Source organism: Phyllobacterium myrsinacearum, assembly GCF_002980555.1.
GTDB classification, from domain to species: Bacteria; Pseudomonadota; Alphaproteobacteria; order Rhizobiales; family Rhizobiaceae; genus Phyllobacterium; species Phyllobacterium myrsinacearum.
In genome coordinates this window covers 1-56728 of sequence record NZ_PVBT01000011.1, presented here as the reverse complement: position 1 = coordinate 56728, position 56728 = coordinate 1, and the positions used below count along the sequence as shown (strand labels likewise).

44 protein-coding genes, 1 tRNA gene and 1 riboswitch are annotated in these 56728 nt (G+C 59.1%); of the genes, 28 read left to right on the top strand and 17 right to left on the bottom strand.

The genetic code is table 11. The annotated features are described in order from the left end of the window. The first annotated feature begins 49 nt into the window (after positions 1-49). Positions 50-126: transfer RNA gene (locus C5750_RS25755), tRNA-Met, on the top strand. 525 nt (positions 127-651) lie between these two features. On the opposite strand, the gene C5750_RS25750 is transcribed toward C5750_RS25755, so the two are convergent. After that, positions 652-1593: a threonine/serine dehydratase gene (locus tag C5750_RS25750; protein ID WP_105738233.1), complete on the bottom strand. Its 942-nt coding sequence runs from the start codon at positions 1591-1593 to the stop codon at positions 652-654. Between the two features lie 292 nt (positions 1594-1885). On the opposite strand from C5750_RS25750, the gene C5750_RS25745 reads away from it, so the two are divergent. The 8 genes from C5750_RS25745 (at position 1886) to C5750_RS25710 (ending at position 12418) form a co-directional block, all read left to right on the top strand. Next, positions 1886-2875 (top strand): substrate-binding domain-containing protein, encoded by a 990-nt coding sequence (locus C5750_RS25745; RefSeq protein ID WP_105738231.1) that lies wholly within the window; start codon positions 1886-1888, stop codon positions 2873-2875. Positions 2876-2946: 71 nt separating this feature from the next. Beyond that, positions 2947-3969, top strand: coding sequence for a galactitol-1-phosphate 5-dehydrogenase (locus C5750_RS25740; protein WP_105738229.1), 1023 nt, complete (start codon positions 2947-2949; stop codon positions 3967-3969). A 44-nt stretch (positions 3970-4013) separates the two neighbouring features. Beyond that, positions 4014-5534 (top strand): FGGY-family carbohydrate kinase, encoded by a 1521-nt coding sequence (locus C5750_RS25735; protein ID WP_105738227.1) that lies wholly within the window; start codon positions 4014-4016, stop codon positions 5532-5534. Beyond that, positions 5531-6526, top strand: coding sequence for a sugar-binding transcriptional regulator (locus C5750_RS25730; protein WP_105738225.1), 996 nt, complete (start codon positions 5531-5533; stop codon positions 6524-6526). Before C5750_RS25735 ends, C5750_RS25730 begins: the two co-directional genes overlap by 4 nt. Next, on the top strand, positions 6516-8012 hold the full coding sequence (locus C5750_RS25725; RefSeq protein WP_105738223.1) for a sugar ABC transporter ATP-binding protein: 1497 nt from the start codon (positions 6516-6518) through the stop codon (positions 8010-8012). The genes C5750_RS25730 and C5750_RS25725 overlap by 11 nt, the downstream gene beginning before the upstream one ends. Further along, the gene (locus C5750_RS25720) at positions 7999-9006 is read left to right on the top strand and encodes an ABC transporter permease (protein ID WP_105738221.1); all 1008 of its coding nucleotides are present in this window, start codon (positions 7999-8001) and stop codon (positions 9004-9006) included. Before C5750_RS25725 ends, C5750_RS25720 begins: the two co-directional genes overlap by 14 nt. 41 nt (positions 9007-9047) lie before the next feature. Beyond that, positions 9048-10007 (top strand): deoxyribose-phosphate aldolase, encoded by a 960-nt coding sequence (deoC, locus tag C5750_RS25715; protein ID WP_105738219.1) that lies wholly within the window; start codon positions 9048-9050, stop codon positions 10005-10007. An 11-nt stretch (positions 10008-10018) separates the two neighbouring features. Further along, positions 10019-12418 (top strand): aldehyde dehydrogenase family protein, encoded by a 2400-nt coding sequence (locus tag C5750_RS25710; RefSeq protein ID WP_162800227.1) that lies wholly within the window; start codon positions 10019-10021, stop codon positions 12416-12418. A gap of 55 nt (positions 12419-12473) precedes the next feature. Here C5750_RS25710 and C5750_RS25705 read toward each other — a convergent pair whose 3' ends face one another. From C5750_RS25705 to C5750_RS25670, 8 genes are all read right to left on the bottom strand, one after another. After that, positions 12474-13409: an ABC transporter substrate-binding protein gene (locus C5750_RS25705; protein ID WP_105738217.1), complete on the bottom strand. Its 936-nt coding sequence runs from the start codon at positions 13407-13409 to the stop codon at positions 12474-12476. 35 nt (positions 13410-13444) lie between these two features. Continuing rightward, positions 13445-14494 carry an LLM class flavin-dependent oxidoreductase gene (locus C5750_RS25700; RefSeq protein ID WP_105738215.1) on the bottom strand — a complete coding sequence of 350 codons (1050 nt, stop codon included), beginning with the start codon at positions 14492-14494 and terminating at the stop codon, positions 13445-13447. Between the two features lie 38 nt (positions 14495-14532). Next, entirely contained in the window at positions 14533-15468 is a 936-nt protein-coding gene (locus tag C5750_RS25695) for an ABC transporter substrate-binding protein (protein ID WP_105738213.1), read from the bottom strand. A 42-nt stretch (positions 15469-15510) separates the two neighbouring features. After that, positions 15511-17316, bottom strand: a complete 1806-nt coding sequence (locus C5750_RS26955; protein ID WP_105738211.1) for an amino acid ABC transporter permease/ATP-binding protein — start codon at positions 17314-17316, stop codon at positions 15511-15513. Positions 17317-17536: 220 nt separating this feature from the next. Then, on the bottom strand, positions 17537-18088 hold the full coding sequence (locus C5750_RS25685) for a GNAT family N-acetyltransferase (protein ID WP_105738209.1): 552 nt from the start codon (positions 18086-18088) through the stop codon (positions 17537-17539). A gap of 18 nt (positions 18089-18106) precedes the next feature. Then, positions 18107-19300: a M20 aminoacylase family protein gene (locus tag C5750_RS25680; protein ID WP_105738207.1), complete on the bottom strand. Its 1194-nt coding sequence runs from the start codon at positions 19298-19300 to the stop codon at positions 18107-18109. Then, entirely contained in the window at positions 19300-20652 is a 1353-nt protein-coding gene (locus C5750_RS25675; RefSeq protein ID WP_105738205.1) for an LLM class flavin-dependent oxidoreductase, read from the bottom strand. Before C5750_RS25675 ends, C5750_RS25680 begins: the two co-directional genes overlap by 1 nt. A 16-nt stretch (positions 20653-20668) precedes the next feature. Continuing rightward, a complete protein-coding gene (locus C5750_RS25670; protein ID WP_105738203.1) occupies positions 20669-21673 on the bottom strand; it encodes an LLM class flavin-dependent oxidoreductase in 1005 nt (334 codons plus the stop codon). Between the two features lie 450 nt (positions 21674-22123). Between C5750_RS25670 and C5750_RS25665 the strand changes: the two genes are divergently transcribed. The 4 genes from C5750_RS25665 to gcvP all read left to right on the top strand — a co-directional run bounded on the left by C5750_RS25665 (position 22124) and on the right by gcvP (position 27794). After that, on the top strand, positions 22124-23131 hold the full coding sequence (locus C5750_RS25665) for an adenylate/guanylate cyclase domain-containing protein (RefSeq protein WP_105738201.1): 1008 nt from the start codon (positions 22124-22126) through the stop codon (positions 23129-23131). A 129-nt stretch (positions 23132-23260) separates the two neighbouring features. Next, a riboswitch (glycine riboswitch) is annotated at positions 23261-23357 on the top strand. 150 nt (positions 23358-23507) lie between these two features. Beyond that, complete coding sequence (gene gcvT, locus C5750_RS25660) at positions 23508-24611, top strand: glycine cleavage system aminomethyltransferase GcvT (RefSeq protein ID WP_105738199.1); 1104 nt, start codon at positions 23508-23510, stop codon at positions 24609-24611. Beyond that, positions 24608-24985, top strand: coding sequence for a glycine cleavage system protein GcvH (gene gcvH / locus C5750_RS25655; RefSeq protein ID WP_182552720.1), 378 nt, complete (start codon positions 24608-24610; stop codon positions 24983-24985). Before gcvT ends, gcvH begins: the two co-directional genes overlap by 4 nt. Before the next feature lie 10 nt (positions 24986-24995). Further along, complete coding sequence (gene gcvP / locus C5750_RS25650; protein ID WP_105738237.1) at positions 24996-27794, top strand: aminomethyl-transferring glycine dehydrogenase; 2799 nt, start codon at positions 24996-24998, stop codon at positions 27792-27794. A 38-nt stretch (positions 27795-27832) separates the two neighbouring features. Here the strand turns inward: gcvP and C5750_RS25645 are convergent, their stop codons facing one another. After that, positions 27833-28897, bottom strand: coding sequence for a GSU2403 family nucleotidyltransferase fold protein (locus C5750_RS25645; protein WP_105738195.1), 1065 nt, complete (start codon positions 28895-28897; stop codon positions 27833-27835). 267 nt (positions 28898-29164) lie between these two features. Here C5750_RS25645 and C5750_RS25640 point away from each other — a divergent pair, with 267 nt between their 5' ends. The 5 genes from C5750_RS25640 (at position 29165) to C5750_RS25620 (ending at position 36395) form a co-directional block, all read left to right on the top strand. Continuing rightward, the gene (locus C5750_RS25640) at positions 29165-30478 is read left to right on the top strand and encodes an amidohydrolase family protein (protein ID WP_105738193.1); all 1314 of its coding nucleotides are present in this window, start codon (positions 29165-29167) and stop codon (positions 30476-30478) included. A 382-nt stretch (positions 30479-30860) separates the two neighbouring features. Then, positions 30861-34130, top strand: a complete 3270-nt coding sequence (locus C5750_RS25635) for an adenylate/guanylate cyclase domain-containing protein (RefSeq protein ID WP_105738191.1) — start codon at positions 30861-30863, stop codon at positions 34128-34130. A gap of 23 nt (positions 34131-34153) precedes the next feature. Beyond that, positions 34154-34834 carry a peroxiredoxin-like family protein gene (locus tag C5750_RS25630; protein ID WP_105738235.1) on the top strand — a complete coding sequence of 227 codons (681 nt, stop codon included), beginning with the start codon at positions 34154-34156 and terminating at the stop codon, positions 34832-34834. A gap of 101 nt (positions 34835-34935) precedes the next feature. Continuing rightward, complete coding sequence (locus C5750_RS25625) at positions 34936-35571, top strand: DUF1326 domain-containing protein (protein ID WP_105738189.1); 636 nt, start codon at positions 34936-34938, stop codon at positions 35569-35571. 2 nt (positions 35572-35573) lie between these two features. After that, complete coding sequence (locus C5750_RS25620) at positions 35574-36395, top strand: DUF2182 domain-containing protein (protein WP_162800226.1); 822 nt, start codon at positions 35574-35576, stop codon at positions 36393-36395. Positions 36396-36449: 54 nt separating this feature from the next. On the opposite strand, the gene C5750_RS25615 is transcribed toward C5750_RS25620, so the two are convergent. Further along, positions 36450-37313, bottom strand: coding sequence for a protein-L-isoaspartate O-methyltransferase family protein (locus tag C5750_RS25615; RefSeq protein ID WP_105738185.1), 864 nt, complete (start codon positions 37311-37313; stop codon positions 36450-36452). Positions 37314-37567: 254 nt separating this feature from the next. Between C5750_RS25615 and C5750_RS25610 the strand changes: the two genes are divergently transcribed. The 4 genes from C5750_RS25610 (at position 37568) to C5750_RS25595 (ending at position 44791) form a co-directional block, all read left to right on the top strand. Beyond that, on the top strand, positions 37568-39043 hold the full coding sequence (locus tag C5750_RS25610; protein ID WP_105738183.1) for an MFS transporter: 1476 nt from the start codon (positions 37568-37570) through the stop codon (positions 39041-39043). Between the two features lie 108 nt (positions 39044-39151). Then, entirely contained in the window at positions 39152-40369 is a 1218-nt protein-coding gene (locus C5750_RS25605; RefSeq protein ID WP_105738181.1) for an aminotransferase-like domain-containing protein, read from the top strand. 424 nt (positions 40370-40793) lie between these two features. After that, positions 40794-43367 (top strand): DNA translocase FtsK, encoded by a 2574-nt coding sequence (locus C5750_RS25600; RefSeq protein ID WP_245421271.1) that lies wholly within the window; start codon positions 40794-40796, stop codon positions 43365-43367. Positions 43368-43501: 134 nt separating this feature from the next. After that, entirely contained in the window at positions 43502-44791 is a 1290-nt protein-coding gene (locus C5750_RS25595; protein WP_105738178.1) for an Hsp70 family protein, read from the top strand. A 30-nt stretch (positions 44792-44821) separates the two neighbouring features. Here C5750_RS25595 and C5750_RS25590 read toward each other — a convergent pair whose 3' ends face one another. The 4 genes from C5750_RS25590 to C5750_RS25575 all read right to left on the bottom strand — a co-directional run bounded on the left by C5750_RS25590 (position 44822) and on the right by C5750_RS25575 (position 46566). Continuing rightward, positions 44822-45118, bottom strand: a complete 297-nt coding sequence (locus C5750_RS25590; protein ID WP_105738176.1) for a hypothetical protein — start codon at positions 45116-45118, stop codon at positions 44822-44824. A gap of 145 nt (positions 45119-45263) precedes the next feature. Then, the gene (locus C5750_RS25585; RefSeq protein WP_105738174.1) at positions 45264-45557 is read right to left on the bottom strand and encodes a YkgJ family cysteine cluster protein; all 294 of its coding nucleotides are present in this window, start codon (positions 45555-45557) and stop codon (positions 45264-45266) included. 5 nt (positions 45558-45562) lie between these two features. Further along, on the bottom strand, positions 45563-45745 hold the full coding sequence (locus tag C5750_RS25580; RefSeq protein WP_130502136.1) for a hypothetical protein: 183 nt from the start codon (positions 45743-45745) through the stop codon (positions 45563-45565). Positions 45746-45897: 152 nt separating this feature from the next. Next, complete coding sequence (locus C5750_RS25575) at positions 45898-46566, bottom strand: TetR family transcriptional regulator (RefSeq protein WP_158531355.1); 669 nt, start codon at positions 46564-46566, stop codon at positions 45898-45900. A gap of 212 nt (positions 46567-46778) precedes the next feature. Between C5750_RS25575 and C5750_RS25570 the strand changes: the two genes are divergently transcribed. Both C5750_RS25570 and C5750_RS25565 read left to right on the top strand, forming a co-directional pair. Then, a complete protein-coding gene (locus C5750_RS25570; RefSeq protein WP_105738168.1) occupies positions 46779-47942 on the top strand; it encodes an efflux RND transporter periplasmic adaptor subunit in 1164 nt (387 codons plus the stop codon). Then, the gene (locus C5750_RS25565; RefSeq protein ID WP_105738166.1) at positions 47939-51082 is read left to right on the top strand and encodes an efflux RND transporter permease subunit; all 3144 of its coding nucleotides are present in this window, start codon (positions 47939-47941) and stop codon (positions 51080-51082) included. The genes C5750_RS25570 and C5750_RS25565 overlap by 4 nt, the downstream gene beginning before the upstream one ends. 51 nt (positions 51083-51133) lie before the next feature. On the opposite strand, the gene C5750_RS25560 is transcribed toward C5750_RS25565, so the two are convergent. Then, entirely contained in the window at positions 51134-51598 is a 465-nt protein-coding gene (locus C5750_RS25560; protein WP_105738165.1) for a DUF3592 domain-containing protein, read from the bottom strand. 83 nt (positions 51599-51681) lie between these two features. Between C5750_RS25560 and C5750_RS25555 the strand changes: the two genes are divergently transcribed. Beyond that, positions 51682-52032 carry a VOC family protein gene (locus tag C5750_RS25555; protein WP_105738163.1) on the top strand — a complete coding sequence of 117 codons (351 nt, stop codon included), beginning with the start codon at positions 51682-51684 and terminating at the stop codon, positions 52030-52032. A gap of 52 nt (positions 52033-52084) precedes the next feature. Here the strand turns inward: C5750_RS25555 and C5750_RS25550 are convergent, their stop codons facing one another. Continuing rightward, positions 52085-52996, bottom strand: coding sequence for a LysR family transcriptional regulator (locus C5750_RS25550; RefSeq protein ID WP_105738161.1), 912 nt, complete (start codon positions 52994-52996; stop codon positions 52085-52087). A 125-nt stretch (positions 52997-53121) separates the two neighbouring features. Between C5750_RS25550 and C5750_RS25545 the strand changes: the two genes are divergently transcribed. From C5750_RS25545 to repB, 3 genes are all read left to right on the top strand, one after another. Further along, positions 53122-53955, top strand: coding sequence for an aldo/keto reductase (locus C5750_RS25545; RefSeq protein ID WP_105738159.1), 834 nt, complete (start codon positions 53122-53124; stop codon positions 53953-53955). A 365-nt stretch (positions 53956-54320) separates the two neighbouring features. Beyond that, positions 54321-55520 (top strand): plasmid partitioning protein RepA, encoded by a 1200-nt coding sequence (gene repA, locus C5750_RS25540; protein ID WP_105738157.1) that lies wholly within the window; start codon positions 54321-54323, stop codon positions 55518-55520. A gap of 3 nt (positions 55521-55523) precedes the next feature. Further along, the gene (gene repB, locus C5750_RS25535) at positions 55524-56534 is read left to right on the top strand and encodes a plasmid partitioning protein RepB (RefSeq protein ID WP_105738155.1); all 1011 of its coding nucleotides are present in this window, start codon (positions 55524-55526) and stop codon (positions 56532-56534) included. Positions 56535-56728: the final 194 nt, after the last annotated feature.

The following is a 56728-nucleotide window of genomic DNA, read 5'->3' as shown; positions in this document are numbered from 1 at the left end:
GCAAAGCCCGAGGACAGACCGACAAAACGGCAATCGCCGGATATGGTGGCGCGGGGTGGAGCAGCCCGGTAGCTCGTCAGGCTCATAACCTGAAGGTCACAGGTTCAAATCCTGTCCCCGCAACCAATGCACAAAAGGCCCGGCTCGTCCGGGCTTTCGTGCGTTGATGCCCGGGCCGGCGATCTGAACCCGCATCAGGGGCCCGCAAGGAGGCAGCGCCGACGCCGCGGGACATAAACCAAATCCTGTCCCCGCAACCAACACACACAACCTCAAAACCAGCTTCTCACAAAACACCAAAACACCGCCATAAACGGGGTTGCCCCCGTTTGAGACATCGCGCAAAAACAGGAGCGCCTGAAGTTCGCTACCCCTGTGCTGCAATATATTCGTCGGCTTATAAAGCTTCAGAAAGCATCAAACTTTCATTCAGCTCAACCTGAATAACTATTGCACCGGTTTGCTGGCGTCCGGGCAGAGCCCGGCAAAACAGTCAACCAGACTGTTTTAAGGCCGAACGGACAAAGCCTCTCCCCAAAACCAACACACAATCGCAGAACCAGCTTCTCACAAAACACCAAAACACCGCCATAAACCGGGTTGCCCCCGTTTGACACGTCGCGCAAAAACGCAGGGAAACCAAACTGGTGGTTAAAACTGCACTGCGCCGGTATTGGCGCCGCACAGGAGAACGGCAACGCGTTCGTGCGGACCGGCAACGTATTTCTGTGCCAGAAGCGCGGCAAAGGCCGCCGCTCCACCGGGTTCAGCGACAATGCGCAGCCGCTCCCAAAGGGCGGATTGCGCGGCACGAATGTCATCGTCCGAGACAAGGACGGACTGCGCGACATAATCCCGGGCAAATGGAAACATCAATTCTCCCACACGCCTGGGCGCGAGGGAATCGGCAGCGATGCCTTCCGCCGGAGCGTCGACAGGCCGGCCTGCACTGAGTGCCCTGTGCAGGGTGGGTGATCCCTCGGGTTCGACAGCCACGATCCTGACGCGGCCGCGAAACCAGGCCGCAATTCCGCCAATCAGGCCGCCGCCGCCCACGGCGACCAGGAGGGTTGTGATGTCAGGCAGGTCTGTTTCGATTTCCAGGCCAAGCGTTCCCTGGCCGAGCAGGGTTTCCGGCTGGTCGAAGGCGTGAACCGGCATGGCCTTGTGCTCTGCCGTGAATTGCTCGCTGGCCGCCAGGGCATCGGCATAGCGGCTGCCGGAGACAACAAGGTTTGCGCCGTAACTGCGGATGCGGTCCGCCTTGGCGGCTGCGGTGACATCGGGCACGAATATCGTTGCGGGTACGCCAAGCCGCATCGCCGCATAGGCGACGGCTGCACCATGATTGCCGCCCGATGCGGCAACGACACCAGCGTCCGGCACCGGACGGGTGAGCAGATTGGCAAAGGCGCCGCGCGCCTTGAACGAACCCGAGTGCTGCAGAAACTCAAGCTTGAAATCGATGCTGCGCGGCTGGAGGCCGAAATCACCGAGATCCGCACGCATGACCGGGGTATGCCGGATGTGTGGCCGGATCAGGCGTCCGGTTTCAACGATGCGTTCCGGGGTGATGTCTGTTGGGCTGGACATGGTGTGGACTCACGATGCGTGGAGTTCAACTTAGAGCGCTCTTCCCCGCAAATGCAACTTTTGTGATGTATCGCACATCCATTGTTCACATGGTTGCGGCTGTTCCTGCCGGGTAAGTGCTGAAGCAGCAGATAAAATACAGAATATATTTCAATTGGTTATTTGTTTTCTCCCGTGATTTTGTCAATCGCGTTGACTCCCCCTGAAACTTCTGGCTATCTAGAATAACAAATGAGCGATATTTGCTCAAATGTAGATTTACCAGAAAAATGAGTCTTTGGGGAGGAAAACCATGCTCAGACGTCGCAGTTTTTTGTTCAGATTCGCCTTTGCCGGAACCGCCATTTCATTGGCGGCAGGATTGGGCATAACTGCCGCCCACGCGGAAGGCCTGAAAATCGGATTCAGCCAGGTGACGTTGCAGTCGCCCTTCTATGTTCAGCTCAAGACTGGCGCGGAAGCGGCCGCCAAGGCCGGCGGCGATACACTGGTTTTTCTTGACGCCAACGGCGATGTCAGCAAGCAGAACAATGACATTCAGGATCTGATAACCCAGGGCGTCAATGCGCTGATCATCAATCCGGTCAATCCCGATGCGGTCGTGCCATCGCTGGAAGCGGCTGTTGCCGCCGGCATCCCGGTCATTACGGTTGACCGCAGCGTCAACGGCAAGGGGGTTACCGCCCATGTCGGCCGCGACAACAAGAACATGGGCAAGCTGGTCGGCGAAGCGGTTGTCGCGCGCCTGAAGGCCGACGGTGTCGAGAAAGCCAAGATCATCGAGATCCAGGGCGATGCGGGCGGCGCGGTCATGATGGACCGGCGCGACGGTTTTCACAGCGCCATCGAAGGCTCGGGTCATACTATCGTCGAAGGCCCCTATGCGGAATATATCCGCGCCAATGCGGTCACCGCGATGCAGGACCTGCTTCAGGCCAATCCGGATGTGAAGGTTGTCTATGCGCATAATGATGATATGGCGCTTGGTGCCCTGCAGGTGCTGAAGGAAAACAACCGCAGTGATGTGCTGGTTGCCGGTGTGGACGGATTGTCGGAAGCGCTCGCCATCATGGCCGATGGCGGCAACTACATCGGTTCGGCGCTGAATGATCCCAAATATCTCGGTGATGTGACGATCCAGGTTGCCCGCGAAGCCGCGGCCAAGAAGCCTGTCTCGGCCTTTGTCGATGCGGGCACGGCATTGGTGACGTCCAAGAATGTGGCGGATTTCCCCCGCGCGGGACTGTTTGCCGAATACCGGCCGCACGTTCTCGGCCAGTAGGCCTTTCTCCTGAGCCTGCGGAGCAGACCTGTTCCGCAGCTCCCATTATCATATACCCACAGGATACCATGATGCGCGCAGCCGTTCTCTATGCCCCGGGCGATATTCGCCTCGAAAATGTCCCGGAACCCCAGATCAAGCCAGGACACGTGATTGTCCGCGTCGCGTCCGTGGGGGTGTGCGGCTCGGATCTGCCGCGCATGCTGATCAAGGGCGCCCACAGGATGCCGCTCATCTGCGGCCATGAGTTTTCGGGTCATATCACCGAGCTGGGCGAAGGCGTGGAAGGCTTTGATCTCGGCGAACTGGTGGCGATTCCGCCGATGCTGCCATGCTTCGAATGCGACCAGTGCCAGAAGGGGCAGTTTTCGCGCTGCCGCGACTATGATTATTTCGGTTCGCGCCGGGATGGCGCCTATGCGGAATTTGTCTGCGTTCCCGTCTCCAACCTTTTGAAGACGCCAAAGGGGATCGATCCAAGGGCGGTCGCCATGACCGATCCCGCATCCATCGCCATTCATGCCATATGGAAGGCCGGCGGTATCGGCATGGGCCAGCGCGGCGGCGTCATCGGCTGCGGCCCGATTGGCCTGTTTGCCATTCAATGGCTCAAGCTGATGGGCGCCAGCGACGTCGTAGCCGTCGATGTGTCGGAGGAAAAGCTGGCGATGGCGCGGCGTGCCGGCGCAACGCACACATTCCTGTCCGGCGCCGACATTCCGGCCAGTCTGCTGTGCGATACGATTATCGAGGCCGCCGGACACCCGTCGTCGATCAACATGGCGGTGAAGATGGCGGCGCCGAGCGGCCATGTGGTCTTCATCGGCATTCCGGTTGCGGAGGTAACCCTGGACAACAAGACATTCCAGCATTTCCTGCGGCAGGAGGTATCGCTGCATGGCTCGTGGAATTCGTTCGGTGCGCCCTATCCGGGGCCGCAATGGACGGTGACGCTGGAAAAACTGGGATCCGGCGCACTGGAATGGGAATTCATGATCACGCATGATCTCGACCTTGCCGAGTTGCCGGGAATGTTCGAAAAGTTCCGGACTGACAGGAGCATGTTCTTTTCGAAGGTCATGTTCCGGCCCTGAAAGACTTCGGGAAGAGGCAGGGAATCGAGGGAGGAGACGGCAGGATGACACTTGTCCTGAACTTTGATCTTGGCACGGGAGGAGTCCGCGCCGGCGTATACGATGTCGAGCGCAGGACCATGCTCTCGCTGTCGGAAGCCAGTTATTCCACCACATATCCCCATGCGGGCTGGGCTGAGCAGCAGCCCGAGGAATGGTGGAACGCACTTGTGAAGGCTGGCCGTCAGGCCGTCGAGCAATGCGGATCAGGCGATGTAGCTGCGGTTTGCGTGGCCACGACCGCTTCCTCCGTCGTGGTCTGCGACAGGGAAAGTACGCCGCTTTATCCGGCTATTTTGTGGATGGACTGCCGGGCGGCCAAGGAGGCCCGCGCCACGGAAAAGGTCAATCATCCCGTCATGGCCTATAGTGGAGGCGGCGATGCCGTCGAATGGCTGATTCCCAAGGCGATGTGGCTGGCCGAACACGAACCAGCCATCTTTGCCGAGGCTGATATCATTTGCGAAGCGCTGGATTTCATCAACTACAGGCTGTGCGGCGCATGGGTCGGCTCGCGCATGAATGCGGCCTGCAAGTGGAATTACGATTCAAGCAATGGTGCGTTTGTTCCGGAGATTTACGCGGCGCTTGGCATTCCCGAACTGCAGGGCAAACTGCCGCAAAGGATCGTGCCAGTCGGCGATGCCATCGCGCCATTGAAACCGGATGTTGCCGCAGCCCTTGGCATCACCTCACTGCCGCTTCTAGCCCAGGGCGGCATCGATGCGCATATCGGCATGCTTGGTGCGGGAACCGTTGCCGCGGGTGGAATGCTGATCATCGGCGGTACATCCGTCGTGCATCTGACGCACCTGAGAGAACAGGGCAATGTGACCGGCTTCTGGGGACCTTATCCCAATGCACTCGTCGATGGGTTGTGGCTGGTTGAGGCGGGACAGGTCTCTGCCGGATCAATCCTCAACTGGTTCAGCGGCACGATTTTCGGGCTGGACGAGCAGGGCCATCGTGATCTGATCCGCCAGGCATCCGTGGTTTCGGCCCAGAATTCTGGTCTTTTGACGCTCGACTATTGGATGGGTAACCGCACGCCCTACCGGGATGCGGATCTGCGCGGGGCAATCCTCGGCCTGTCGCTCAGCCATGACAGGGCGGACATCTATGCGTCGGCGGTGGATTCCATTGCGCTCGGTTCCGCCAATGTTGTTGCGGTGCTGGAGGAACGCGGCGTTTGCGTCGAGCGGATCGTCATGGCTGGCGGCATCTGCAAGAACCCGCTGTGGTTGCAGGCGACAATCGACGCCATCGGCCGGCCGGTTCATGTGGCGAGCGATGACAATCTGTCTCTTATTGGAACGGCGGTCTGCTCCGCCCATGCGCTTGGATTGTTTCCCGATCTTATCGCCGCGTCTGAGGCCTGCGCTGCACCGGCGCGGGAAGTGCAGCCTGACCCCGTGCGCAGCCAGCGGTATCGCGATACGATGGCGCTCTATCGGGATACGACCGAAACATTGACACCGGCGCTGCATGCATTGAGCGCCAGGCAATTGGCGGGGGCTGCACAATGAGCGATGCACGGATCAATCCATCTGTCCGGTTGCCTTCCGACGAGCAGCGGGAACACCTGATGGTGCGTGTCGCCAAGCTCTATTATGATCTTGAGCGCACCCAGAGCGAGATTGCCACGGAGCTTGGGCTGACGCGCTGGCAGGTGGGCCGGTTGCTCATCGAAGCCAAGGAATTGGGGGTCGTGCGCATCGAGATCACACCGCGCGCCTATCGGCGAACGGAACTCGAAGTGCGCCTGCAGCAGCAATTCGGCCTGCGCGATGCCATTGTCGTGCCGTCGGGCGGAACGACGGATTCAGCCCTTCTCATGGAAAGCGTGGCGCAGGCCGCCGCGAAATACCTGGCGGGCCTCAACCCTAAGGCCGATCTGATCGGTGTCTCCTGGGGCCGCACCATGTCGGCGGTTGCCAAATTCCTGCCGAACAACTGGAACCCGGGCGTGCATGTGGTTCTGGTGAACGGCTCGACAAACCTGCGTTCGACCTCAACCCATACCAGCGCCGTTGCCGAGGAATTTGCCAGGGCAGGCAACGGCATCGCCACGCTTCTGCCGGTTCCCGCCATACTGGGTAAGAAAAGCACCCGTGAAGTGCTTGAAGAAGATCCGATCATCGAGCGCGTTCTCAAACTTGCGATGGAAGCGGATGTGGTCTGTTTCGGCATGGGCGGCATCACGCATGAATCCGTGCTGCTCAGTTCCGGCTATCTTGAAGAGGCCGATATTGACCGGCTGAAGGATGCGGGTGCGGTCGGAGACATTCTTGGCCGCTTCCTCGACAAGGATGGCAACATTGTTGACGAGACAATCGATGGCCGCACGGTTGGATTGCGACTTGATTATCTCAAGACCAAGCAGCGTTCGATCGGGGTCGTTGCGGGCGAAGAAAAACTGCAGATAGCCCTGGCTGCCCTGAAAGCTGGTTTTGTCTCGGTCATCGTTACCGACGAAGCGACGGCCCGCTATGCATTGGAGGCCGCAAGTGGCGACTGATGTTCTGACCGTCCGGCAGGTGTCGAAGACATTCCTGCCCAACATCATCGCATTGGAGTCGGCCTCGCTGAATGTGCGGGCCGGAGAGGTGCATTGTCTGCTTGGTGCCAACGGCGCCGGAAAATCGACGCTGCTCAAGATCATAGCCGGCGCTTTCCGCCCGACGGACGGGACATTGTTGCTGGATGGTGAGCCGGTTGAACTGCATTCGCCGGCTCAAGCTGCACGGCTTGGCATTTCGATGATCTATCAGGAACTCGATCTCGTCCCGCAACTGACCGTCGAACAGAACCTGTTTCTCGGCCATGCACCCGGCCGTTTCGGATTGATCAACCATGGGGAGCGCCGGGAAAAGGCGGCTGCTGCGTTGAAGCGCGTGGGCGCGCATTTCAAACCGGATGCGCGGGTCGAGACCCTGTCGGTTGCCAACCAGCAACTGACCGCGATTGCCCGCTCGCTGACAATGGACGCCAAGATCATCATCATGGACGAGCCATCGGCATCGCTCAACGAAACCGAGCTCGAGAGCGTGTTCAAGGTCATCCGCGAACTCGTCAGGCAGGGGGTTGCCATACTTTATGTCAGTCACCGGCTGGGTGAGTTGCGCGAAATCGGCGACCGGGTGACCGTGTTGCGCGGCGGCAGGACCATCGAGACGTTCGACGTCAAGAGCACCGGGGATGGCGCACTGGTGGAAGCCATCATCGGCAAACAGCGCTCGCTGATCGAACGGAAAACCCGCGAGCCGGTAACCGGCGATGTCGCGCTGCGCGTCAACCGGCTGCGCGGACCGGAAGGTCTTGATATCAGCGGTCTTGATGTGCGCTGGGGTGAGGTTGTCGGTCTGACCGGATTGAACGGCTCCGGCCGCACATCGTTTCTGAAGTCGCTCTTCGGTGCAAACAGGTTCGACGGCGACATCAAGCTGGAAGGCAAGCCGTTCCATCCGCGTCATCCGGCTCACGCCATCCGCAGTGGCATCGGTCTGGTGCCGGAAAACCGCAAGACGGAAGGCCTCATCCTGCACGCTCCGATCTACAAGAATGCAACCTTGCCATCGATGCGCGAGAGCTGGCTGACACGCCATTCCCGGCAGAAGCAGAAGACGGCACCGGTCCTGAAAAGCCTGTCGACCAAATATGGCCGGCCGGAACAGGCCGTCGTGCAGCTGTCCGGCGGCAACCAGCAGAAGGTCGTCCTGGCCAAATGGATCATCAACGGCGCGCGCGTGCTGCTCCTCGACGAGCCCAGCCGTGGCCTCGATATCGGCGCCAAGGCAGATCTCTACAATCTGGTCGACAGGCTCGCGCGGGAAGGGGCCGCTGTCATCGTTGCCAGCAGCGAGCTCGATGAGCTTTATGCGGCCTGCGACACGATCTGGGTCTTTCATGAAGGCCGCAACATCGGCAAATACGATCCTTCGGTTGCGGACCGCGACACAATATTGAGGGCAACAATTCTGGGTGAAAATCATGTCCAACACTGAAACCGCCGTGCCTCCAGCCGATACCCCGGCATTCGGCAAGCGTCTTGTCGATCTGGCGATCGAATACAACTTCATCGTCATCTTTCTGGCAGTGGTTGTGATCGCGACCTCGCTGTCGAGCAATTTTTTGACCTTTACCAATATCGCCAATCTGTTTCAGCAAGCTGCGGTTGTTGGTGTGGTTGCCATCGGCATGACCTTCGTCATCCTGACAGGCAATATCGACCTGTCTGTCGGCAGTGTCGTTGCGCTTTGCGGCATGCTGGTTGCCGTGCTGATGTCGCATGGTTTCGATCCCTTCGTGGCCGTCGCGATCACGGCACTGGTGGGAACGGCCTGCGGTGCGGGTATGGGGGCGATCAGCGCGCTTGCCCAGGTACCAAGCTTCATCGTCACGCTGGCCGGGCTCGTCTCCTTCCGGGGCATCACCTATCTGATGACCGATGGTGTACCCGTGAGCGGTTTACCGCAGGGTTTTGCGTCGATCAGCTCGACCATGATCCCGCTTCTGCCCGGCTTCTCCCTGTCGTCGATGGGTCTGATCTTTATTGTCCTGTGCATTGTCGCCGGTCTGGTGCTGCGCTTTACCGTGTTTGGCGAATATGTCTTCGCGACGGGCGGCAATCCGGAAGCTGCCCGGCTGTCCGGCCTGCCGACCCGGTTCATGATCACGGCGGTTTTCGCGGTGTCGGGGTTCATGGCAGCGCTGGGCGGCATCCTTTTGACATCACGCCTGCGCATTGGCCAGCCTACAGCGGCGCAGGGGCTTGAGCTTGACGCCATCGCTGCCGTCGTGCTGGGTGGTACAAGTCTATTCGGTGGACGCGGCGGCGTACTCGGTACATTTTTTGCCGTGATGCTGCTCCAGGTTCTCCGCAACATATTCAATCTTCTGGGATTGGGCTCCTTCTACCAGATGACTGTCACCGGTATTATCATCGTTGCAGCCATCCTGCTCAATCGCTTCATCGATCATAGGAAGGGTCGGGGATGAACACGCAACAACCATTGGTCCAAAAGGGCACGGAAATCCAAATGCCACATTCCCACGCGCGCAACACCGGCACGAAACTTCTGCCGGACTGGTTCGAGGATATCGCCGTCAATCGTTCGGCAACGGAGCGCCGGGCGGCGACACTGACCACCAGGCGAACGGTCAAGAAGGAGTATCAGGCGGCGTGGCTGGTCAAGGCGATCACCTGCATCGACCTGACGACCCTTGCCGGCGACGACACGGCCGGCCGTGTCCGGCGCCTGTGCGCCAAGGCGAAAAAGCCAGTGCGCGACGACATTCTGGAAGCGCTCGGGCTTGCCGATGCGCATATCACAACGGGTGCGGTCTGCGTCTATCCGACGATGGTCCCTCATGCTGTCAAGGCGCTGGAAGGCTCGGGCATTCCGGTCGCATCCGTTGCGACAGGGTTCCCTGCGGGTTTGACACCGCTGCCGCAGCGCCTGGCCGAAATTCACTACGCGGTGGGTGAAGGTGCCAAGGAAATCGATATCGTCATTACGCGCGAACATGTTCTCACCCAGAATTGGTCAGCGCTGTATGACGAGATTGCCCGGATGCGCGAAGCTTCGGGCGAGGCGCATCTGAAAGCCATTCTGGCAACGGGCGATCTCAACACGCTGCGCAATGTCTACCGTGCGTCGATGGTTGCGATGCAGGCGGGTGCCGATTTCATCAAGACGTCGACCGGCAAGGAAGATGTCAATGCCACACTGCCCGTCAGCCTGGTAATGCTGCGGGCGCTGCGGGATTATGGCGAACTGTCCGGCCAGACCGTTGGCTTCAAGCCTGCGGGCGGCATGAAGACGGCGAAGGATGCCATGAACTGGCTGATCCTGATGAAGGAAGAATTGGGGTTGCCGTGGATGCAGCCGGATCTGTTCCGGCTTGGAGCCAGCTCGATGCTTGGCGATATCGAACGGCAGCTGGAACATTATGTGACGGGTCGCTACGCGGCGTCATCGCGCCACGCACTCGCTTGAGGAACAGGAATATGGGACAGATCAAGGATATTCTTCGCACGATGGAATATGGCCCGGCACCAGAGAGCAATACCGACGTCCAGAACTGGCTTGATGCCAACAAGGCGGGTTTTGGTCACTTCATCAATGGCAAGTTCACCGGCACCGAGGGCCGCGAGACATTTGCGGTCATCAATCCGGCCAATGACGCCGTTCTGGCGAAGGTGGCGCACGGCAACGCCGCCGATGTCGACGCGGCCGTGAAGGCGGCGCGCGCGGCCTTCGGCAAATGGTCGAAGCTGCCCGGCCACGAACGCGCCAAATATCTCTACGCGATTGCCCGTCATATCCAGAAGCGTGAGCGCTTCTTCTCCGTCCTGGAGACCATGGACAACGGCAAGCCGATCCGCGAAACCCGCGATATCGATATCCCGCTGGTCGCCCGGCATTTCTACCATCATGCCGGTTGGGCAGAGATGGTCGAGACAGAGTTCGAAGGCTTTTCGCCCGTGGGTGTCTGCGGTCAGGTGATCCCGTGGAATTTTCCGCTGCTGATGCTGGCGTGGAAAATCGCGCCGGCACTTGCCGCCGGCAACACGGTTGTCCTCAAACCGGCCGAACTGACACCGCTGACAGCGGTTGCCTTTGCCGAAGTCTGTCATGAAATCGGCCTGCCTGCCGGTGTCGTCAACATCGTCCATGGCGATGGCGCGACGGGGGCTGCGATCTGCGGCCATGACGATATCGACAAGGTGGCCTTCACCGGCTCGACCGAAGTTGGCCGGATCATCCGCGAGCAGATTGCCGGTTCGGAAAAGAAGCTGTCGCTGGAGCTGGGCGGCAAGTCGCCTTTCATCGTGTTCGAAGATGCCGATATCGATGGCGCTATCGAGGGCGTGGTTGATGCCATCTGGTTCAACCAGGGTGAGGTGTGCTGTGCCGGTTCGCGTCTTCTCATCCAGGAAGGCATTGCCGAGGGGTTTTATGCAAAGCTGCGCAAACGCATGGAAACCCTGCGGGTCGGTGATCCGCTCGACAAGACCATGGATGTCGGCGCGATTGTCTCCAAGGGCCAGCTGAAGCGCATCACATCACTGGTCGAGCAGGGCAAGGCAGAGGGCGGTACGCTCTGGCAGGCGCCGGTGACATTGCCCAGCAAGGGCGCATTTTTTGCGCCGGGTTTCTTCACCGATGTCGAGCCGGCGTCGACCGTGTGCGAAGTGGAGATTTTCGGACCGGTTGCCACTGCAACGACATTCCGCACCCCGGATGAAGCCATCGCCCTTGCCAACAATACAAAATACGGGCTGGCCGCATCGGTCTGGTCGGAAAACATCAATCTGGCCCTCGACATGGCGGCCCGCGTCAAGGCGGGCGTTGTCTGGATCAATTCCACCAACCTGCTCGATGCGGGCGCTGGTTTCGGCGGATACCGTGAAAGCGGCTATGGCCGTGAGGGCGGGCGCGAAGGGCTCTACGAATACCTGACCGCCGATTGGGAAAAGCGGCTTCCCGCCGGTAAAGCCGAACAGGCATTAAAGCCATCGGCAGCGCCGGACGGCGAAGCGAAAATGGCGCTTGGCGGTTCAATTGACCGCACCGTCAAGAACTACATCGGCGGCAAGCAGGCACGCCCCGACGGCGGCTACAGCTATTCGGTCGTCGGCAAGGGCGGGCAGGTCGTCGGTCAAGCCGGTATCGGCAATCGCAAGGATATCCGCAATGCCGTGGAAGCCGCCGCAAAGGCCGGTTCCTGGGGTGGTGTTACGGCCCATAACCGGGCGCAGGTGCTGTACTATCTCGGCGAAAACTTGAGTGCGCGGCAGGCAGAGTTTGAAGCATTGCTGGTGGAGAGCACCGGTGTTTCAGCAAAGGCGGCGGCTGACGAGTTTGCCACGGCGCTCCGCCGCATATTCTATTATGCCGCGCAGTCCGACAAATATGACGGCGCGGTGCATTCCACCAAGTCACGCCACGTGACCCTGGCAATGAACGAACCATGGGGTGTCGTCGGTATCGTCTGCCCGGACGACCAGCCGCTGCTCTCGTTCATCTCGCTGGTTCTGCCTGCCATTGCCATGGGCAACCGTGTCGTGGCCGTACCATCCGCCAGGCATCCGCTGCTTGCTGCCAATCTCTATCAGGTGCTGGATACGTCGGATGTTCCGGGCGGCGTGGTCAATATCGTCACCGGCGAACGCGATGTCCTGGCCAAGACCCTGGCTGAACACGACGAAGTGGATGCGCTGTGGTATGTGGGCTCGAAGGACGGCAGTGCGATGGTCGAAAAGGCATCGTGCGGCAATCTGAAAGCCACCTGGGTCAATAATGGCCGCCAGCGCGACTGGGCGAACACGCAGCAGGGGCAGGGCAGGGATTACCTGCGCCGCGCCGTCCAGGTGAAGAACATCTGGGTTCCCTACGGCGAATAAGCCAAACAAAAGGCCGCACCGGTTATGCCGGTGCGGCCTTTTGTTGTGAACGGTCTCAGCTCTTTGGCAGACCGGGCGGGTTGGTGGTTGCCTTGTCGATGGCTTCGGAGCCAAGATTCCAGCGATCGAGCACCTTTTTGTATTTGCCATCGGCGATGACGGCATTCAGTGCCGCAGTAACGCCGTCCGCCGCGCCGCTGCCCTTGCGGGTGGTGACTGCAACCTCGGCAGTGATCGGCCAGCCGCCGCTGACGGTGCCCACGAGCTTGGTTTTGCCGCTGACAGCGGCCTTATAGGCTTGAGTTGCATTGACGCTGAAGACGGCATCGGCGCGGCCCGATTGAATGGCAAGCGTGCTGACCGCATCATCGTCATAATACTGGACTTCGATGGGTTTCAGACCCTTGGCGACATTTTCCTTATCCCAGGCCAGCAGGATTTTCTCCTGGTTGGTGCCCGCATCGGTGATCACCTTCAACCCGGCAATATCCTTGGGTTCCTTGATGGCCTTGATGGCGCTGTCAGCCTTGACGTAGTAGCCAAGCTCGTCCTTGCGGTAGGTCGAGAAATCGAACTTCTCCTTGCGCTGTTCCGTCACCGTGACATTTGAAATCACCGCATCGAACTTGCCGGATTCAAGCCCAAGCGGCCAATCCGCCCAGGCAACCGGCACGAGTACCAGTTCGCGTCCAAGGCTGTCCGCCACCAGCTGGGCCAGATCGACGTCAAAACCGACGACCGTCGTGGCATCGCTGGCGTAGGTGCTGAGCGGCGGGTTGGACGGGTGCAGTCCGATGGTCAGCTTGCCGTCGCTGACGAATTTGAAGCTCTTCGAGACAGCTTCAATTGCCTTTTCGTTTTTCTCGGCCCGCACGCGGTCTTTCTGATCCGGGCTGAGATCGAAGGCGCTCCCGGCGGCAAAGGCGAGATGAGTGGTGGCGGCGATGAATGCCCCGGCCACGAGAGATAGAAGGTGCAGTCTGGTTGTCATGGATAACCCCTTGAGTGTGGCTTGTTGGTTGATGGTCAGCGCCGTGCCCCCGCACTGATGCGCACGGGCTGATTGCCCCAGCCGATTTCCGGAGCGATGTGGGAGATGAAATCGGAGAGGATTTGCTGATATTCGTGCTGTTGGAACTCATAAGGAAGTTCCAGCCGCAGCTCCCCGACGCGCGCCACGATCGGATCGTTGAAAAGCTGCTCGAGGATCTGCTCGGATGTTCCCACAAGATCCTTGGGAAACAGGGTACGCCGCTCGCCCTGCGGCTTCAGCGTGCGTTCATGACGGCTCGCGGCATAGTCGGCATATTTCTTGCGGGTTGCTGCATCGGCGCTATCCGTCGGGACGATGACGCGTCCGAGGGACACACGGCGGAAGAGGCCGTCGAGGTTGTGATGATACGCGTCGAGCTGATGCCCCTGGGCTTCGTAGAAATCATCGGTGTTTTCACCGGCGGTCACGTTGCCGATCATGAGATTGAAGCCGTTCTGACCGGCCCAGCCTACGGACCGGAGCGACCCGCCGCCATACCAGATCCGGTTGACTAGGCCCTCCGCATGCGGTTGCAGGCGCGGCCGTTGCGGCCCGCCCGGCGTTGCGATGAACGTCTGGGGATCGGCAAGAAATTCACCACGCAGGTTGTCGGCGAAGCGAATGACACGGGTGTGGGAAAGGTCGTACTCCTTCCAGTCACCGTCAAACACCCGCGGGCCGAGCAACGCCGCATGGGCCGGTGTACCGGCACTCAGGCCGATATTGAGCCGCCCCCGCGACAGGACGTCGACGGTCGACAGATCCTCGGCGAGGCGATAGGGGCTTTCATAACCGATCTGGATGACCGCTGTGCCCAGCTGGATGCGGCTGGTGCGCTGGGTTGCTGCGGCAAGGAACACGCCCGCGGAGGATATGCCGTGCTCGAGGTGGCGCTGCCGCACCCAGCCGCTGTCAAATCCCAGTTTCTCACCGAATTCCAGCAGCTGGAGCGTGTTCTCCAATCCTTCATACGGATTGTCGTCCCGGTAGTTTCCTGGTGTGAGGAAGCCGACATGATTGATGGCGAGGGATGTGTTCGTCATGGGAGAAGCCCTTCTTGCTTGTTCGTAAGCCTTGCCGGTCAGATTTTCGGCAGGCCGGGCGGATTGGTCCGCGATTTGTCGAGGGCTTCCGGGCTGAGTTTCCAGCGTTCGAGCGACTGGGCATATTTCCCGTCGGCGATCAGTTCGTTGATTGCCGCGGTCAAACTATCGGCAATGCCGCTCCCCTTGCGCGTGGTGATGGCAACGTCGGCGATGAGCGGCCATCCGGCATTCACCGTTCCCACCAGTTTGATCTTGTGATCGATTGCAGCGCGGTAGGCCTGGGGCGCATTGGGATTGAATTCCGCATCGGCCCGGCCGGACTGGATGGCGAGCGCACTGACCGCATCATCGTCGTAATACTGCAGTTCCACGGGTTTCAGCCCTTTTGCCGCATTCTGCTTGTCCCATTCGAGCAGGATCTTTTCCTGAATGGTGCCCGAGCCCGTGATGATCCTGAGCCCGGCAATATCCTTTGGCTCCTTGATCGATGTGATCGGGCTATCGGCCTTGACGTAGAAACCATGCAGGCCGAGGCGGTAGGTGGAGAAATCGAATTTCTCCTTGCGCTGCTCGGTCACGCCGACATTGGAAATGACAGCATCGAATTTTCCCGATTCCAGGCCGAGCGGCCAATCCGCCCAGGCAATCGGCACCAGTTCCAGTTTTCTGCCGAGAATATCGGCAATCAGCTGGGCGAAGTCCGGATCATAGCCGACGACGGTCTTTGCATCCGTTGCGTAGGTGCTGAGCGGCGGGTGCGCGACACTGATACCGACGGTCAGCGTATCGTCCCTGACGAATTTGAACGTCGCAGGAACGGTAGCAATGACCTTTTCGCTCTTTTCCGCCCGGATACGGCCGCTCTGGTCCGGGCTGAGGTCAAAACCTTCGGCGTGAACCATGGCGAGACCGGAAACGGTGGCGATAAGCACCGCGAGAGCGAAGGAGATGTGGGATGGGCGAAAATTCATGCTGCTTTCCTTGGATATGGACATGCCGGAGCCGGCGCTGGGTTAGAGAACCTTGGCGAGAAACTCGCTGGTGCGGGCATTCCTTGGCCGGTTCAGGATCTGCTCGGGCGCGCCTGTCTCAATAACCCTGCCGCCGTCCATGAAGATCACCGTGTCGGCCACTTCCCGGGCAAATCCGATCTCGTGGGTGACGATGATCAGGGTTGTGCCGGAGCGGGCCAGTTCCTTGATGACGTCCAGCACCTCGCCGACCAATTCGGGGTCGAGCGCGGATGTCGGCTCATCGAACAACAGGACCTTTGGCCTCAACGCCAGCGCCCGTGCAATCGCCACACGCTGTTGCTGCCCGCCGGACAGCTGGCGCGGATAGGCATTGATCTTGTCGCCGAGACCGACACGGGCAAGCAGTTCCCGTGCGAGGCTAATGGCTTCCGGGCGGGTCAGCTGGCCGAGTGACACCGGCGCTTCAATGATATTCTCAAGAACGGTGAGATGCGGGAACAGGTTGAAGCTCTGGAACACCATGCCGATGTCGGCGCGGCGTTTGAGAATGTCCTTCTCCTTGAGCTCATAGAGTGTCCGGCCGCTTTTGCGATAACCGACCAGTTCGTTGTCCACGGTGATGAAACCGTCATCGACGCGTTCGAGATGGTTGATGGTGCGCAGCAGGGTGGACTTGCCGGAGCCGGACGGGCCAAGGATCGCGGTGACGCTGCCCGCCTTGATGTCGAGCCGGATATCGTCGAGCACCTTGAGCTGGCCAAAGCTCTTGGAGACACCCTGGATTTTCACCGATCCCGGGGCGCGCCAACTGGCGAGAGGTATGCTGCGGTCGCTGGTTTTGACCGCGGCCGCATTTTGCAGGGAGGAGACGGGGACGCTTTGCGGGCGGGCAAGAATCGGGGCGCCGAAGAGCCGGCGAAACAGTTTGCGGAAAATCGGGGCAGGAGGATTGCGCAGGGCACCTTTGGAGAAGTGCCGTTCGATATAGTGCTGGGCGACTGACAGCACGGTCAGGATGATCAGGTACCAGACCGTTGCCACCATTAGCAACGGGATCACTTCGAGGTTGCGGCGATAGATCACCTGAACCGTGTAGAAGAGCTCCGGCAGCGCCAGCACATAGACGATGGACGTGCCTTTGGCCAAACCGATAATCTCATTGAATCCGGTGGGCAGAATAGTGCGCATGGCCTGCGGCAGGACGATACGGAAGGCCTGCCGGCGCCGGGAAAGACCGAGCGCGGCGGCGGCTTCAAGCTGGCCCTGATCGACGGACAGGATACCACCGCGGATGATTTCTGAGGAGAAGGCTGCCTGATTGAGGCTGAGACCGATAAGCGCTGCTGCAAAGGGGCTGAGGATCGAAATGGTCGGATACTCGGCGAAGAGAATATCCGTGTAGGGCACGCCGATGCGCACCGTCGCATAGAGATAGCCGAGATTGTTGAGGATCAGGAGCAGCACGATCAACGGAATCGAGCGCAGAAGCCAGATATAGGCCCATGACAGACCCGACAGGAGAGGCGATTTCGACACGCGGGCCAGCGCTAGCGCTGTGCCCAGCGCGAAGCCGAGAATGGTTGCGAGTAGGGTCAGCAGCAGTGTGCGCGCCAGGCCAGCCAGAACGGGAGCCGAGAAGAACCATTCGGCAAAAACATTCCATCCCCATTTCGGATTGGTCAGAATGGATTGAAGCGTGACAGCAATGATCAGCGCGGCAAACAATGTTCCGAAGAAACGCGCGGGGTATCTCGCCTTTACAATCCTGTAGTGGGTGTAATCCTCGGTTGTGGCGGCGGGCGGCTGGACGGAATGCGTAGCCGAATAGTCTGCTGTAATCGCCATGCTTGCAAATTCCCCTGTACAACACTTTTCAGTCGAGCGAGCCCGTATCGGAAAACCTTCTGCGGGCTCGGATTTTACTCGACTGATTTAGTAGTGTTTAAGCGAAACAGTCAAAGACGGCGGACTGCGAAATCTGAGGGGTTAGAGAAGCATTGTTGCAAAGAACCGGACTTATTGAGCATGAAATCCCACGGTCCGGGCAATCGTGGCGCCGGTGAAATCACCCGGCCTGGCGCAGAAGATCGCGGTCTGACGAAGCCGAAGCAGCAACCTTGGAAAGCTGTGCTGCCAATGCACTGATATCTTTCTCGAAGGGCAGGTGCCGATAGACTTCCGGGTCGGCATTGACATCGAAAAGAGCGGTATATCCCGAACGCAGATACAGTTCCTTTGCCTCGGGCTGGCGGAAGCCGGTGGTCAGGTAAATCCGCGTATAACCCTGGCGCGCAGCCTGTTCTTCCAGTTCGGTCACAACCTTGCGTGCAAGGCCCTGCTGACGCAAATCCGCATGGGTCCAGATGCGCTTGAGTTCGGCTGTCTGCTCGTCATAGCGTTTGAAGGCACCGCCGCCAATGGTCTGGCCATCGCGGATCAGGAGCAGAAAGGCACCATGGGGAGGTGCAAACAGTTCGGCCGGATACCGGCTCAGCTCGTTGCGGGCGGGTTCGCCGTAGAAGTTGCCGTAGCGTGTTTCATATTCAATGATCAGAGCTTCTATCAGCGGTTGGGAGCGTTCGTCGTTCGGTGTCGTGTAAACAAAAACATCAGTCATGATTGTCTCGCGTTCTTGTCAGATGGGCCTGTCGGAGGGATTCCTGGCGAGATAGGCTTCGGTCAGCTTCACCCAGTAACGGGCGGCTGACGGCAGAATCTCGTCATTGAAATTGTAAAGCGGGCTGTGCAGTGGAGCGCTGTCGCCGTTGCCGAGGAAAAGATAGCTTCCCGGTGTTTCCTGCAGCATGAAGGCAAAATCCTCGCTGGCGGAAATCGGCCGGAAATCCTTCTCGATCCGCGCATCGCCGAAGTGTTCAAGCGCCACGTTTCTGGCGAACGCCGTTTCATCGGCATGGTTGACCAGCACGGGATAGCCGCTGGGATATGCCACCTCGGCGACAGCGCCGTAGCTTTCGGCCTGCGCTTTGGCCAGTGCGGTGAGGCGGGATTTGATGGCTTCCCGCACCTCCTTGCGGAAGGTGCGCACCGTCAGTTCCAGCTCGACGCTGTCGGGTATGACATTGGGGGCGATGCCGGCGTGGATGGTGCCAACCGTAATCACCGCGGCATCAAGCGGATCGATATTGCGGGCGACAATGCTTTGCAGCGCCATGATGAAAGAGGCGCTGGCGACGACGGGATCAATGGTTTCCTGGGGGCGAGCGCCGTGGCCGCCCTTGCCGATGATCCGGACTGTGACCTTGTCGACCGAGGCCATGGCCGGGCCGGTGATGAAACCGAACTGGCCCGTGGGAACACCCGGCCAGTTATGCAGGCCGAAGACGGCGTCGCAGGGAAAGCGCTGGAACAGGCCATCGCGAACCATGCTGCGGGCGCCGGCACCGCCTTCCTCGGCCGGCTGGAAGATGACGTTGAGGGTGCCGGAGAAGTCACGCGTTTCGGCGAGATAACGGGCGCTGGTCAGAAGGATGGTTGTGTGCCCGTCATGGCCGCAGGCATGCATTTTTCCGGGTATGGTGCTGGCATAGGGCAGGCCCGTGGCTTCGACGATAGGTAGGGCATCCATATCGGCGCGAATGCCGAGCCGTTTGGGGCCGTTGCCGTTCTGCAGGGTTCCGACAACACCGGTTTTGCCGACACCCTCGGTGACCTGATAGCCCCAGTCGCGCAGCCGGTCGGCGACAAGCGCGCTGGTGCGGTGCTCGTTGTAACCCAGTTCGGGATTCCGGTGCAGGTCGTGGCGAAGAGCGACCATCTCATCGAGATAGCCGCTGATTCGTTCCTCAATCCTGTCTGTTGGCTCACCCATCAGAGTGCCGTCTCCCTGATGCGTTCCTTTACGCCCTGATCAATCCTGGCATAGCGGCTTTCACGGAAGGGCAAGCCGAGGTTTTCGCGCAATGTCGTGCCGGGAAGCACCCTGTTGTGATAACCGCGCTCCTCAAGCAGCGGCAGCACGTCGCGCGTGAAATCCTCAAGCCCTTCGGTCAGGATCTGGAAGCCGAGAATGAACCCGTCGGCCGCTTCGGTTTCGACCCAGCGGATGAGTTCGTCGGCGATCTTCTGCGGTGTGCCGGTGAAGGCATTGCGCGGTGTTGTGACTTCCAGCGCAACCTCGCGCAAGGTCTGGCCCTTTTCCCTGGCATTGCGCTTGATGCGGTCCGTGGTGGAGCGGAAATTGTTCTTGCCGATATCGCCGAGTTCCGGGAATGGCGCGTCAATGGGATAGGCGCTGAAATCATGATGGTCGAAGAAGCGCCCGAGATAGGCGAGCGCTTCGTCAACGGTCACCAGATCGCGGATGATACGGTACTTTGCCTCCGCTTCTTCATCGGTCGCACCGACGATCGGTGCGATGCCGGGGAAAATCAGGACATCGTCCGGCTTGCGGTCATGCGCGACCGCGCTCTGCTTGACCCGGCGATAGAAGGCCTGCGCTTCCTCGATCGGCACGTGATTGGTGAACACGCCGTCCGCATGCTTGCCGGCAAGGTCGATACCGTCATCGGACGATCCGGCCTGGAAAATGACCGGCTGGCCCTGTTCGGAACGGCTGATGTTCAGCGGGCCCTCCGAGGTGAAGAACCGGCCATGATGGTTCAGGCGATGCAGCTTGGTCCTGTCGAAAAATTGACCCGTTTCGCGGTTGCGGACAAAAGCGTCGTCATCCCATGAGTCCCACAGACCCTTGACCACCTCAAGATGCTCGTCCGCAATCTCATAGCGCAGGGCATGGTCGGGATGGTCGCGGCCGTAATTCTTGGCTGAACCTTCAAGCGGGGATGTCACGGCGTTCCAGCCGGCGCGGCCGTTGCTGATCTTGTCGATCGAACCGAACTGCCGGGCAACGGTGAAGGGATCGCTGTAGGAGGTTGAGACCGTGCCGACGAGGCCGAGTTTCGAGGTTGTCGCGGCCAGTGCCGACAGAATGGCAATCGGTTCGAAACGGTTGAGAAAATGCGGGATGGATTTTTCGTTGATGTAGAGCCCGTCGGCGACGAAGGCAAAGGCAATGCCTGCCTCCTCGGCTTTGCGGGCATTGCGGACAAAGAAATCGAAATTGACACTGGCATCAACAGGCGAACTCGGGTGTTTCCAGGAATTCATGTGGCCGCCGGCACCTTGCAGCATCACACCGAATGGAATGGGTCGCTTGGACATGGTTAAATCTCCTTGATCACGCGGCAGCGGCGAATTGCGCCTGGGCCAGTAGTTCGATGGATCTGAGGCGCTTTGCAGCGTCATTGATGGGGGTATCGATGATGAATTCCCCTATGCCGTAGCGGTCATGCAGCCGGTCGAGCTGATCAGAAACCGTGCGCGCCGCACCGCGCAGGACATTGGGCGTCTTTTTCTCGATCCGGTAACTGGCTGCACCTGACTGGCGGGCATATTCTTCAGCCTGTTCGACACTGCCGACGGTGACGCTCTGGCCGTTGTCCACATGCACCTTGAAGTGCTGGATATTGCCGGTCAGCCGGTCAGCCTCCGCATCCGTTTCGGCCGCCACGATCCCCACGGCAAGGAGAGGCGCACGGCCGTGCGCTGCCTTCTGGTACGCGTCCAGTGTCTCCTGCAGGATCGTTTCGTCGCCGTTGAGATGGCTGGCGAAGACAAAATCCCAGCCCTGGGAGGCGGCAAGCAGCGCGCTGTCGACGCTGGCGCCAAGCAGGAAGCGGTTGGCGGCGATGGCAGGGCGCGGCGTCGCCTGAACCCCGGCAAGCGGGTCATCCGCAGGCAGTCCTTGATCGAGAAAGGCGCTGAGCTGGGCGAGCTGGGCGGAAAAATCCTGCTTCTGCGTCCGCGGGACAACGCCTTGCAGGGCACGCGTCGAAAACGGCAGTCCGCCGGGGGCCTTGCCCACGCCGAGATCGACGCGGCCAGGCCCCAGTGCAGCCAGGACATTGAAATTCTCGGCCACCTTGTAGGGGCTATAGTGCTGCAGCATGACCCCGCCGGAGCCGACGCGGATGCGGCTTGTATTGGCCAGCAGAAAGGCGATCAGCACTTCCGGTGACGAGCTTGCCAGCGTTGGCGCATCATGGTGTTCAGCCACCCAGAACCGGTGGAAGCCCCACTGTTCTGCCTGGCGGGCAAGCGCAACCGTCCGCTTCAGTGCGGTGCTGGCCGTTTCGCCATCGTGGATCGGACTTTTATCGAGCAAACTCAGTGCATAGCCCATTTTGGGGTATGGCCTCCATGTGATTGAAGCCACGCATTGCCACAGGCAGCGCGGACTCCGTTTTCAGAGGCAATCAGATTTTATCGGATTTCGAGGCCCGTCAAAGAACGCTTTGCTAAAAATCGGCGGGCAAACTGTATTAATATTCCGCTCGCTGACGGCGTGGATTATCCCGGTGGTTTGCATGCGGGGCATCGGGTTTGTCGTTGAACGACTATTCGGCGATGGTCATTTTCCAGTAATCTGGAGCCTTAAATTGACCGTAACCGATGTACAATTTGCACGGCGGTGAGTCTGATGGGATGATCCTCCATATAATTCTCTAGATGGATATCGCGATATCTTAGATATCTATTGGTTGGATAGTATCTTTCGGCGCATCAATGAAATGACGAAGGGACGCGGTCTTGAAGGCGGCCCTGAAAGTTTGAAACGGATCGGAACGGGAATATGCGCAGAAATTCAGTGGGACTGTGGGTATTCCTTATCAGTGCAGTCGCGGCAAGCGGCTATCTCTACAGTTGGCTGGTCTACAGTCAGGGGTACTTTTTAGGGGCGGTGTTTGCCCTTTCCATCTGTGCTCCGATCCTGGCGTTTGAACGCGGGCTCATCTTTCCGAAGTTGCGCGCCTGGATCAACACGCTGCCGACAGCGGGTTTTCTCGTCACTGCATTGATAGCCGATTATGTGCTGATCAGCATCGGCAATGCCGTTTGCGGGATAACGCTGTGGAGCTTCGGCTGGATTGACGGACCTTTCTGGCGTGTTGCAACGCTTTCGCCGCAGGTGCTGCTCTACACGCTTGCCGTCCTGACCGTCATGATTTTCATCCTGCGGGTGCGCGATCTTCTTGGCCGCGACATTTTTGCCAGCCTTCTGATGAGCCGCTACCGCCAGCCCGTGGCTGAAGAGCGCGTGTTCCTTTTCATCGATCTTGTCGGGTCGACCTCGTTTGCCGAAGAACATGGCGATCTGCGGGCCCAGCAGTTTCTCGGCGCGCTCTTTGCCGCCTTTGCCGAACCTGTCCGGCGTCACGGCGGAGCCATTGACGACTATGTCGGGGACGCGGCCATCATCACATGGCCCATTGAGCGCGGCATCAAGGATGCCAGCTGCGCGCGCTGTGTTTTTGATATTCTGGACAGTATCGAAAAGAATGCAAATCAATGGCTTGAGCGATTCGGGAGGGTGCCGCGCCTGCGTGCAGCCCTGCATGGGGGGCCGATCATCACGGCCGAGATCGGGGTGGATCACCACAAGATCACCTATTTCGGCGATACGGTGAATACGACAGCGCGGCTGGAAAGCCTCTGCCGCACATTGGCCGCGCCGGTTTTGATCTCCAGCGAATTGGCACAGAGGATGAGTTTCTCCAATGAAATCAAGGCGAACTACCTTGGAATGCATGGCGTCAAGGGCAGGGGGCAGGCGCTTGGGGTGATTGCCCTGACCCGCTGACAGCGGGTACTCCTTGTTGAAGTATCCTCATTCAGACAATTTCTGTCCACAAAGCGGCAAATCGGCCATTTGCACGATGACAGGCAGAGGCCGTTGCGCTATGGTCCGGCCTGTCGAGGGCTTCGGCCCTGTCAGTTTGCGGGAGAGTGTCGTGCATGGAAATGTGCAGGCCACCGAAGGGGAAATCGCCCGAAATCTCTCAGGTACCAGGAACCGCAAACCGGGAAGGCAACTCTGGAAAGTCGGGGGAAACTCCGCGCCGAAGGTGTAAGTTCAGTCAGGGGTCCTGATTGAGCGAGTCTCTCAGGCTTCCGACAGAGGGGCAAAGAAATGTTCCGTCGTGTGGCGGAGGTCTTTGCACGTCTCTGGAGTAAAAATGGGCACTGAAGATAATCTGAAACAATTGCCGCTTGACGATCTGCACAAGGCTGCGAATGCGCGCTTTGGCGGTTTTGCCGGCTGGTCGATGCCGATCACCTATCCGCTCGGTGTGATGAAGGAACACCTTCACACGCGCGAGAAGGCCGGGCTTTTCGACATTTCGCATATGCAGCTCTTTGATGTGGCCGGGCCACAGGCCGCGGCACTCTTGTCACGCGCATGCCCGCTTGATGCGTCTGCGCTTCAGACGGGTCAGTCGAAATACACCTTCTTTCTCAATGACAAGGCAGGCATCCTCGATGACCTGATCGTCACGCGTCTCGGCGATGAGCATTTCATGGTCGTTGCCAATGCCGGAAATGCGGCGGCGGACGAAGCGCATCTACGCGGTGTCGCCAAGGGTTTCGACTGCAAGATCGACGCGCTGGATCGTGTGTTCCTGGCCATCCAGGGGCCGCAGGCCGTGAATGTGTTGCGCGATACCGGTATTGCCGGAACTGACCTTGCTTTCATGAACGGATTTGAGCCGAAGCCGGGCTGGTTCATGAGCCGCTCCGGCTACACCGGCGAGGATGGTTTTGAGATCGGCCTGCCGGAAGCCGATGCCCGTGTGCTTGTCGAAAAACTTTTCGCCGACGAGCGTGTTGCCTGGATCGGGCTTGCCGCCCGCGACAGTTTGCGTCTCGAAGCAGGCCTGTGCCTGCACGGCCATGACATAACGCCGGACTATGATCCGGTGGATGCCGGACTGCTCTGGGCCATTGCCAAGCCGGTACGCGAGACGGCGGGCTTTATCGGCGCCGCGGCCCTTCTCGCCAAAATCGCAACAGGATCCGTCAAGAAGCGCGTCGGCTTGAAGCCCGATGGCCGGCAGCCGGTGCGCACCGATGCCGAACTCTTCGATGCCGACGGCAACAAGGTCGGGCTGGTCACCTCGGGCGGTTTCGGACCCTCGGCGGGTTTCCCCGTTGCCATGGGGTATGTCAGCAAGGAGCTGTCCGCGCTGGGCTCCAAGGTTTTCGCCGAGGTGCGGGGTAACCGCGTCCCGGTCGATATTCATTCACTTCCCTTCACTCCACATCGCTACCACAAAGGATAATTGAGATGGCAGCCACTTACTTTACCGAAGATCACGAATGGGTCCGCGTCGAGAATGACATTGCGACGGTCGGCATTACCGATCACGCGCAGGATCAGCTCGGCGATCTGGTTTTTGTCCAGTTGCCGGACGTCGGTCAATCCTTGTCCAAGGGCGATGCCACGGTTGTGGTTGAATCCGTCAAGGCGGCATCGGACGTCTATGCGCCGCTCGATGGCGAAGTGACGGAAGTGAACGATGCAACCGCAAGCGATCCGTCTCTGGTCAATTCGGCCGCCGCAAGCGACGGCTGGCTATGGAAGATGAAGCTGTCCAATCCGGATCAGCTGACCGGCCTTCTCGACGAGGCAGGCTACAAAGCAATCATTGGCTGAAGGCATGATGATGAAAGACACCATATTCCCGTTCGCTGACCGTCACATCGGTCCGAGCACGCAAGGCTCCCGCGCCATGCTGGCCGCTCTTGGCATTCCGTCGCTGGAAACCTTGATTGCGCAGGCTGTGCCGAAATCCATCCGGCTCGAACGGCCACTCGACATTCCCGAGGCCGCCACTGAATCGGAAGCTCTGGCCGAGCTTGCTGCCAAGATGAGCCAGAACAAGACCCACAAGAGCTTTATCGGGCAGGGCTATCACGGCACCCATGTGCCCGCCGTCATCCTGCGCAATCTGTTTGAAAATCCGGCCTGGTATACTGCCTATACACCGTATCAGTCGGAAATCAGCCAGGGTCGCCTTGAGCTGCTGTTCCACTTCCAGACGCTGGTAACGGAGCTGACCGGTTTGCCGGTTGCATCCGCGTCGCTCCTGGACGAGGCGACGGCCGTTGCAGAAGCCGTCGGCATTGCCTATCGCCATCATCGTGAGAAGCGCACCCGCATCGTGATTGCCGGTGCCCTGCATCCGCAGACCGTCGATGTGGTCAAGACCCGCGCCGAGCCGCTGGGCATGACCGTGGATGAAGGCGAGATCAACGTCAGCGTTGCAGCGATCATCGTTCCATGGCCGGACACATTCGGTGTCTATGGCGACCATGCTTCGGTCATTCAAGCAGCCAAGGCCGCTGGTGCGCTGGTGATCGCCGTGGCCGATCCGCTGGCCCTGACGATCACGGCGCCGCCTGCCAAGGCCGGTGTCGATATCGCTGCCGGTTCCATGCAGCGCTTTGGCGTGCCGATCGGTTATGGCGGCCCGCACGCCGCCTATCTCGCCGTCAGCGAAACGCTGACGCGGCTCATTCCGGGCCGTCTGGTTGGCCAGTCCGTCGACAGCAAGGGACGGGCAGGTTATCGCCTCGCCTTGCAGACGCGCGAGCAGCATATCCGCCGCGACAAGGCGACATCGAACATCTGCACCGCGCAGGCGCTGCTGGCCAATATGGCGGTGTCCTATGCCATCTGGCATGGCCCGCAGGGGCTTCAGGCTATCGCCCGCCGCGTGCATGCCCAGGCAGCCCGTCTGGCTGCTGCGCTGACAGGGGCGGGCCTTTCCATCGCTGGATCGCAGTTCTTCGATACGGTTACGGTCACTGCACCCGGCAAAGCTGCCGCCATTGCAGCGCAAGCCGAAAAGGGTGGACGTCTGCTGCGCGTTGTCGATCAGGACCGCCTGGGCATCACGGTGGATGAAACGACATCGGAAGAGGACCTGAAAGCACTCAGTGCGCTTTTCGGTGCCAATCTGCCTGCGGAAGCAAAGGCAACATTACCCGGCGAAAGGCAGGCCGAGGGTTTCATGACCCAGGCCGTTTTCCATCAGCAGCGTTCGGAAACCGAAATGATGCGTTTCCTGCGCCGTCTGGCGGACAAGGATCTGGCGCTCGACCGCGCCATGATCCCGCTCGGCTCGTGCACGATGAAGCTCAACGCCGCTGCCGAAATGCTTCCGGTCAGCTGGAACAGCGTTGCCAATGTGCATCCGTTTGCTCCTGCCGGCCATGCCCTTGGCTACAAGGCAATGACCGACGATCTGGAAGCCTGGCTGTCCGAGATCACCGGCTTTGACGCGGTTTCACTGCAGCCCAACGCCGGCAGCCAGGGTGAATATGCCGGTCTCCTGGCCATTCGCCGCTATCATCTGGATCGGGGCGATGCGCATCGTGATATCTGCCTTATCCCGGAATCAGCGCATGGCACCAATCCGGCCAGTGCCCATATGGCTGGCATGCGTGTGGTGGTCGTGGCGTGTGAAGAGGCTGGCGATATCGATCTTGAGGACCTCAAGGCAAAGGCCGAGCAGCACAGCGCCAATCTCGCAGCGCTGATGATCACCTACCCCTCGACCCATGGCGTGTTCGAAGAAGGTGTCAAGGATATCTGCACGGTCATTCACCAGCATGGCGGTCAGGTCTATTTCGATGGTGCCAACCTCAACGCGCTGGTTGGGCTTGCCCGTCCCGGCGATATCGGTGCCGATGTCTGCCATATGAACCTGCACAAGACCTTCTGCATTCCCCATGGCGGCGGCGGGCCAGGTGTTGGTCCGATCGGCGTGAAGAAGCACCTTGCTCCATTCCTGCCCGGTCACGTGGCCAAGGGATCGCAGCACGCGGTTTCAGCGGCCCCATTCGGCAGCGCCTCCATTCTTCCCATCACCTGGATGTATATCCGCATGATGGGCGGAGCTGGCCTCAAGCGTGCAACCGAGATGGCTATTCTCAACGCCAACTATATCGCAGAGCGGCTGAAGGGCCACTATCCTGTTCTGTTCACGGGACAGAACGGCCGCGTGGCGCATGAGTGCATTCTCGATACCCGCGTGCTGAAGGACAGTGCCGGGATCAGCGTCGAGGATATCGCCAAGCGTCTCATCGATTACGGTTTCCATGCTCCGACCATGTCCTGGCCGATTGCCGGTACGCTGATGGTCGAGCCGACGGAATCGGAATCCAAGCGCGAGATCGACCGCTTCTGTGATGCAATGATCCTCATTGCCGGGGAAGCGGAGAAGGTTGCCAGTGGCGTCTGGCCGCGTGACGACAATCCTCTGGTCAATGCACCGCACCCATCCGGGGATGTGCTGGCTGATGACTGGTCGCATCCCTATACCCGCAGGGAAGCCAGTCTGCCGGCAGGCGAGAGCGAAGAGAACCCGAAATACTGGCCGCCGGTGTCGCGTATCGACAACGTGGCCGGAGATCGCAATCTCGTCTGTGCCTGCCCGCCCATGCAGGCCTATAACTAAGACAAAGCGCCCCTTCCGGATCATCCGGGAGGGGCTTTTTACCAGTTCGGCGTGAGACTCAGAGTTTCGCCGGCATCATCGTCAGGCACGGGATCGAGTTCGGGCGCCAATTGGCGCAATGCCAGGGGAAGTGCCTGCAGGTCATTTGCCTCGAAGGACAGGTACGGCAGCCTTGTCCGGATCAGTCCGGCAACGGTTCTGGCCTGCAACTCATCGCGTACGCGTTTGGCGGCATCGCGATCGATGCGGCGTGACAACCATAGCTTGTGCAAGGCGAAGGCACGCGGATCAGGGCAGGTATAGTCCAGCGGATAGCCTTTTTCGTCGATGACAACAGTCGAGATTTTCGGACTGTTGACCAGCCACGTCAGGCCTTCGATTTCGATTGCCTGCAGGTCCTCTTCATCGGCGCTGAACCGGGTTTTCTCCCGCGTCGACATGCGGTCCTTCGGCGTCGGCTTGATCAGATCGACGAGAAAGCCGTCGCGGTTGGCGGCGCGATACCCGTTTCTCGCCAGTGGCGCAAACGAATGATCGATTTTTTGCAGAAGCCCGATCAAGCCCTTATGGGAAAAATCCTTGCTGATCAGCCGCAGGCTGAACCGGGAGTCGAACAACAGGTCGACATCCTGTGTCGATAAAAGCCCGCCGGTGATCTGGACACCGGCCATGCGTTCATAGGCAAAAAGCGCATTGGTGCCGACGACATCGACTGCCGTGCCGATCAACCCCGATTTCCCGAGCGCGCGGATGATGCGTGCCGTCAGAAGCGGTACCCGGCCCAGCGCCATGGCCCGGTTGACGGGGGCAAGTTCATCCAATCGCCTTGCCAGACGGGAAACACGGGTCTTGGCGTTTTCGCGGCCCGTATGAAACTGCCCGAAGATTGCTTCGGTTTCGGCCGAGCGAGGGCCAAGGGATTTCCAGATACCCTGTGTCTTCTTGTAAAGATAGTTCTTGCCGTTCGTGCTTTTCTTCCACGACATCGACCCGGAAAAACGCTGTTCATACTCCTTCAGGCTGGTCCGGTAGACATCATAGGCCTGTTCCGTATCAATGAGCTGGCGTATCTGATCTGATGATAATTCCCTGAATTTACTCATCTTATCCCCAAACCTTGCATTGTTGGCAGCAAGAGGGATAATACACCGATACAACTAAATTAGAAAGTTGATATTCAAAGGATTATCCCTATATCCTCTTTATTCCATTGAAATGGGGATAATCCTTTGCTCTTCAACAACTAACGTGAGTTGAGTGCGCCGGTGTCAATCGCAGTTTTCTGCAGTGCTGTTTGCCCGTTGCGGGTATGGGGTGTTTGCCTGTTAAAGTAGAGACAGTGCAACCGGCAAAACAGTCAAAGAGGTTCCATGTTCGATCTGAAAGTCACCAATGCAACCTTGCCTGACGGCCGTACGGCTATCGATATCGGCGTGCAATCGGGCCGCATTGTTGCGGTTGGCGTCAATCTGGTCGGGGAGGCGGGGGAGACGATCGATGCCGGCGGTCTTCTGGTTTCGCCCCCCTTTGTCGATAGTCACTTTCATATGGATGCAACGCTGTCGCTCGGCCAGCCGCGCCTCAATGACAGCGGGCTGCTGCTCGATGGAATCCAGATATGGGGTGAATTGAAACCGCTTCTCACCCATGAAGCGGTGGTTGAGCGCGCTCTGCGCTATTGCGATCTGGCGGTCTCACAGGGGCTGCTGGCAATCCGGACCCACGTGGATGTCTGCGATGAGCGCCTGCTGGGTGTCGAAGCCCTCCTTGAGGTCAAGAAAAAGGTCGCACCCTATATCGACCTGCAGCTGGTGGCTTTCCCGCAGGATGGATATTACCGCTATCCGGGTGCGGTCGACCTGCTCAAGCGGGCGCTTGATCGCGGCGTCGATGTGGTTGGCGGCATTCCGCATTTCGAGCGCACCATGGCCGATGGCGCAGCCAGCGTCAAAGCGCTCTGCGAGATTGCGGCGGATCGCGGCCTGATGATCGATCTGCATTGTGACGAGACCGACGATCCGCTGTCACGGCAAATCGAAACACTGGCCTATGAAACCCGGCGCCTTGGTCTTGGCGGCCGTTCGACAGGCTCGCATCTGACCTCCATGCATTCGATGGACAATTACTATGTCAGCAAGCTTCTACCTTTGATTGCAGAGGCCGGCGTGGCCGCGATTGCCAATCCACTGATCAATATCGGCATTCAGGGCCGTCACGACACCTATCCGAAACGCCGCGGCATGACCCGGGTTCCAGAGCTTCTGGCCCATGGTGTTACCGTTGCCTTCGGCCATGACTGCGTGATGGATCCCTGGTACTCGCTGGGTCAGGCCGACATGCTTGACGTCGCCAGCATGGGGTTGCACGTGGCGCAGATGACGAGCCGCAGCGCCATGAACCAGTGTTTTGCTGCGGTTACCACGGCGCCTGCCAGGATTCTCAATCTGGAAAATTATGGTCTCGAGGTCGGCTGCAAGGCGGATATGGTGCTGCTGCAGGCTGCCGATGCAATCGAAGCCATCCGGCTCAAGGCGGCCCGGCTGGTGGTCATCAAGGCGGGCAAGGTCATCGCACGCACGCCAAAACGGATCAGTACGCTTGCTTTGGCTGGACGTCCCGATGTGGTCGATGCTGCCCGCTATGCCCCTGTCATTCGCGAGAGTAATGCGAGTTCCATAAGATAGATTACGCGATCTTTATCCAGCAATTGAGTAGATTCAATTTTCATCGGACACCCCTGGAAAAGGGCCGGACCACTGGGTCCGGCCAAGTTGTGAAGGTCCTAGACCTTCTCCCTGGGGTGGGGGATGCCAGCACCCAAGAGGAGTGTGCTGGCATGTCTTCAGTAATGCCCTGCTCAAACACTTGCAACCCGATTATCTCGAGCGCAGATTTTGTTTCAACAGAATGCGTTCTATTGAGACAAAATCTGCTCTGGCATTGTTGGTTTGAAGTCCTGCTGCTTGCCAGTTCCTCGCAGCAGGTCCATTATTTGTTGGGGAGCCCAGTCCGCGGGATATAACCAGCGACAGGATCGCACATCCAGCTTCCCGCGAGGTCACATCGATGAACTGCACGAGTTGCGGTTTTGACGTTCAAAGTAGTTTTGCGTTTTGCCCAAAATGTGGCGCGAAGCAAGCCAGTGTGTGCCCCAGCTGCAAATATCTGTGCCCGCCCGACTTCCTCTTCTGCCCAAAATGTGGGACGCAGATCGCCGATGCGCCGGCAGTCAGTGGCCCGCAAAAGCCGGGAGAGATGCCGGGGCAAGCTCCCCTGCCCGTTCCGATCAAACCCGAGACCGGTGCAGATCGGCGCACCGTAACTGTGCTGTTTGCCGATCTCTGCGGTTTCACCACGTTGAGCGAACGGCTTGATCCGGAAGTAATGCAAACACTCCAGAACGAACTTTTCGAGGAACTGACGGCGGCGGTTCAGGGCTTCGGCGGTTTTGTCGACAAGTTCATCGGCGATGCGCTGCTCGCATTGTTCGGGGCTCCGGTCGCACATGAAGACGACCCTGAGCGGGCACTTCGCGCGGCGCTGGACATGGCTGACCGGGCCGCAGCGGTGGGAAAGCGCTGGCAAACCCGCACCGGTTCGCCTCTCATTCTGCACGTTGGCATCAATACGGGGCCGGTTGTTACCGGCGGTTTCGGCGCGGGCAGCGCCAAATCCTATTCGGTGACAGGCGATACGGTCAACAGCGCACAGCGGCTGCAGTCAATGGCGAAACCGGGCGAGATCCTTGCCGGGCCTTTGACCTACCGGCTTACACGCCATGCCTTTGCTTATGATTCACTGGGTGACCAGGCCCTGCGCGGCAAGGTTGGCAGTATTCCCGTGCACCGGCTGGTGGGCGTTCTCGAGGCGCCGCGCACCGCACGAGGCCTTGAAACGCTTGGCTTGAGCGCACCGCTGGTCGGACGTGAAAAGGAACTTGACCGCATGCTTGGCTGTCTCGACCTGGCATATGCTGGCCGGGCCCAACTGGTGCGCCTGATCGGTGAGGCAGGCATTGGAAAATCACGCCTGACGGAAGAGTTTCTGACAGGCATGCGTGACGAAGCCCGGTTCGCCGATGTCGTGGTCCGGCGCGCCATCTGTTCGCCGCTCGGTGAGCCGTCATATGGCACGCTTGCCGCTGTACTGCGCAGCGCCTATGAAATCAGCGCCAATGATTCACCGGAGAAAACAAAAGAGCTGCTTGCGGCCGGGCTGAGCGAACTTGGTCTCGCCCCCGGCGACGTCAAGCAGTTGATGCCGCTCCTGCTTTACGTGATGGGCCTTGGCGAATCCGATGGTGTGCTGCGTCAGGTCGGGCCTGAGCAGTTGCGCCGGCAGATATTCTACGCAATCCGCACCATTTTCGAGCAGCGTCTGGCGCACTCGCCCCTGTTGCTCGTCGTCGAAGACCTTCACTGGGCTGATGCCGCCTCGCTTGAGGCATTGCGCTTTCTGATGGACCGTCTGGAGCGCAGCCGCTTCATGCTGCTGACAACGCATCGGCCTGCGTTTGATACGGATATGCTCGATTCAAGCCGCATCAGCCTGACGGCGCTGCGCCTTCCCCCTTTGCATGCCAATGACGGCCGGAAACTGCTCACTGCCTTCTTCGGTCACGGCCCCAATGGATTGCCTGCCGATCTGTGCAACCGCATTCTCGACCGTGCCAATGGCAATCCGCTGTTTATCGAGGAAATCGTGCGGCATTTCATTGAAGTTGGCGCCGTGCACAGGGACAAACGGCATTGGCGGGTTGCGAACAGGGCGGCTGCAGCCGATATTCCCGCCGGTATACAGGCAATGTTGCTCGCCCGAATGGACAGGTTGCCGCCGGACGTGCGCAGATTGGCTCAGGAAGCTGCCGTCATTGGGCCTCGTTTTGATACAAAGCTCTTGAAGACCATTTCGGCTGCTCCGGCACGTGTGGAAGCGGGGGTCGATCTTCTTTGCGATGCTGAAATCATCGAGGAAATCCCTGGCGCAAACCCGATATCGGCACCAGCTTACCGCTTCACGCAGACGCTGCTTCATGACGTGATTTATCACAATCTCCTGTTGCAACGGCGCATCGAAATGCATGCGCTCATTGGCGATACACTGGAGCGGTTGTATGGGGACGACCCGGAACGTCTCGAAGATCTGGCAATGTTGGGCCATCACTTCAGCCAAACCGCAGCCAGAATGAAAGGCGCACGCTATCTGACGGCGGCGGGCGACCGGGCGCGCAAGACCTACGCCAATGACGACGCGCTCCGTTTCTACAGGCAGGCACTGGATGCCCTGTCGACCGCTGGCGATGAGGGACGGGAATCGCTGCTCCTGCGCGAACGCATTGCCGATCTTAGCGGGCCTGCCGGTCAGCGCGATGTGGCTGACGAACAATACCAGACCGTCCTTGAGGTTCATCGGTCCACGGGTGATCTCGCGGCTACCGCAAGAATATTGCGCAAGCTTGGGCGATTGCTTTGGGACACCGGCAAGCGCGAGCAGGCTGAGGCACGCTATGCCGAGGCAGCAGCACTGCTTGAAGGAATGAGTCCGCTGATTGAACACGCGCATCTCTCGCAGGAACGCGGCCACCTTGCGTTTCGCACCGGAGACCACGCTGCTGCCGTGGGGTGGGCTGATAAGGCCTTGCACTATGCTCAAACCCTGGCGTCCGAAACCGGCGTCGAAAGTGAGATCGAAACGGCGCGGGTCACTGCGGAAGCGCTCAACACCAAGGGGGTGGCGCTCGCACGGCTTGGCCGGAGCCAGGAGGCGCTGAGCGAGGTGGAGCGAAGTGTCAAGGTCGCAGAAGATGCCGGCCTTTTCAGTGCTGCCTGTCGCGGCTACACCAATCTTTCGGTGCTCTATACGATGGTCAACCCGGAGCGCGCGATTCAGGTGTGCCAGCGCGGGCTGGCTGTGGCGCGCCGCATCGGCGACCTGGGCTTTCAAGCGCGTCTCCTTGCCAATCTTGCCGTGGCCTATTGCACCTTCACCGACCGGTGTGTCAGCGAAGGCGTGCCTGCGGTCGAAAAGGCGATCGAGATCGATCGTGCGCTCGATCAGCGTGATCACCTCGCCGTTCCGCTCGTCGTGCTTGGACAAATTCATCAGTGCCACGATCAACCGGAGCGGGCGCGTGAATGCTACAATGAAGCCCTTGAGGTGGCGCGCGAAATCGGTGAACCACAATTGCTGTTTCCGTGTTATGATGGGCTGGCGACGCTCAATCTCGACCTCGATGATTTGGCCGAGGCGGAACGATATTTCGCCATGGCGCAAGAGGTCTGCGTCCAACATGGGCTCGACCCTGAAGCGCTGGTTGTACTGCCATTTCTTGACTAGCCGCGTGGAAGGGGATGATGCATATGCCCGAACCTCAAATCAAAGGACCGCTGCAACCCGGCGACCGGGCGCCCAATGTTGTGCTCGACGCGATCACGCGTCAGGGCAAAGTCGCCATTGATGATTTTCGCGGCCGCAAGCCGGTTTTGGTGGGCCTGTTTCGCGGTTTGCATTGCCCGTTCTGCCGGCGCCAGATCACCGCCATGTCGCAGCTCGAAGGTGCCCTGCGTGAGAAAGGCATTGGCAGCCTGACAGTGGTGAATACGCCAATCGACCGTGCCCGGCTCTATTTCAGATACCACCCCTTGCCCAATCTGCTGGCTGCTTCCGATCCGGAACGGGTCTCGCACCGGGCATTCGGCCTGCCCAATGTCGAGTTCAACGCGGCTGAAAGCGACTGGCCATACAAGGTCAGCGCGGACGCCGTCATGAATATGCGCATTGACATGCCCGGCGAACTGCCCGGACCGATGAATACGATGGCAGCGGTCGAGTTTCTCGATAAATTGGACGGATATGAATTTTCCGAAGCGGACCGCCAGATGATCGCAACGGGCGAAGGTCAGCTCGTGGGAGAGTTTCTGCTCGATCGCGATGGTATCGTGCGTTGGAGCTTTACCGAAGTGCCCGAAGGCGGCCGTTACATGTTTGGGGTGCCGGCGCCGCAGGAACTCATGTCCGCCGCTTCGCAGATTGCCGCATAGAGCGACGCTTGTCTGCCTGCAAGGCAGGGCCTGCGCCGGACGAATGGTCAAATATCCGTTGGAGAACAAAGAACAAATAAAACAAGAAACAGGAGGAGAAAATGACGGACGTTAAATGGACCCTCGTGGGCCGTGAATTCGTACACTGCAACTGTGCTTATGGCTGCCCCTGTCAGTTCAACGCTTTGCCGACCCGGGGAGATTGCTGCGCAGTTGCGGCCATTGCAATCGACGAAGGTCATCACGGAACCACAAAACTGGACGGGCTGAAATGCGCCATGATCGTGGCCTGGCCGGGAGCGATCCATGAGGGCAAGGGCCAAGCCGTGCCGATCATCGATGAGCGTGCGTCGGCCGGGCAGCGTGAAGCGCTGCTGCGCATCGTCAGCGGCTTGGATACCGAACCTGGCGCGACGTTTTTCCAGGTCTTTTCGACGACGTTCGAGAAAGTCCACGATCCGGTCTTTGCAAAAATGGATTTTGAAGTGGATGTGAGCGGCCGCACGGCGCGTCTGAACGTTCCCGGATGGATCGAGGCGCGCGGCGAGCCGATCCTCAATCCGGTCACCGGCCAGACCCATCGCGCGCGCATCAACCTGCCAAACGGTTTTGAATATGACACATGCGAAGTGGGGCGCGGCTGGGCTGAGACGCAAGGCCCTCTGAAGCTGTCCATCCCTGACTCTCATGCGCAGTTCGCCAGACTGCATCTCACCCAAAGCGGTGTGGTGCATTGAATGTGATGAGTGCCACTGCGCTCGAAGCGGTACTGCGGCGCGATCGATGGATCGTCGCCGCATCCCTTGCCGCACTCACAATGATCGCGTGGGCCTATATTTTCTGGCTCGCACGCAGCATGTACAGCGATGACACGGCGATGCAGGGCATGGATGCCGCTTCGCTCGATGCGATGATGATGTCCGGGTTTCGGCCGTGGACCATGACCGAACTTGCTGTCACATTGTTGATGTGGATGGTCATGATGATCGGCATGATGACACCCTCCGCCGCACCGATGATCCTGCTCTACGCGCGGGTTGGCCGGCACAGTGAGGTGGAAGGCAAGCCGTTGGCAGCAACGGGGTTCTTCCTTGGCGGCTATTTTCTCGCCTGGATGGCTTTCGCTTGTGCCGCGACCCTTGGCCAATGGGCCTTGGAAAGTACCTTGCTACTCACCCCCATGATGACGAGCGCGAGCGGTATTTTCAGCGGGATTATGCTGATCGCCGTCGGGCTGTTTCAGTGGACGCCGCTGAAGGATATCTGCCTCAGACAGTGCCAGGCGCCTGTCATGTTCATTCATCGGCACGGCGGGTTCCGGCGTGATCCTCCGGGTTCCGTTGCGCTTGGCTTTCGCCACGGCATGTATTGCGTTGGATGTTGCTGGGCGCTGATGGGTTTGCTCTTCATCGGCGGGGTGATGAATGTCCTGTGGATTGCGGCTGTCGCGATCTTTGTTCTTGCTGAAAAGCTGGTGGCGAGGGGACGCTGGTTTTCCCGGTTGTCCGGGCTTGCACTGTGCGCAGCCGGATTATGGCTGCTGGGCACGGCGATCCTCTGATTTATCCGGCGCAATGGAAGGTCGGAAACCGCCTCGCCTGCCCGAAACCGGTCCTCAAGCGTAGGCGAGCGACCAGCCTGGTGCCCGCAGCCAACAGCGTTCTGCTGGAATGTCCTCGCTGCGATAGAGGCGCGTGACCCGTTTGTAGTCACTGCTCTCAAAGGCTCTCGCAAGCACCTTTTCCGATGCCGCATCGCGCATTCCCTCGCATGGGTAAATCGCCACCGGCGATATCCACCTGGCCCAAAATTTCTCCGCTTCACGCGTTATCAGAAAGACGCCGCCACGCCGGTGTATTTTGCTCCAATCGCTGCTGAAGCCCTTTTCGGTCGTGAGCGGCAGGATCAGTCTGCCGCCTTCCTTGAGGCGGTCGAGCCAGATATCTGCGGGCTTGGTCGCCCCTGCATTGACATAGATCAGGTCTGCGGCTTCAAATCCAATTTTGCTTCCGTCGCCTTGCAGCACTGAAACGTTCGCATGGGCGGCGAGATTTGCGCGCGCCCTTGCGGCAAGTTCCGGGTCGTATTCGATCGCAGTGACCCTGCCGGATGGACCAGCGAGCTGCGCCATGATTGCGGAGTAGTAGCCGGTACCGGCACCGATATGCACGATGTGTTCGCCTTTGCGGGGAGCGCTCTGCGAAAGAAGGAAGGCGTGCAGCGACGGCTGGCCGTTGTTGATGTGCCGTTCGGGCAGAATGCCCACAAGACTGTCGGTATAGAGATAAACTGGATCAGCGCCGGGTGTCGGCGTGTAGTCTTCCTGCCACCGCAGCACCGGCCACGGTCCAGGCCCGAGGAAATCTTCTCTGGGCATCGCAGCAAACGCATCTTCGACGGCTTTGTCAGCGATTCCCGCTGCAGCTGCGATCTGCATCGCGTAGGCGCGGCGCACTATCTTCAGTTCGTCAGGCGTCATGAGCGAAATCCGCGGTTGATTGGCAACGCGATCCTAACTGGCAATAGGCACAAGTCCAAGGATGTTCCGACAAGCACCGGCAGCACACAACCGGCAATTATTTTGTACCAGGTACAATGAATCACGAGAATGTATATGGATATCGCATAATCGCAGGTTTATATCGGTGGGCGTTTCCCCACGGCTGACCGCCGTTTGCAAATCCGCGGCATTTTCTTTCTGATATGTACGCGCTACCGAGAGCGAACCCGACCATGTCGGACCAAACCAGTCAGGCCTCCCCGGCCCGGCCACTGACGATCCAAACGCCTGACAACAAAACAATAGGTCCGAATTTTCGCACCATAGCGCTCATCATTGCCAGTGCCATGTTCATGGAACAACTCGATGCGACGGTGCTGGCAACGGCGTTGCCAACCATGGCGCGCGATTTCGGCGTCAATCCCCCGGCCATGAGCCTTGCACTCACCTCCTACCTTCTCAGTCTCGCCATCTTCATCCCGGCGAGCGGCAAGATCGCCGACCGCTTTGGATCCCGCACCGTTTTCAGCGCGGCAATAGCGGTGTTTGTCGCCGGTTCGATCCTGTGCGCGCAGGCACCGGATCTGCGCTTTCTCGTTCTCGCCCGGATCATCCAGGGGCTCGGCGGTGCGATGATGATGCCGGTTGGCCGGCTCGTCCTGATGCGCAGTGTCGCGCGCAAGGATCTCGTTTCGGCGATGTCCTGGCTGCTGGTTCCCGCGCTCGTCGGCCCCATCCTCGGGCCGCCGGTCGGCGGACTGATTGTCACCTATTTCGACTGGCGCTGGATTTTCTATATCAACGTGCCCATCGGCTGCATTGGTTTCATCCTTGTCAGGCGTTTCATTGAAGAGGTGAAGGGCGTATCCGACGGCCCCTTCGATTTTCTCGGCCTTTTCCTCTCCGGCATTTCACTCGGCTCTCTGCTTTTCGGCTTCGAAATGGCAAGCCGTCCGGGAGAAGGGCAGCTGGCGGGCTTGCTCGTCATTGTGGGCGTGATCTTCGGCATGGGCTATCTCGCGCACGCCCGGCGGCACCCCTCCCCCATTCTCGATTTCTCGCTCATGCGCGTCAGCAGCTTCAGCACGTCTGTCATCGCCGGATCACTGACCCGCATCACCCAGGGTGCCCAGCCGTTTCTATTGCCGCTCATGCTGCAGCTGGGTTTTGGATTTTCTGCAGCGCGTGCGGGCGGTATCGTTGTGGCGACCGCTCTCGGCTCGATGATGATGAAGGCCGTTGCGCCGAAAATCCTGCGGCGCTTCGGTTTCCGCGCGAGCCTTATCGTCAATGGTCTCATTGCAACGTTCGGCTATGCGCTTTGCGCGGCATTCCGGCCCGACTGGCCCCTGCCCCTTATCTTCTCTGTCCTGCTGTGCTGCGGGTTCTTCATGTCGTTCCAGTTCACCGCCTACAACACGGTTGCCTATGATGAGATCGGACGGGAACGCATGAGTTCCGCCACCAGTTTCTATACGACATTCCAGCAGCTCATGTTGTCGCTCGGTATCTGCGTCGGTGCACTGGCCCTTTCAGGCTCAATGCTGGTGCGAAGCCACGCGACACCGGAACTTGGTGACTTCTCGGCGGCGTTTCTCGTCGTAACGGCGATTTCGCTGACTGCAACGATCTGGAATCTCCGCTTCTCGCAATCGGCAGGCGCTGACATCAGCGGCCATACGAAAATGGTCAAGGCTCCCGGCGAATAAGGTTATGTGGCGGCAGCCGTGCAAAACAACGGCAATCGATATGTCAGTATTGTTGACATATCGGCCATTTTACGGTGCTATGCGCCGAGAAACAGCCGGGAGGAAGAAATGGGCGATTGGGATGCTCTGTACGCGACACGCACCAAAAACATGCGCGCGTCCGAGATACGCGAACTGCTGAAACTGCTTGATCAGCCAGACATCATTTCCTTTGCCGGCGGTATTCCCGACCCTGCCCTTTTCCCCAAGGAAGCGATACGGGAAGCCTATGAGGCTGTTCTCAGCAAGAATGCTGACGTTGCGCTGCAATATTCGGTGAGCGAGGGATATCGCCCGCTGCGCGAATGGCTGGTGCAGCATATGGCTTCGCTCGGTGTGTCCTGCACAATCGACAACATCATCATCACCACGGGCTCGCAACAGGCGCTGGACTACCTCGGCAAACTGTTCATATCACCCGGCGATACGGTGCTGACGACCTGGCCCACCTATCTCGGTGCCCTCCAGGCTTTCAATGCCTATGAGCCACGCTATGACCGTCTCAATCCTGAACAGGGGAACATGACGCCGGCCGCCTATCGCGACGGTGCAAAGGCGGCAGGCGGTGATGTGAAGCTTGCCTATTTGACCGCGGATTTCTGCAACCCGACAGGCGAAACAGTCAGCCGGGATGGCCGCATCCGCCTGATCGAGCTGGCGCATGAACTTGACATACCGCTGATCGAAGATGCGGCCTATCAGGCATTGCGGTTCGATGGCGAGCCTGTGCCGTCGATGCTTGCCCTCGACTGCGAACGGGAAGGGCATATCGACCGCACGCGTGTCGTCTATTCCGGCAGTTTCTCCAAGACCCTTACGCCCGGTCTGCGCGTCGGCTGGATTTGCGCGGCGCAGCCTGTGATTGCCAAGCTGGTCCTGATCAAGCAGGCGGCCGATCTGCACAGCCCGACCATCAATCAGATGACGATCCATCACGTTGCGTCCCGGGACTTCGACAAGCAGGTCGAAAAGGTGCGCAACAGCTACCGCCAGCGCCGCGACTATATGCTCGATGCCCTTGCCCGTTTCATGCCGCCAGGCGTGACATGGACAAAACCGGAAGGCGGCATGTTTGTCTGGGTCACCTTGCCGGAAGGCATGGACGGCGCGGCCCTTCTGGCACAAGCGCTGCAAAAAGTGCGCGTGGCATTTGTTCCCGGCTTTGCCTTTTATGCGGACGGGACCGGCAAGAATACCATCCGGCTCAATTTCTCCTTGCCCAACAAGGAAGCAATCGAAACCGGGATTTCCCGTCTCGGCAAGCTGATTGCCGAAGAAGCTGCCTGACGGCTCATACAGATACATGACAAACAAAGCGGCCTGATCTCAAACAGGCCGCTTTGTTTTTGTCATCCACGGCGTGCCTGCGCCGGTGCCCTGCGTCGATCGAGGCCGCCTCCGCCCCTGTCAGGAGACGGCAACAGGCAGAGCGTTTGCAGCCATCAGTAGCAACTTATTAACCTTCATTTTCTATTCGATTAGGCAAGTTTACGAGCAACATCCAATCGCTTCGCTTGCAGGTATCATGCGTATTCCAAGAACAAATTTCTCAATGAAGTCAGATGATTACGTAGACGAATATGGCGATGCGCACGAATCGCCAGCGTCTGCGCAGCCACCTTTGGCGCAAAAGCCCGCCGTGCCGGAAGCTGTGCAACCGCCAGCTCCGGCCCAGGCGGCTCGAAATAGTGTGCCAAACGGTTCGGGAAACATGCGCACGCCTGCTGCTTCGCCCTATGAGCCGGTCTCCACGCGGCGTTCCATCGAAGCGCCTGCATCAACCACGCCCAGCGGCGGGATGCGCGCGCCTGTACGTGCGCCGGTCACGCTTGAGCCGGATACGGATCCCACGGCTCCCATTTCAAAGCGGATGTTCTCCCTTTCGGCCAATGTGCGTTTCACCCGCACCCCCGATACCGTTCTGCAAAAGCACCGCAACGGGGCCGAAAGCGCGACCCCGGCACCTGCTCCCAGGACGGAAAGGCCGGTTGCCGCGCCAAAGGCGGCCATCCCGGCACCAGCCCCGAAGGGTCCTGCCGTCGCTCCGGCCGCCGCCAAGCCGGTTGCAAGCGCGACTGCTCTTCGCACGGCCCCTGCCCCGGTGCAGTCCGGCTTATCGCGCGCTCCGGCATTCGTCACAAACTATGCGCCGGCCGTCGTCACGCATGCAGCGGCCGTTCCCGTTACGCGCGAAGCCCGGCCAAGCCTGCAAACAACCGGTGCGCAGCCTGTTCCGCAAAAATCCGGGTCGCTCGATTATCTCTCCGATTATGCGTTCTGGGAGTCGATGGAGTTTTCCGGCGGTTTTGCAGCTGCCCCTGCCGCCCCCGTGGCCAAGACGATGCGCAAGATCGCACCCGATGCCATTACCGCGCTGTTCCGTGTTGTCGAACTGCGGCAGCCGCATGCCGCTGCCACTGAGACCACAGTGCCCGCAGCGCCGGCTCCCTTGCCTGCCGCACCGGTAATCCCGGCTGCACCGGCGGCCGTTACAGCCGTTACGCCGCAGCGCCAGGCCGATCCTGTCGTGGAAAGCGCTGCGATTATGAATCCGGTGGTTGATGTGCAAGAGGAAGTGACCCTTGCTCCTGCTGTGGTGACACCATTACCGCCGGAAGAACCGGCCGCTGAAGAAAAACCGTCACGGCTGCAGGTAACGGTGCGCCAGGAGAAGCCCGCCATCACGCCGGCCCGCCTTGCACCGCTTGCCGTGCAATCCTATGGCGAGATGTATGAGCGCCCTCCTCTGTCACTGCTGCAGGAACCGGCGGAACGTGCGGAAGTGATCATTACGCAGGAAGCGCTGGAACAGAATGCCGGGCTTCTCGAAAGCGTGCTTGAGGACTTCGGCATCCGCGGCGAGATCATTCATGTGCGCCCCGGACCGGTGGTGACGCTGTATGAATTCGAGCCGGCACCCGGCATCAAGTCCTCTCGGGTTATCGGCCTTGCCGATGATATCGCCCGTTCCATGTCGGCCTTGTCCGCCCGTGTGGCGGTGGTGCCCGGACGCAATGTCATCGGCATTGAACTGCCGAATGCGACGCGCGAGACCGTATACTTCCGCGAAATGATCGCTTCGGCGGATTTTGAGAGCACCAAGCTCAAGCTGGCGCTCTGCCTTGGCAAGACCATTGGCGGTGAACCGGTTATCGCGGAACTCGCCAAGATGCCGCATCTGCTGGTTGCCGGTACAACGGGTTCGGGCAAGTCGGTTGCGATCAACACCATGATCCTGTCGCTCCTCTACCGGTTGACGCCGGAAGAGTGCCGGCTGATCATGGTTGACCCCAAAATGCTTGAACTGTCGATCTATGACGGTATTCCACACCTGCTTACCCCTGTTGTGACCGACCCGAAAAAGGCGGTCATGGCACTGAAGTGGGCCGTGCGGGAAATGGAAGACCGCTACCGGAAGATGTCAAAGCTGGGCGTGCGCAATATTGATGGCTTCAACGCCCGCGCTGCGCTTGCCAAGGAAAAGGGCGAGACGGTGATGTGCACCGTCCAGACCGGTTTCGACAAGGGAACGGGCGAGCCCATTCACGAGCAGGAAGTCATGGATCTGACGCCGATGCCCTATATCGTCGTCATCGTCGACGAAATGGCCGACCTGATGATGGTGGCGGGCAAGGACATTGAAGGCGCCATTCAGCGCCTCGCCCAGATGGCCCGTGCTGCGGGTATTCACCTGATCATGGCCACGCAACGTCCATCGGTCGATGTTATCACCGGCACCATCAAGGCGAACTTCCCGACCCGTATTTCGTTCCAGGTAACGTCGAAGATCGACAGCCGCACGATTCTCGGCGAACAGGGGGCAGAGCAGCTGCTCGGCCAGGGCGATATGCTGCACATGGCGGGCGGCGGGCGGATTTCCCGCGTGCATGGCCCGTTCGTCTCCGACGAGGAAGTCGAGCGCGTCGTCGCGCATCTGAAGGCGCAGGGTCGTCCCGATTATCTTGATACAGTGACTGCCGACGAGAGCGAAGAAGAAGAACCGGAAGCAGAAACCGGCGGTGCGGTCTTTGACAAGGGATCGGTTGCGGCGGAAGACGGCAATGAACTCTACGACCAGGCGGTCAAGGTGGTCATGCGCGACAAGAAGTGTTCCACGTCCTATATCCAGCGGCGCCTGCAGATCGGCTACAACCGGGCTGCATCTCTGGTGGAGCGCATGGAAAAGGAAGGGCTTGTCGGACCGTCCAATCATGTCGGCAAACGCGAAATTCTCTCGCATAGCCGGGACAATGCCCCGTTTAGCGCTGCAGACAGCGCGGAATAGCCTGTCCGGATAAAACGCACCTTGCGTCTGCACGTTTGCTATGTCATGACGCGCGTCCTTGATTTGGGCGCGCTGGGCCCATTCGACGGGCTTTGTCCCGATTTCTGACATTCATGGCATAAAGGAGCGCGGCAATGGCTCAGGCGCTGGGTTTTGACTTTGGCACAACCAATACCGTTTTGGCATTGGCGGATGGGACAAAGACACGCTCGCTATCCTTCACCAATGCGACCGGCACGGCCGATAGCATGCGCACGGCGCTATCCTTCATGAAGGATCCCCTCGCCGGTGCGGCGGCGTTGAAGGTCGAGGCCGGGCATGCGGCCATCCGCCAGTTCATCGACAATCCCGGCGAATGCCGTTTTCTGCAATCGATCAAGACATTCGCCGCGAGCGCCCTGTTTCAGGGCACCCTGGTTTTTGCAAAACGTCATTCCTTTGAAGACCTGATGGAAATCTTTGTGCGCCGGCTGAGGACCTATGCCGGTAACGACTGGCCCACCGACGTCAAACGCATCGTGACCGGCCGGCCGGTGCATTTCGCCGGAGCCAATCCGGACCCTGCCCTGGCCACGGCGCGTTACAACGAGGCGCTCACCCGGTTCGGTTTTCCTGAAATCCACTATGTCTACGAGCCGGTGGCGGCGGCTTTCTATTTTGCCCAGAACCTCAAGGCCGATGCGACCGTTCTTGTGGCGGATTTTGGCGGAGGCACGACGGACTATTCGCTCATTCGTTTCGAGACGAAGGGCGGAAAGCTCAGCGCAACACCCATCGGCCATTCCGGTGTCGGCATTGCCGGCGATCATTTCGACTACCGGATGATCGACAGCATTGTTGCGCCGCAGATCGGCAAGGGAAGTTTTTTCAAGAGCTTTGACAAGACGCTCGAAGTCCCCTCCTCCTATTATGCCAATTTTGGCCGATGGAACCAGCTTTCGATCTTTAAGACATCCCGGGAGTTTTCCGAATTGAAGAAGCTGGTGCGGTCCAGCCTGGAGCCGGAAAAACTCGAAACATTCGTCGATCTTGTCGACCACGATGAGGGTTACCCGCTGTATCAGGCCGTGTCGGCCACCAAGATGGCTCTGTCGACTGCCGACGAGGCTGAGTTCCATTTCGAACCGCTCGGCCGCGGCAGCCGCAAGCTCATCAAACGCAGTGAGTTCGAGGAATGGATTGCCGGTGACCTCGCACGCATCGAAGGCGCGCTTGACGATATTCTTGCAAGCACCCGCACGGTGGCCGGTGAAATTGACAAAGTGTTCCTGACCGGCGGGACATCATTTGTCCCGGCCGTGCGGCGCATATTCACTGAACGCTTTGCGCAGGACCGGATCGAGACGGGCGGCGAACTGCTCTCCATCGCACATGGGCTTGCGCTTATTGGCGAACGCGACGACATCCCGCAATGGACCGCCTGACGGCCATCCGCCGCCAGTTTCGGCCGGGCATCAGATATCAAATCGACGCCAAGATGCCGGTTTGAGGTTCGCCTGCGATGAGTGCTCGACGGTATGGCAGAAGGTCAGGGATGTCTTGCTGTCCGCCCGCTTGTAAAGTCCCGTATTCGTCGTGGAAGCGGTTACGGTCATGATGTCCGGCCATTCGGATTCATATCCCACGGCGGTCGTGGCAATCAGCGCGGCACACAGGGCCAGGCTCAGCAGATAGACCCGTCCCAGATTTTGCGGTCCTCCGGTGCGTTCCCTTACATATTCCGGTTCACGCTCGATATTGCTTCTATGCATGATGATACTCCGGATAGGTTTGATTGAATGCAGACAAATCAACTCGAAAGGCCGCCGGAGTTACCGCCGCAATCAGGGCAAGTTTTTGGCCGATGTGCACACATCGGAATCACATCTTATTGATGGGAATTATGGGCGCTCAATCTCAGAGATTGTGGGCCCGGCGCGCCATGAGGCATTCCGGATCGCCCGGCATGCAGGAGCGGCATACTTCAGGCCGCACCGCGTAAATGCCGCAAGCCGTGGTCTTGCCGATTTCGCCGGTCAATGCCGAACAGCGAACGCCGATGCATCGCATGCCGCTTTCATCGCTGGCGACAAATTTGGCGGGAATGAGCGCAAGCTGCGCGTCGTCTTCCGTGGAAAAGCGCGGCCACTGGGATGAGTAGCAGCAACAGGCGCCGCAGGACTGGCAATCAAAAATCTCGCCTGCCTCCATACGTCTTATTTGCCCTTGCGTTTGCGTGCCGGTGTCTTGGGCGCCGCATTGAACAGATCGCTGTCGGCTGATCCAGTATCGCCTTCCGGGGCAGCGGCGGGCGATTCAATCTTCGCAGGCTTGGCCGCTTTTACCGGCGCAGGGCTTTCGGTGATTGCCGGGTCTTTGGCGGTAAACTTGATGGCCATCATTAATCCTCTCGTGTTCGCCCTGATGAGCGATACGGATTGCCAAGCAGACCGACAGCGCAGGAAGGGAGCCGTTGTTTACTCCGTATGGGGCGCCGATACTAGGCTTGGCACCGATTTATCTGGGGAAGCAGCATGAGACGATGGGATGATCAGGACGCCACCAACTGCCTCTTGGTTCTGACAACAGGCGCATCCACAGGAACGTCCTTCTTGCGGAAGGAGTCGACGATGGCGGTCATCGTCATCGTTCCGGCGGCGACCAGGTCGAAATTCTTCTCGAGCCGCATCCACTCGAACAGCAGCCCGGACATCGTGCTTTGCAAGGCTCGCGCTGCAATATCGGGATGCCAGGCGGACGACAGCATGCCGCGCTTCTTGGCTCGTGTCGTCAAACGCAACAGCATGTGATGAACCTCGTCGTTGAGCGCGCGCAGCCGCTCCAGGATCTGGGCCATTTCACCGACATATTCGCAGCGCTGGGTGATGATCGTGAAAACCCGTTGCTTTCTCGGATCACCGGCGAAATTCTCGAGACAATAGATACCGGCATCCAGGGCAATATCGAGAGGGTTGGCGTTCTCGCAATAAATTGCCTTGGTGAGAAGATCGTCCTGAGGCAATCGCACACGCTCGACGACGTCCTGATAGAGTTCGATCTTGTCCTTGAAGTGGAAGTAGATGGCGCCGCGCGTCACGCCGGCATGTTCGGCAATCTGGTTCAGGGTTGACCGGTTGACACCATATTCCAAAAAGACAGTCTCCGCGGAATCCAGAATGGCTTCCCGCGTTGCTCCTGCCTCAGCTTTGGTCCTGCGCATAACGCCTCCTTCGCTTGGGTGATCCCTCCTGGGATGCCGGAACATCGTCATCAAGCCACGCACAAGCGGTTGTTCGTACCGCTGGTTCGATAACCCAAACGTGATCGCGTCCGGTCTATTTTCCGACACAATATCACGCTTTCGTTTATTTACAATCACGGATGTATGTTTGTACATGCACCCAGATATTCCTCGGACAAGCGAATCCTCCCATGACTTTGCTCGGTACCCGTTTTCTCGGTCTCGTTTTTTTTGCAGGCGCGGCGCTGGCACTCAATTTGCCGGCTAATGCTCAGCAGGCAGGCGGCAAGACCCCTCCCCCGCCACAGGTGACGGCGGTTGCCGTTCAGCCGGAGGAAGTGGATCTGTCCTACCAATATGCGGCGCGGATTACGGCTTACCGTGACGTGCAGGTGCGTGCCCGCGTCGGCGGCATACTGCTGAAACGGAATTTCGTTGAAGGTTCGGAAGTGAAAGCCGGTGAGCTGCTGTTTGAGATCGATCCGGCGCCTTACGAAGCAGAACTCGCCCGCGTTCAAGCCCAGCTGCAGCAGGCCCAGGCGCAATATGCCCAGTCCGTACGCGATGCCGATCGGGCGCAGGCACTGGTAGACCAGAAAGTGCAAAGCACGGCGGCACGCGATACGGCGGTATCGACGCGTGATTTGAATGCCGCAGCGGTTGCGGCGGCAAAGGCGCAGGTCAGGACAGCAGAACTCAATCTGCAATATACGAAAGTCACCGCGCCGATCAACGGCGTAACCAGCCGGGAGCAGGTCTCCGAAGGCAGTCTCATCGGCACCGATGCGGCGTCCAGCCTGCTGACATCGATTACGCAGACCGATCCGGTCTACATCAACTTCTCCTTTACCGATACGGAAGCGGCGGAAATCCGCCGCCTGCTGGACGAGCGCAAGGCCAAGGGGCTTGAAGCCAACAAGCTGTCGGTCAAACTCTACTTTGGCGACGGAACGGTTTACAATCATCTTGGAACCATCGATTTCACCTCGAGCAGTCTTGATCTGGAAACCGGCACGCTGGGTGTGCGTGCGATCATCGACAATCCGGATCGCCGTCTCCTTCCGGGGCAGTTCGTCCGTGCGACGGTGACGGGCGTGACGGTAAACGATACGATCGTCATTCCCGAAGCCGCCCTGATGCAAGGCCCCAAAGGCCAGTTCGTCTATATCGTGAACAATGAAGGCAAGGCGGAAGTCCGGCCGCTTAATCTTGGCCAGCAGGTCAACAAGGGCTGGATCGTGCTTTCCGGTCTGGCTGCCGGTGACCGTGTGGTCACGGAAGGCGTGATCAAGGTCAAGCCGGGACAACTGGTTTCGGCGACTGACAGTGTCAAACAGGCGCTGGTGACCCAATGAACCGGTTCTTCATCGACCGGCCTGTTTTCGCGGCCGTCATTTCGATCATCATCGTTCTCGCTGGTATTGTCGCGATAAGGGTGCTGCCGATTGCCCAGTATCCGGAATTGACGCCGCCGCAGGTGGTGGTCAGCGCCAATTATCCGGGCGCCAGTGCCGAAACCATCGCACAGACCGTTGCATCGCCGCTGGAACAGCAGATCAACGGCGTCGAAAACATGCTCTATATGCAGTCGACGAACTCGGCGAGCGGCCAGATGCAGCTGACGGTAACCTTTGCGCTGGGTACCAATGCCGACCAGGCGACGATCAACGTCAACAATCGCGTGCAGCGCGCGACATCGACCCTGCCGCAGGACGTGACCCGCCAGGGTGTGACCGTCGCCAAGCGCTCGACATCCATTCTCGGCCTTGTCGCGATGTTTTCCGAGGGCGGCCAGTATGACCGCACCTATATCGGCAATTACGCGCTGCTGAACGTTGTCGACGATCTGAAGCGTATTCCCGGTGTCGGTGACGCACAGGTTCTCGGCAATCCCAACTATTCCATGCGCATCTGGCTGCGCCCCGACAAGCTGGCGCAGTACAATCTGACCCCTACGGATGTGGCAACGGCCGTTCGCGAACAGAATTCCCAGTTCGCCGCCGGCAAATTCGGGGATCAGCCCGATCCGCAGTCCAATGCGTTCACCTATTCGGCCACGACCATGGGCCGCCTGCCCGACGCCAAGGCGTTCGAGAACATCATCCTGCGTTCGTCGCCCAATGCGGCAACCCTGCGCTTGGGTGATGTTGCCCGGGTGGAACTCGGGGCGCAGAGCTATGCGGTGGACAGCAAGCTGAATGGAACGCCTGCCATTCCCATTGCGGTCTATCTGCAGCCGGGCGCCAATGCGCTCAACACGATGGAAGCCGTGCGCAGCCGCATGGACGAGCTGAAAACCGCCTTCCCCACGGGGATGGACTACTCGATCCCCTACAACACGACCAAATTCATTCAGGCGTCGATCGATGAAGTCGTGACCACCTTCATTGAGGCGATTATCCTCGTCGTGCTCGTGGTCTTCATCTTCCTGCAGAACTGGCGCGCCACGCTTATTCCGGTCATTGCCGTTCCGATCTCGATCATCGGCACATTTGCCGGCATGTATGTGCTTGGCTTCTCCATCAATCTGCTGACGCTGTTCGGTCTCGTGCTGGCAATCGGTATTGTGGTCGATGACGCGATTGTGGTGCTGGAAAACGTCGAACGCATCATGTCGACGGAAAAGCTGCCGCCGCGCGAGGCTGCGATCAAGGCGATGAGCGAGGTCACCGGCCCGGTTGTTGCCATCGTGCTGGTGCTGTGCGCGGTGTTCGTGCCTGTTTCCTTCATGGGCGGGCTTGCCGGCGCCATGTACAAGCAGTTCGCCGTTACCATCGCCATGTCGGTAACCATCTCCGGCATTGTCGCATTGTCGCTGACGCCGGCACTCTGCGGCCTGATCCTGAAACCCGGTCATCATGAACCGGCCCTGCCGTTCCGTATCTTCAACCGGGCTTTTGACCGGGTGGCATCGGGCTATACGTCAGGCGTTCGCTTTCTGATCAAACGGGTTGCCATCGGCTTGACGCTGTTTGCCTTCCTGATCGGCGGCACGGCCTATATGTTCTACAAGATACCAGGTTCGCTTGTTCCCGATGAAGACCAGGGTGTGCTTCTCAGCGTCGCGGTTCTGCCGCCTGCGGCTTCCCTGACGCGAACCAAAGCAGCCATGGAGCAGTCATCGCAGAATCTGGCGAAACACCCGGCCGCCGAGAACGTCTTTGCCATCGCCGGTTTCGACCTTCTCTCCGGCGGGCAGAAATCCAATGCGGGTACGACCTTCCTCACCTTGAAGGACTGGAGCCAGCGCAAGACGCCGGAACTTGATTCCCGCAACATGGCGGGGCCGATCATGGGGATGAATGCAGGTATCAAGGACGCCATGGTGCTGGCATTCAACCCGCCGCCCATTCAGGGATTGAGTACGACGGGCGGTTTCGAGCTTTACGTGCAGAACCGTACGGGGAGCGACGTGGCCAAGCTGACCGACGCCACAAATAAAATCGTCGAGGCGGCATCCAAGCGCCCCGAACTCACCAGCGTGAGAACGACGTTCGATCCGAACGTGCCGCAGTACCAGCTTGATCTCGACCGGGACAAGGCCAAGGCGCTGAATGTCCCGATCAACTCCGTCTTCGATGCCATGCAGGCGTCCTTCGGCAGCCTCTATGTGAATGACTTCACGCTCTATGGCCGCAACTATCAGGTCAACCTGCAGTCGGAGGCGGATTTCCGCCGTACGCCCGACGATCTGCGCCAGGTGTTCGTGCGCGCGGATTCCGGTAGCATGATCCCGCTGAGCGCCCTCGTAACGGTCAAGCGTATTGTTGGCCCGGATCAGCTCGAGCGGTTCAATGCCTTCAGTGCCGCCAAGGTGACCGGCAATCCGGCGCCGGGATACACGTCGGGCGATGCCATCAAGGCCATGCAGCAAGTGGCCAAGGAAACGCTGCCCGAAGGCTTCCAGATCGCCTGGACCGGTTCGTCCTTCCAGGAACTGGCGACGAGCGGTACGGGTTCGCAGGCGATGATCTTCGGCATCATCATGGTATTCCTGATCCTGGCAGCCCAGTACGAAAAATGGAGCCTGCCGCTAGCGGTCATCATGGCGGTGCCTTTCGCGCTCTTCGGTGCCTTGGGTGCAACCATGCTGCGCGGCTTGACCAATGATGTGTACTTCCAGATCGGCATGGTGACGCTGATCGGCCTTGCGGCAAAGAATGCCATCCTGATTGTCGAGTTCGCCGTCCTGAAACGCCAGGAAGGCTATTCGGCAGCGGAAGCTGCCATTGAGGCGGCGCGGTTGCGTTTCCGGCCGATTGTCATGACCTCCCTCGCGTTCATTCTGGGGGTTGTGCCGCTGGCGATCAGTTCAGGTGCCGGTTCGGCAAGCCGTCATGCAATCGGTACGGGCGTTATCGGCGGCATGCTGGCGGCGACCTTCATCGCAACATTCTTTATTCCGATGTTCTACCGGCTTATCGCCTGGAAAGATCCGGGCAAGAAGAAATCATCCCTGCCCGATACGCAACCGGCGCCGGCTCCGGCCGAATAGCAGATGAAGCCCCCTCCCCGTTCCGGATCGAGGGGGCTTTTCTTTTGCGGCTTATGAACTCGCTTGCGATGTGCGCTTGCGGCGGGATTTTTTCCCGGCAAAGCTGATGCGAAGATAGAGGGCGGCGGTAAATCCGGCAAAGACCACGCAGAGCCCGCTGGTGATGACCACCCCGCCCCACAATGAGAAGAAACTATCAATCTCGGCGGATTGCGGTTGGGACTGTTCATAGAAGACGGTGACAATCTCGTCGCGTGCAAAGGACGGCGGATAGGACGCGCTTGTCGACTTGAACTCGACCCTGGTTCCATCGGCGGTTCTGAATTCCACCACTGGCCGTGTCAGCGGATGCCCTCCGTCCCTCGAAGGCTCTGTCAACAATTTGACGACCCGCCCTTCAGCTCGGGCCGCATGAACGATGAAACGATGGGTCTTTATTGCGAAAAAACCTGCGGCCCCGAAGAGGATCAGTGTTGTGACAAGAAAGATGAACCTGGTGATCCCGGCGCTGCGCATATCGACGTTTTAACGACCCTGGCCTATAGATCAAGCCATGATGGAGGTCTGAGACCGAGACCGGCGCTCAAAAGGAGGAAGTAATGGCAGTTCGACGCATAGTGCCGAATCTCAAGGCATCCGATCCTGAACTTGCCAGGAAATTTTATCAGGAATTGCTCGATCTCGACGTGGTCATGGATCACGGGTGGATACTGACATTCGCCTCTGATGTGACCTCCCGGCCGGAAGTAAGCGTGGCAAGCGAAGGCGGTTCAGGCACCCCCCTCCCCTCCCTTTCCATCGAGGTCGATGATGTCGACGTCATCTATCAGCGGGCGAAAACAGTCGGACTAGAAATTCCATACGATATAACCGATGAGCCATGGGGCGTCCGCCGCTTCTATGTCCGTGATCCCTTTGGTAATATCGTCAATATCCTTTCACATGGCTGAGCCGATATTATCGTTAACCACTTAACTATTTGATTTTATATCTATATAGTTCCTATACGGTCATGTCTGCGGGGTTACTTTCCACTAGAAAGTCGATGAACGCGCGAATACGGGCAGCCATATGCTCGTGTCCGGCGAAGACCGCATGGATAAACTCGATATCTTCCGGATTATACTCATCGAGAACCGGAACGAGTGTACCAGCATCCAGATCTTTCTGCACGTGAAACTGTCCGATCCGCGCCAGTCCCAGTCCTGCAATCGCCAGCTGGCGCACACTCGATCCGTTATTGGCCTTGAAGTTGCCTTTCACCGCGATGGGGCGTATGCGCTCCTCCCCCGGATAGCGGAACGCCCATTCATCCATGCTGCGGCGAAAGTTGAATGTCAGGCAATTGTGCTGTGCCAGTTCATCGGGCGTTTGCGGTACACCATGTTTGGCCAGATAGTCCGGCGCAGCCACGACCACGCGGCGGCTTTCGCCCAGTTTGCGCGCCTTCAAACCCGAGTCGCGCATGGGGCCGGTGCGGATGGCGACATCGGCGCGCTCCTCGATGATGTCGATGACACCGTCGGAAAGGGACAGGTCCAGTTCGACATCGGGATAACGCGCCAGGAAAGCCGGCACCAGGGGAACAATGTAGCGCGTCCCGAAACCGACCGATGAGTTGACGCGCAACAGCCCGCGCGGAACGGCAGCGCCGCCCGAGGTCATCAGCCGTTCCGTCTCCTCTATTTCGGCGATGATGCGCACCGCACGCTGATGATAGGCCTCGCCTTCCGGCGTCAGCTGCAATGCCCGCGTCGAGCGAACAAGCAGGCGCGTGCCGAGACGCTCTTCAATCCGGGTTATCAGTTTGCTGATGGCGGAAGGCGACAGGCCAAGCCGTTCGGCGGCAGCGGTAAAACTGCCGCGCTCTACCGCTTCCACGAAAACTTCCATCTCGCCCGCGCGATTGTTCATGGAAAACCGTCCGATCGATCATATGAATTCATTTCACAGACCATAGCCCATTTTACCGCATTATAACAGCAATGGCTTTGCGCCATATGTCAGGCAGCAATCGTGGAACAAGACAGGAGAATAAGATGCATTCCGTTTCAGTCAATGGCGCTTCCATCCCCGCTTTGGGTTTCGGCACGTTCCGCATGCCCGGGGCCGATGTCCTGCGTATGGTGCCGTACGCACTCAACCTCGGATTTAGACACATTGACACCGCGCAGATCTATGGGAACGAGGCCGAGGTTGGCGAAGGGCTCGCCAGCTCTGGTGTTGCACGTGGTGATGTGTTTCTGACGACAAAGGTCTGGGTCGATCACTATCGGCGCGATGCTTTTGCTGCATCGGTCAATGAGAGCCTGAAGAAACTGAAGACCGATTACGTTGACCTTTTGTTGCTGCACTGGCCGAATGATGCCGTGCCTCTTGCGGAACAGATCGGCGCCCTGAACGAAGTGAAAGCTGATGGCAAAGCGCGCCATATCGGGGTGAGCAACTTCAATACGGCACTGATGGCCGAAGCAATGGCGCTGAGCGATGCACCGCTGGTGACCAATCAGGTGGAGTATCATCCCTATCTCGATCAAAAGCCCGTCGTCGATGCGGCGCGAAAGGCTGGCCTGTCGGTGACCGGTTATTACGCGATGGCGGACGGCGCGGTGTTTGCCGATTCCGTGCTTAAGGATATCGCGGCTCGGAACGGGAAAACCGTTGCCCAAATTGTGTTGCGCTGGATGGTGCAGCAGAACGGGGTGATTGCCTTGTCGAAGACCGTGAGCGAAGCGCGCGCCGCCGAGAATTTTGCCATTTTCGACTTTGCGCTCAGCGATGCCGATATGGCGGCGATGCATGGACTTGCGCGCACGGATGGCCGCATCGTCAGTCCCGGCGGCCTGGCCCCGGTATGGGACAAGTCTGCATAAGCAAGACCGCACGCAGGCAAGCCGCGCGCAATGGGATAAAACGGCAGTTCACTCCTAGCACCTTTGCAGGGAGGTGAATTGCCCGATACCTGCTATGATGCGATGAATGATGATTCCATTCCATTTACGGACATCAGGCAATGCTGCAATTGTCCCGTGTTGTACGCGTACAACCCGCCCGCCCGGAATTGGGGGGCATTTCTGGAACCGGTTGTACGTGTACAACTGCCGTCGCCTTCAGGACATCCGCTCACTTAACTGTTGGTTAACCTAAAACCGTTTGCCACAAAAAGAGAATCTCTCCATATTGTATATCAGCGCATATTTTTAAAGTTTGGACCAAAATGCGCAGATGAGAGGTTGAGATGCTTGATCAGAACCCGGCAGATGTGCCCGCAACGACGTTGCGGTCGTTGATCGCATCTGACGCTGAAGATTTGGCGCGGCAGCTGCAGGCTCATCAATCACGTATTTTCCCGCCCACAGCGCAGAAGACGATCCGTCTTTTCACACCGGCCGAGGCCGCTGACTTCATCGGCATTCACGAAGGGTATCTGCGCCAGATCGTGGCGGATGGTCATGGTCCTGCGCCGCAACCCAATGGCCGCAGGCTTTATTCCGTCAACGATCTGGAAGAGCTGCGGCGTCTGCTCGATGCGAACGGCAAGAGTGCTGCCAAATATGTGCGGCATCGCCGGGATGGGGAAAAGCTGCAGATCATTTCGATCATGAATTTCAAGGGCGGAAGTGCCAAGACGACGACGTCGGCGCATCTTGCACAGTATCTGGCATTGCGCGGATATCGCGTGCTTGCCATTGATCTTGATCCGCAGGCGTCGCTTTCCGCCATGTTCGGGCATCAGCCCGAACTCGATGTAGACCAGAACGAGACGTTGTACGGCGCCATCCGCTACGGCTCCGACCGCCGGCACATCACCGAAATCGTCCGTGCAACCTATACGCCGAACCTGCACATCATTCCGGGCAATCTGGAATTGATGGAATTCGAGCATGAAACGCCGAAAGTTCTGGCGGATAAGCGCCCCGATACGATGTTTTTCTCGCGGATCGGTGAATGCCTTGCCGATATCGAATCCGCCTATGACGTGGTGATCCTCGATTGCCCGCCACAGCTCGGCTTCCTGTCGCTGTCGGCGCTGTGTGCCGCAACCGCCATCCTGATCACCGTGCATCCGCAGATGCTGGACGTCATGTCGATGTCGCAGTTCCTGCACATGACCAGCGATCTGCTTGCCGTGGTGGAGAATGCAGGCGGCAAGACCGAGTATGACTGGATGCGTTATCTGGTGACGCGTTTTGAACCGAACGATGGGCCGCAGAACCAGATGGCGGGCTTCATGCGTTCCATTTTCGGCAATCGCGTTCTCGAGAATGAGATGCTGAAATCCACGGCGATATCCGATGCGGGCCTCACCAAGCAGACGCTCTACGAAGTTGACCGGTCGCTGTTCACGCGCGGCACCTATGATCGCGCGCTGGAAAGCCTGACATTGGTCAATGGTGAGATCGAAGAACTGCTCCGTAGAACGTGGGGGAGGAAGTAACCCATGGCGCGCAAGAACCTGTTTGAAATGACACCGGATACCGCTGAACCGGAGGCCGCCGCGCCCGTCAGGACGACGCTTGGCCGGCCTTTGCTGGGGCTTGACCGCCCATTGCGCCCGGCAAGTCCCGTCGGGGCAATCTCCCAGTCTCTGGACGGCATATCGGCCAAGGCGCAGCGCGCCGAAGAAATCGAAAAGCGTCTTGCCGAGGGGCAGGCAATCATCGAGCTTGATCCTTCGCTGGTTGATGCCTCGTTCGTCGTTGATCGTCTCGGCGTTGATGCAGAGGACCAATCCGGTCTGGTCGACCAGATCCGCGAACACGGCCAGCAGGTTCCGATCCTGGTGCGCCCGCATCCTGAAAGGGCAGGGCGGTTTCAGGTTGCCTATGGCCACAGGCGGCTGGCCGCCATCAAGGAAATCGGCGGCACGGTCAAAGCGGTTGTACGCGATCTCACGGACGAGCAGTTGATTGTCTCGCAGGGCCAGGAGAACAACGCCCGGACCGACTTGTCGTTCATTGAGCGTTGCTATTTTGCGGCAAAGCTGGAAACCAAGGGGTTTGGCCGCGAGACGATCATGTCGTCGCTGGGCGTGGATAAAGCCGCCTTGTCACGGATGATTGCCCTCGTGCGGCGTGTGCCATCGCCATTGATCGAAGCGATCGGTCCCGCGCCGTCCTTTGGACGGCAGCGGTGGGCAGAAATCGCTGATATGGTTGAGGAGAGGGCCAAACGCATGCGGGCCCTCAAACATGTCGAAGATGCGGATTTCCGCGCAGCCAGGAGCGATGCGCGCTTTCAGATTATCTTCGATCTTCTGAAGATCAGCAAAGACAAGCCGCGTGTGACCGCCTGGACAGCGCCCGACGGAACGTCTCCGGCGAAGATCAAGGAGACCGATACGGCGCTTAACATCGCTTTCGACAAACGGGGTGGCGCGCAGTTCGGTGCTTTTGTTGAGCGCAAGCTGCTGACTTTGTTTGAAGAATTCCGGAAGGAAACAGGAGACTAGACACCGCAAAAGAAAAAAGCTCCCGAACGTTGCCGTCGCGGAAGCCCTTCTCACAGTGTGGTAACTTGAGAATCGCATTTCCGGGAATCAGTGTCAAGCAGAATTGGCGTCGTTTGGGCGGATGGATTTCTTTTGCCTATTGAAAGGTAGAAGACGATGCAGTCGGGGAATGCATTCACGACGCCCTTCGGGCG

Bases quoted from the DNA above. Each gene is read 5' to 3' on its own strand.
- repA (WP_105738157.1), top strand. From the start codon at position 54,321: ATGCTTGATCAGAACCCGGCAGATGTGCCCGCAACGACGTTGCGGTCG.
- C5750_RS25625 (WP_105738189.1), top strand. From the start codon at position 34,936: ATGACGGACGTTAAATGGACCCTCGTGGGCCGTGAATTCGTACACTGC.
- C5750_RS25585 (WP_105738174.1), bottom strand. From the start codon at position 45,557: ATGGAGGCAGGCGAGATTTTTGATTGCCAGTCCTGCGGCGCCTGTTGC.
- deoC (WP_105738219.1), top strand. From the start codon at position 9,048: ATGCCACATTCCCACGCGCGCAACACCGGCACGAAACTTCTGCCGGAC.
- C5750_RS25705 (WP_105738217.1), bottom strand. From the start codon at position 13,409: ATGACAACCAGACTGCACCTTCTATCTCTCGTGGCCGGGGCATTCATC.
- C5750_RS26955 (WP_105738211.1), bottom strand. From the start codon at position 17,316: ATGGCGATTACAGCAGACTATTCGGCTACGCATTCCGTCCAGCCGCCC.
- C5750_RS25645 (WP_105738195.1), bottom strand. From the start codon at position 28,897: ATGAGTAAATTCAGGGAATTATCATCAGATCAGATACGCCAGCTCATT.
- C5750_RS25615 (WP_105738185.1), bottom strand. From the start codon at position 37,313: ATGACGCCTGACGAACTGAAGATAGTGCGCCGCGCCTACGCGATGCAG.
- C5750_RS25740 (WP_105738229.1), top strand. From the start codon at position 2,947: ATGCGCGCAGCCGTTCTCTATGCCCCGGGCGATATTCGCCTCGAAAAT.
- C5750_RS25700 (WP_105738215.1), bottom strand. From the start codon at position 14,494: ATGACGAACACATCCCTCGCCATCAATCATGTCGGCTTCCTCACACCA.
- C5750_RS25665 (WP_105738201.1), top strand. From the start codon at position 22,124: ATGCGCAGAAATTCAGTGGGACTGTGGGTATTCCTTATCAGTGCAGTC.
- C5750_RS25710 (WP_162800227.1), top strand. From the start codon at position 10,019: ATGGGACAGATCAAGGATATTCTTCGCACGATGGAATATGGCCCGGCA.
- C5750_RS25575 (WP_158531355.1), bottom strand. From the start codon at position 46,566: ATGCGCAGGACCAAAGCTGAGGCAGGAGCAACGCGGGAAGCCATTCTG.
- C5750_RS25580 (WP_130502136.1), bottom strand. From the start codon at position 45,745: ATGGCCATCAAGTTTACCGCCAAAGACCCGGCAATCACCGAAAGCCCT.
- C5750_RS25595 (WP_105738178.1), top strand. From the start codon at position 43,502: ATGGCTCAGGCGCTGGGTTTTGACTTTGGCACAACCAATACCGTTTTG.
- C5750_RS25735 (WP_105738227.1), top strand. From the start codon at position 4,014: ATGACACTTGTCCTGAACTTTGATCTTGGCACGGGAGGAGTCCGCGCC.
- C5750_RS25545 (WP_105738159.1), top strand. From the start codon at position 53,122: ATGCATTCCGTTTCAGTCAATGGCGCTTCCATCCCCGCTTTGGGTTTC.
- gcvP (WP_105738237.1), top strand. From the start codon at position 24,996: ATGAAAGACACCATATTCCCGTTCGCTGACCGTCACATCGGTCCGAGC.
- C5750_RS25570 (WP_105738168.1), top strand. From the start codon at position 46,779: ATGACTTTGCTCGGTACCCGTTTTCTCGGTCTCGTTTTTTTTGCAGGC.
- C5750_RS25730 (WP_105738225.1), top strand. From the start codon at position 5,531: ATGAGCGATGCACGGATCAATCCATCTGTCCGGTTGCCTTCCGACGAG.
- C5750_RS25605 (WP_105738181.1), top strand. From the start codon at position 39,152: ATGGGCGATTGGGATGCTCTGTACGCGACACGCACCAAAAACATGCGC.
- C5750_RS25640 (WP_105738193.1), top strand. From the start codon at position 29,165: ATGTTCGATCTGAAAGTCACCAATGCAACCTTGCCTGACGGCCGTACG.
- C5750_RS25750 (WP_105738233.1), bottom strand. From the start codon at position 1,593: ATGTCCAGCCCAACAGACATCACCCCGGAACGCATCGTTGAAACCGGA.
- C5750_RS25685 (WP_105738209.1), bottom strand. From the start codon at position 18,088: ATGACTGATGTTTTTGTTTACACGACACCGAACGACGAACGCTCCCAA.
- C5750_RS25560 (WP_105738165.1), bottom strand. From the start codon at position 51,598: ATGCGCAGCGCCGGGATCACCAGGTTCATCTTTCTTGTCACAACACTG.
- C5750_RS25565 (WP_105738166.1), top strand. From the start codon at position 47,939: ATGAACCGGTTCTTCATCGACCGGCCTGTTTTCGCGGCCGTCATTTCG.
- C5750_RS25680 (WP_105738207.1), bottom strand. From the start codon at position 19,300: ATGGGTGAGCCAACAGACAGGATTGAGGAACGAATCAGCGGCTATCTC.
- C5750_RS25590 (WP_105738176.1), bottom strand. From the start codon at position 45,118: ATGCATAGAAGCAATATCGAGCGTGAACCGGAATATGTAAGGGAACGC.
- C5750_RS25555 (WP_105738163.1), top strand. From the start codon at position 51,682: ATGGCAGTTCGACGCATAGTGCCGAATCTCAAGGCATCCGATCCTGAA.
- C5750_RS25610 (WP_105738183.1), top strand. From the start codon at position 37,568: ATGTCGGACCAAACCAGTCAGGCCTCCCCGGCCCGGCCACTGACGATC.
- C5750_RS25720 (WP_105738221.1), top strand. From the start codon at position 7,999: ATGTCCAACACTGAAACCGCCGTGCCTCCAGCCGATACCCCGGCATTC.
- repB (WP_105738155.1), top strand. From the start codon at position 55,524: ATGGCGCGCAAGAACCTGTTTGAAATGACACCGGATACCGCTGAACCG.
- C5750_RS25600 (WP_245421271.1), top strand. From the start codon at position 40,794: ATGCGCACGCCTGCTGCTTCGCCCTATGAGCCGGTCTCCACGCGGCGT.
- C5750_RS25630 (WP_105738235.1), top strand. From the start codon at position 34,154: ATGCCCGAACCTCAAATCAAAGGACCGCTGCAACCCGGCGACCGGGCG.
- C5750_RS25675 (WP_105738205.1), bottom strand. From the start codon at position 20,652: ATGTCCAAGCGACCCATTCCATTCGGTGTGATGCTGCAAGGTGCCGGC.
- C5750_RS25550 (WP_105738161.1), bottom strand. From the start codon at position 52,996: ATGAACAATCGCGCGGGCGAGATGGAAGTTTTCGTGGAAGCGGTAGAG.
- gcvT (WP_105738199.1), top strand. From the start codon at position 23,508: ATGGGCACTGAAGATAATCTGAAACAATTGCCGCTTGACGATCTGCAC.
- C5750_RS25670 (WP_105738203.1), bottom strand. From the start codon at position 21,673: ATGGGCTATGCACTGAGTTTGCTCGATAAAAGTCCGATCCACGATGGC.
- C5750_RS25695 (WP_105738213.1), bottom strand. From the start codon at position 15,468: ATGAATTTTCGCCCATCCCACATCTCCTTCGCTCTCGCGGTGCTTATC.
- C5750_RS25635 (WP_105738191.1), top strand. From the start codon at position 30,861: ATGAACTGCACGAGTTGCGGTTTTGACGTTCAAAGTAGTTTTGCGTTT.
- C5750_RS25745 (WP_105738231.1), top strand. From the start codon at position 1,886: ATGCTCAGACGTCGCAGTTTTTTGTTCAGATTCGCCTTTGCCGGAACC.